Below are 40,982 nucleotides of genomic sequence, written 5' to 3' on the forward strand. Positions count from 1 at the left end.
GGAATGCGCGGCCTGCCCGGTGGCGGGTAGCTGCGGCGGTCAGTTCACCGCCAACACCATGGCCTGCGTCGCCGAGGCGATTGGCATGGCGCTCCCGGGCAGCGGTTCGCTCCCCGCCATCGATGAAACGCGCGACGAGTTCGCCGTGGCCTGTGGCAAGACGGTGATGGACCTGCTGGAGAAGGACATCCGCCCGCGCGACATCATGACGTTTGAAGCGTTCGAAAACGCCATCGCGGTCGCGGCGGCGACTGGCGGCAGCACCAACATCGCGCTGCACCTGCCGGCGCTGGCTCGTGAGTGCGGCATCCGCGTCACGCTCGACGACGTCGACCGCGTGAGCCGCAAGACGCCGATCATCGCCGATCTGAAGCCCGGCGGCCGCTATGTGGCTACCGACCTGTGCCGCGTGGGCGGCATTCCGGTGGTGCTCAAGGTGCTGCTCGACGCGGGACTGTTGCATGGCGACTGTCTGACGGTCACTGGCAAGTCGCTGCGCGAAAACCTCAAAGACGTGCGTGTGCCGACCGACCAGGATGTGGTCGTGCCGGTTTCCAAGCCGTTGAACCCGACCGGTGGCCTGGTGGTGCTGCGTGGCAACCTGGCGCCGGAGGGGAGCGTCGTCAAAGTGGCGGGGGTTTCCAAGCTGCAGCATCGCGGCCCAGCGCGCGTCTTCGATAGCGAACAAGATTGCTTTGCCGCGATCGAACGCCGCGAAATCAAAAAGGGAGACACGGTCGTCATTCGATACGAAGGCCCGCGCGGCGCCCCCGGCATGCCAGAGATGCTGGCCGTCACCGCCGCCATCATGGGACAAGGCCTGGGCTACGATGTCGCCTTGCTAACTGACGGGCGCTTTAGCGGCGCGACGCGCGGCCTGATGGTGGGGCACATCGGCCCCGAGGCGTATGTGGGGGGACCGATCGGCCTGCTGCGCGAGGGGGATATCATCACGCTCGACGCCGAGAAGGGAACGCTCGACGTGGAAATCTCGGACGAAGATTGGGCGACCCGCGCCAGCCAGTGGCAGCCCAAGCCGCCGCGCTACACCACTGGCGCCATGGCAAAGTACGCCACGATATGCGGGCCGGCGTGCGAAGGCGCGGTGACCATCGCCCGGCCGTAAGCAGCGGCACAATTAACGGCACGGCCCCGGGAGCAATTTCCCGAGGCCGTGTCAATTTGGTCAGACAATCGCGGCGATCTAAATCGCTTGTTCGGCGTTCTCGCCGGTGCGAATGCGAATCACGTCCGCCAGTTCGGTGACGAAAATCTTGCCGTCTCCCACCTGACCGGTGCGCGCGCTTTGCAAGATGGTGTCGACCACGCCGCGGGCATCGGCCGCCGACGCGACCACTTCGATCTTGAGCTTGGGCACAAAGTCGACTTCGTACTCGGCGCCGCGGTAGGTCTCGGTGTGTCCTTTTTGGCGGCCAAAGCCGCGCACCTCGCTGACGGTCATGCCCTTGATGCCGCGCTCGCTAAGTGCGTTCTTCACGTCTTCGAGCTTGAAGTGACGGACGATGGCTTCGATCTTCTTCATGGCAGTCGCCTTTCGCAAAAGTTGTTCGATATTTTTCCAAGGCGCCATTCCGCCTGTCCGATCACCTTGGCCGCCAGCCCGCTAGTGCACTCCCCGCGCCGAGAAAACATCAAAAAATTCCAGCCGTTGCTCCAAGCCGTTCAATAGTACGCGGTTAAGGTAGTCCAAATGGTTCAAGAAGTGTGAGGCGCCAATGATCGCGCGGACGCGACACGCCGACAATGGTCCGCAACCGCGATCGCCAATGTATTGCGCCGCAACGCATTGCGAACTGTCACATGCTTGAGGCGCGCGTTCGCGCCCGCGCGACAGTCGCAGGGCAGCTAGCCACGAAAATCGGCGCTATCCAGGCCATGGTTCTTCATCAGTCGGTAGAGCGTGCCGCGCGGCACGCGAGCTTCGGCGGCGGCCGTCTTCACATTGCCGCGATGTCGCTTCAATAGCGAGGCCAGATAGTCGTGTTCAAACGTGGCCACGCATTGATCGCGCAGCTCAAAAAAGCCGCCCCCTTCCGCCGAGCGCTTTTCGCCGGCGCTGGTCACCAGCGAATCGGGCAGGTCGTTCAAGCCGATGAGCGATTCCTTCGCCAGCGCGATTGCCCGGCGGATCACGTTCTGCAATTCGCGCACGTTGCCCGGCCAATCGTAGGCGCGCAGCACCAGATACGCCTCGGGCGTGATGCCGGCGACTTGTTTGCCCATCTCGCGGCTGTAGCGCAGCACGAATCGCTCGGCCAATAGTCCCAGATCGTCGCCGCGCTCGCGGAGCGGCGGCAACTCGATGTTCACGACGTTGACGCGGTAATAGAGATCTTCGCGAAACAGGCCCTCGCGCATCATCTCTTCCAGGTTGCGCGCGGTGGCGGCCACCACGCGCACGTCGACATCAATTTCGTCGCGGCCTCCCACCCGGCGGATCTTGCGCTCTTGCAGTGTTCGCAGCAACTTGGCCTGTAGCAAGAGCGGCAACTCGCCCAGTTCGTCGAGAAAGAAGGTGCCGCGATCGGCCGCTTCCAATAACCCCACTCGCCGCGAATCGGCCCCCGTGAACGCTCCGCGCTCGTGGCCAAAGAATTCGCTCTCTAGCAGGTTGTCGGGGATGGCGCCGCAATCGACCGGGACGAAGGGGCGCTCCGCGCGGCGACTGCGGCGATGCACCGCGCGCGCCACCAGTTCTTTGCCAGAACCCGTCTCGCCATGAATCAGCACATCGACATCGAGTCCCGCGACCTGCTCGATGGTCTCATACACCCGCGCCATGGCGGGGCTGGAGCCGATGAAGTCGTCAAAACCGATGTGCATGGCGGACCCGAAATGCAATGAAATAGCGAACAGGTCCCAGTCTTCCGCCAAAGAGCCGGACCGCCGCACAGACTAACCGCTACCCGCCGCGCGCTCAACCAAGCGCTGGCTAGCAAACTAGAACTCGAACATCGCCCGGATGGCGAAGAAGTCGGCGTGCCCCACGCCGTTCTTGGGGCTGTCGAGTCGCGGCATCAGATAGTTGAAATAGAGCCGCGTATGAGGATTCCAGTACCAATTGAGGCCGACCGTGTAATTGAGCAGGTTGCCGCCGCGGATGTTGTAGCTGTCGAGATCGATGTGCGAAACGCGAAACGCCACCTGCCAGGCGCCGAGTCCGGTGGCCACGCCGCGTTGTCCACGCACGCGAAAGAAATTTTCAAACGGATGCAACCGATCGAAGGTTGCGGTCTCGCGGTTGTAGTGGCGGCACTCGCCCGTGAGGAAAAAGCTGGCCTGCACGTACCAACTGCTGAAGAACAGATCGGGGCCGCCGATCTGGTCGACCGGCACCCAAATGTATTCCGACTCCAATGAAAAGGGACCGTGAACAAGCACCGCCTCGGATCCGAATAGCTGCCAGTTGTGCAGATTGAACAACCCCGTGTTCACAAAGACCGGAAACGGCACGACATCGAAGGCGCCTGGTCGCACTTCCGGCGTCTGCACGAACCGCACTCGCTTGTTGCGCGCTTCGCGAAAGCTATAGGCCGCGCCAATGTGTGTAAAATAGCGCCCCTCGGCCACCTCGTCCCAATACGGTAGCCAGGTGACGCGCCCCGTCACGGACTGACCGCCGCTCTCCGTCACATCGGCCCCAAAGTTGTCGCTATCCGTGCGAAAGGTGCCCAGCGCCCAGGTCGATCGTAAGTTGTCCGCATGGTCGAAGAAGCAGACTCCCGTATTACGCGAAGGGGCGAAGGTGTCGGTCAGCGAGCGCTCCATGAACTGAATATGCCGGTTGGAAGTGAGTCGTTCGAGGCTAAATGGCTCGAAGAAGTGCCCGACCTTGATGTTGCCGACCAATGGAAATTGTTTTTGCTGAAGCCAAACGTCCAGGAACGAGGGGCGACCTTCTTGCGCAAAGTCCATTTCAAAGCGATACGAAGTGAAATCTCCCCAGTCACCTTGCGCGCCTAACCGCGCGCGGCGAAAATCGACGAAGTTGTCGATATTGCCTACCGCGATCTTGTTGGCGGGATCTTGCGAGGCCATCACCTGGTCCAACTGGAACTCGCCGGTGAATTTGACGCTCACTTTCTTGGCCTCGGCCGCCTTCTTTTCGCTGTCGGCCTCCTTGCGCTTCTCGTCGGCGGTCTGCATCTTCGCGATGCGGCCTTCCAGTTCCTTAAGCCGGGCCTCCAATTGCGGATCGCCCGTCACCGCCGCCGAGAACGAGGCCGCGCCGGGACTGGGCGCGGCGGTCAGCGGCGCCGCGCTGACCACCGGATGCTGGGCAACTTGCTGCAAAGTCGGCGGCAGCGCAACCACGCGCAGCGCCGCGCCGGGTTCGACGGCGGGCATGCGCGATGCCTCGTCCACCGCGGGCAGTGGAATGACAGCGTGGTCTTGGCCGAACGCCGAAATCGGCGGCGTCGTCAGGACCAAGAACAAAAGTAGCCAGCGGGCAAGGTGCTGCATGCGGGTGGGCTCTGGAGCCGGTCGCCGCCACTGGGCCTTGATGCGGGCAGGCCAGCGGCGGCGCAGTCTGGGTCGTAAATTCGGTGCGTCCGTTACCTCTTATCGAACCGCTACGCACGGCATTTCCAATTCGACCGCTACAATCCGCAAAGTTTGACATGTCAAATTGGGCGCACTCTTACGCGGTTCCACCGGCCCGCTAAGATTGATCCCCAACGACAACCAGAACTGGCGATGGCCGTCAAACTCTTCCCGAATTACCAGGACACAACGACAGGCACTTCATGGAACGACCAATTCGCGTGGGGATATTGGGCTGTGCGCGCATCGCCCGGCGCGGTGTGATTGCTGGCATTCAGTCCGCCAATTCTGCCCAGTTGACCGCAATTGCCAGTCGCAACGCCCAGACGGCGCGCGAGTGGGCGGCGGAATTCGCCATTCCCAAGCACTACGGCAGCTACGACGAGTTGCTGGCAGACCCCGAGATCGACGCGATTTACAACCCGCTCCCGAACGAACTGCATTGCCAGTGGACCTTGGCGGCCGCTGCCGCTGGCAAGCATGTGCTGTGCGAAAAGCCGCTGGCAATCGATGTGGCTGAGGCCGAGAGGATTGTAGCGGGCTGCCAGAGTGCCGGGGTCATATTGATGGAGGCCTTCATGTGGCGCCATCATCCGCGCACACTGCGCGCGCTGGAAACAGTGCAAAGCGGGCAGCTTGGCGAACTGCGTCTGGTGAAAATGGACTTCTCGTTCGATATTGATCGCGACGACTGGCGGCTCGACCCGCGCCGCGGAGGCGGCGGCGGAGCGCTCTATGATATTGGCTGTTACGGCATCAACGCGGCCCGGCTTTTCACCGGCGCCGAGCCAGTGGAAATCGTCGCAAGGTCGCGGCAATGGACGACCGGCGTCGATATGACGATCGGCATGCTATTGCGGTTCCCCAACGACGTGCTGGCGCTACTCGACGCTAGCTTTGAGGCGCCTGATCGCAACCGCATCGAAATTGTGGGTAGCAAGGGGGCGCTCGAATTGGCCGACGGCGTGTTGCCCGCGCCCGAGTCGGTGATGACCTGGCGAACCGACGACGACGTGGAAGTTTTGAAGTTCCCGCCGGCCGATCAATATGCCGCCGAGGTCGAGGCATTTTGTCAGGCGATTCGGTCGGGCAGCCTGCCGTATCCAGCGGAGGATGGCCTGGCCAATATGCGCGTCGTGGACGAGGTTCGGCGACAGGCGTGGTCTGGCGGCGCCATCAAGTACTGGTCAAAGACCACAGGCGCCTGTTAACGGCCGTTTTGTGGCAAATGTGGCTCGGCGTCCGGCAAGGCAGGCATCGATTGACGCACAAAATACCGCATTCTCGCCGCCACTTCCGGTGATTCCAGATAGTACTCCAGCGAATGGTGCAGCCCCACTTGTGGTCCTACATTGATTTGCCGCACCTGCGAACGCGGGATCGGAAACAACCAGGCGCCGTGCGGACTAGTGAGCCCCGCCTGTCCGAGCGCAGCGGGGCCGCCGGGCTGCTCCAGCCGCGGATAGCACTTAAGCACCATATCGCGCCGGTTGCGCATGACCACCAGCTCTTCCAATTGCGTGAGCGCCAGCTCGTATGCGCCGCCGCGCGCGAAGCAATTGCTGTCTTGTGCCGCGGCCATGAGCAAAACCCGCGGCGGCATCCGCTCGGGATGCACTCTCTCTTCCAGGGTGCGCCCGCGAATCGCGCCCCCCGCCATCATGTGCATACCGGCGGAAATGACCCGCGCGCCGTAACTGTAGCCAATCAGGGCAACGTGCGTATCGACAGGCAACCGATCGACGAGCCATGCGACAAAATAGCCTTGCGACTCGCTAACCGGCGCCTTGATGCGCACGTCGTCCACCACGCTGCTGGTCCAGCGTTCGCTGGGCCAAGACCAGATGACAAACCGCATGGGCCCGGTGTTGCAGCGCGTCACCAGTCGATGCACCAGCATGCCCGAGGCTTGCGCGCTGCTTGGCGGCATATTGTTGCCATGAACCCAAACCACGACCGGCGCCTGTGGCGTGGCGCTGGCGGTGAACGCTTCCAAATCGGACTCGATCCATTTACGGTCCACACAGCGCCAGTAGCGCATCCGTTCTGGGTGTGGCGGCCGGCAGGGGTCGCGAGATGCCCGCGTGCTGACCAGCCACAGATCGTCGCACGCACTGCTGGTAGGCTCCAGTAGCTCCGCGACAAAGGGTTCTGGGGCGAGTTCTTCGCTAGCAAGGGCTTCCTCAACCGCCGGTGTGGTCGGCTCGCTTTCCGAAGCAGCCGGCTCATCTGCCCATGCGCCAGTCCCTGCCAGTAGGCCCAGCCACAGCGCAGCGCGCAGCGCGTAAGCCATCCCTTTTGCGGCGCCAACGCGGGCGGCGAAGCCGGTCGTCATGCACTGGGTCCGAGACTGCTAGCAACAAGATGTCGAATTCGGCGACGGCGCGCGGAGGCTGCGCACGGTGGCGGTCACCTGAGGTTTTTCATCGGCATTCCCCCGTTGCAAAAAAGAAACGGGATTGTTGAAAAAAGTTAGCTTGGTGAATTTGCACATCCTGGGCAGTGTTGTAGAGTTGCTTGACCCACAGGCTTCGCCGGAACGTGTACCGTTTCGATCGGAGTTGAGAATGATGAAAAGGCTACTCGTCCTGACGGCCGTAGTGCTGATGTCGGTTAGCGCGTTGGGCTGCCGCTCTTGCGGTAGTATGTTCCAGCGTGGTCCGGCGTGCGGCTCGTGCGGCACGGCTGGCGGCGCCTCCTACGGTGGCGATGCTTACCTCGCGCCGCCGTCGGTACCGCCGGAGACCTATGCCGTCCCAGGTCCCGGCTAAAAGAGCCACGACCGCCCTCCCAATGTTGTCGAGGCGCCGGTGGCCGCGGATATCCTGACCGCGGCCACCGGTCGCAACGGCAATTCCAGACCACGCGCCAATCACTGCGCGTCATCCAGCGCGGCAGCGCTCGGTCGTGGTCGATCCAGGAGTCCTGCCATGCGTGCAAATATCGGTCGCGCCAAACGTTCGCGCCCCAATCGCTTGGGACGCATCATCCTGCGCCGGTTGTTCGACGAAGTGCACGACAAGCCGCGGCCGCATGCGGCGTTTTCTCCGCCCAAGGCGCCCACCGACGCGCCGCCGAAGTCGCCGGTTGTGAGCTGAAAATAGCGCGATAGACTGGCGGTTTGTTTCGTGCATCCCGCCGCCAGGTTTTGCCTTATGCCTCAGCACTCGCTTGAAGTGGATCGTGCGCGCGACCAGGCGCATCTCATTCACGCCTTGCACAACAAGGCTGCTCAAACAATCGCCCATGTCTGGGTCCGCGGCCAGGGCGCTGTGCTTTGCGACAGCGAAGGCCGTGAATATCTCGACGGGCTCGCTGGGCTTTGGAACATCGTAGTCGGTCACGGTCGGCGTGAGTTGGCCGAAGCCGCCGCGCGCCAGATGAACGAATTGGCCTACGCCACCGCCTATACCGGCAGCACGAATCTACGCGCCATCGAACTGGGCGAACGTCTTGCCGGCATTTGCTACCCCGGCATCAATCGTTTCTTTTTCACCTCTGGCGGGGGCGAGTCAAACGAAAGCGCCTTCAAGACCGCGCGCTATTTTGGCCGTCGCTCTGGCTTTCCCGACAAGCACAAGATTATCGGCCGCCGCTGGGGCTATCACGGCACCACGCTCGGCGCCATGGCCGCCACTGGCATTTCGGCCTATTGGAACCTGTTTGGCCCCATGCCGTCTGGCTTCTCGCATATCGAAGGCCCCTACCCGTATCGCTTTCCGGCCGACGCGGCGCCCCCCGGCGACCTGCGCACTGCTGGTGTTATTGCCGCCGATTGGCTGGAAGAGGCCATTTTGCGTGAAGGTCCAGAAACCGTGGCGGCCTTTGTCGGCGAGCCAGTGCAAGCCGCCGGCGGAGTGATTGTTCCGCCCGGCGATTATTGGCCGCGCATTCGCGAGATTTGCGATCGACACAAAGTGTTGCTCATCGCCGACGAGGTGGTCACCGGATTTGGCCGCACCGGCGACTGGTTTGGATTGTCGCGCTACGGCATTGAGCCCGACATCATCGTATTCGCCAAAGGAATTACGAGCGGCTATTTTCCGCTGGGCGGCATTGGCGTCAGCGACCGCATTGCCGCAGCGATCGACGACGGCGCCGGCGCCGAGGCGTGGATGCACGCCTTCACGTACTCAGGGCATCCTACCGGCTGCGCCGTGGCGCTAGCCAACCTGGATATCATCGAACGCGAGTCGCTGGTCGAGCGCGCCGGGCACTTGGGGCAGCGACTGCTCACGGGTCTTAAGGGACTGTCATCCCATCCGCATGTGGGAGATGTGCGTGGGCAAGGATTGATGTGCGCGGTGGAGCTAGTCGCCGACAAGGCGACCAAGGCCGAGTTTCCGCCCGAGCAGAAGGTGGGACCGCGCGTGCACGAGGCCACGCAGCGCCGCGGGTTGTTCACCCGCCTGCGCGGCGACGTTTACAATCTGGCCCCTTGCTATGTGACCGAAGAGGCTCAAATCGATCGGATGGTGCAGATCCTCGGCGACTCGATCGACGAAATTCTCGGCGCCTAGCACTTGCTGGCAAGTCGGCGCGGACATTTGACTAGGGGCCTGGCGACTGCCATGTGTCGCTTTTGACTCAAGCGATCCAGCCGCCGCCGAGCACACGATCGCCGTCGTAGCAGACCGCCGCCTGCCCCGGCGCCACGCCAAATTGCGCTTCGTCCAACACCACGCGAAAGCTGCCCTCATCGATCAGTTCGATCGCGGCGTCGGCCGGGCGCGAGCTATAGCGAATCTTCACCTGGCAGCGCAATTCGCCGTGCGGCGGATCGACGAGCCAGTTCGATCGCTCGGCAACAAACTCTCGGCGGGCCAGGTCGCGCTTTTCGCCAATCACCACGCGTCGTGTCTCTGGTTCCAGACGCACCACGTAGCGCGGCTCGCCAAACGCCACGCCAAGCCCCTTGCGCTGCCCGATGGTGTAGTTCTCAATACCGTCGTGTTCGCCCACCACGGCGCCATCGACGGTTACGATCTCGCCCCCGCGCGCGGCCACGCCCTGACGCGATCGCACCAGGTTCGCGTAGTCGCCATCCGGCACGAAACAGATTTCCTGGCTGTCTTTCTTTTCCGCGACGCGCAATCCCAGTTCGCGCGCCATCTCACGAATTTGCGGCTTCGCATGATCTCCCACGGGAAACAGCACTCGCGGCAGCACGCTGCGATCGATGCCAAACAGCACATACGACTGATCCTTGCCCGCGTCGCGGCCGCGGCACAAGGCCGGCGCATGTCCCTCGCCGCGTCGTTCCAGTCGGGCGTAATGACCGGTGGCGATGAATTCGGCGCCTGCGCTGTCGGCGTATTCGAGCAGTTTGCCGAACTTCAGCCAGTTGTTGCAGACCACGCACGGATTGGGCGTGCGGCCCGCGGTGTACTCGTCGACGAAATAGTCGATGATCTGCCCAAACTCTGCTTCGAAGTTGACCGCGTAAAACGGTATGCCCAGCCGATCGGCGACGCGCTGCGCGTCGTGGGCGTCGCTGGCCGAGCAGCAGCCTTGCTTATGCGATGTCGGCGTGATGATGGGCAAGGCCGCCGCGGTGGCGCCTGGCGCCGCGCAGGACGCGACCGGACTGGCGCCGTGGCGCATGAAAAGGCCGATGACCTCGTGACCTGCCTCGCGCAATAGCCAAGCGGCGACACTGCTGTCGACGCCGCCAGACATGGCCAAGACGACCCGAGACATGCGGAACCCATAAGCCAAGCGAGAAGGAGAGCAAGTCCTACTATATCGGCCCTCCCCCGCTCCCGACTAGCTTGGGTCGCCGCTAGCGATAGGTGGTTCGCGGTGTATAACCGCGGTCCCAGGTTCTTTGTCGCGCAATGCGCGACTCCGGTTCGGCTGCGGGCTCCGCCGGCGGCGTGGTTCGGAAGGGGTCTTCGATTTCGCTGGTTCGCTTGCGAAACGGCCAACTTGCCGAGGCCCTGGCGAACAGTTCGCGAGTCCAACGGGTCAAATCGGATTCCACGCGTCCCGTCGGAATCTCATATACGTCTGCCGGCACCATCTCGGGCACGCCATATTCGCCGCGATGCGTGTACTGCTCGGGCATGACCGCTTGGCGCGGTGGGGTCCAGGTGCTGACAGGTTCCGCTTCGGCAATTTCTTCTTCACCGGGATGACAAACTTCGTCTGGTTGGGGCGCCGGTGGATTGAAAGTGATGGCCACGGGTGCGGTATTGGGAGCCGTCAGATCTGGCGTTCCCAAAGTGGCCGCCGCGACAATGGGGGGAAGCCGCTCTGTCGTGGCCGCCTCGGCAAAGTCGGTTGCTGGAACCGCCGGGGCGCCAGTTGGCGCCGCGGGCGCCACGGCCACCGTCTGCACTTCGGTCGCAGTCGCCGCGGGGCTTTGGAACGCCAGCGCGAGTTGTTCCTGTCCTGATTGCCGCAATCGCTGTTCGAATTGCTGCTTGAGCGCGGCGACGTCGAGCGCGAAGCGCGGCGCGCTCCAATCGCCGCTCAATTTTGCCACGATGGGCGTCGAACTGACGGCCACCAAGGCCTCGTTCCAAGTCTCCGCCGGCAAGTCGTGCAACGGATCGTGGCCGGCGACGCGCGCCTCCAATTGGTCGACATTGGCGATCAAGTTCATTTCAAGTTGATCCCCCTCGATCCAACCCTTGGCCAGGATCGTCGCGTTCCCCTGGTCGCATTGCAGCCGCTGCTGGCTTGAGGCCGACGCCAGCACACTGGCCAGATCGACCTGCTCGGCTCGTAGTTCAAACGAGTGACGCGCCGGCGCCTCCGGTTTTGCGCACGTCAATTCGATCTTTAAGCCCGACGCCGGAGCCTCGACGACGATCCGCGCCGGTTTGGGGCAAACTTTGGCGTCGCTCGACAAGTCGACGAGCTTGACCACGCCCTTGTCGCCCAGTTGAAACGATGCGGGCAGGCCACGGATTTCCAGTTTGTGAATGACGGCGGTTGGCTGCGGCGCGCCCAGCAAGCGCCGCGCCCGCGCCATCCGAACCAGGCCGCTGAATCCGCCCCCAGCCGGGCGATCGCCGGTGGGCGCGTCGAGTTGTTCGAACCCTTCCACGGCATGGATCAGACGGACCAGCGCGGCGGCGCGATCGTGGATATTGGCCCAGTCCTGCACGAAATCGGCCAGTGGCAAGGTGTCGTCCGCAGCTACGTCATGGGGTGGAAGAATTGGCGGCGGTTCCGATAGTGGCTCTGCCGCGGGCTGTGCGTAGACTTTGGCGAGTCGCTCGCGCACTGCTTCCATTTCGACGCCATCGGCGCGCAGACATTCAATTTCCAGCCGTCCAGAAAACAGGGCGGCGGGATGCAGGTCGGCGCTAACGTGGCGCAAACGCAGCCGATCTTCCGAAGGCTCCGCGGGATTGGCTAGCGCCAAGTCTTGTATTTCTAGCCGGCCGCCCCACAGATCGAGTTCGATGTGTCCGGCATCGACCTGTGCGCCGTTAACGACCGCCAACCGCTGCAGGATTTGTTTTGCAATATGCTGGGGCGCAATCCACCAAAACCCAAGCGAAACGATCCCCAGCGCGATCAGAAACGCCCAGACGCCGAGCGGGCGCAGCACAGGTTCGTTCACGCCGGCGGACTGTTTGGGCGCGCCCAGCAGCCAGTGCGCGCCGCGCTGGCCATCGCCTTCCGGCGGCGCTGCCGCCATAGCTTGCGGACTGCTGGCGTCTCGGGCGACCTGCGGTTGATTCAGATTTTGCAGCCAGCCTCGCACCGCCACAAACGCCGGCAACGACAGCACGGCGGCCACGAACGCCCCGCCGATCACGGTGTAGCGGTCCCAGCCAAACAGCGCCGGCATCGGCGTGTCGCCCAAGAGTTCCAGCGTGGCGCCGACCGGGGTCGCGTCGAGCGCGAAGCGCCCCACGGCATAGCTCAACGGAGCTAGCATCCATGAAAGCGCCACTCCGAACAGCCAAATTGCGAAGAACAAGCGCGCCCGCACGTTGAACAAGATGACCAACAGGAACAGGCCGATCAACGACAAGTTCCAACCGTGGACAAAGCCCGCCATCAGTCCCAGCAGCACTGCCAGAAAGATGGCGCGCAGCGGTTCGCGGGGACGTGTTCTCGCGGCGGATGTCGTGGTGATTTCGCGCATGGGTCTCTCGTGCGCTGGCGGTAGGGGGCGTTGGATTGTGGTCGCTCGCGGTCTGCCTTGGCGCCGGCGCCTTGTTGGCGCGAGCGCGAAGGGAATGGTCTGCCGGTTGCGGCCAGAGCGGGAATCATCGATCGTATCGGCGGTAGCGTGTCTAACACTTGAACCGCTTGTATCGCCGGCGCCAGCAAAGTTTTCCGCGCTTGGTCGCAAACTTTGCCAAGATTTCCTGGCCGGCTCGCACGGCATGGCCTCGCTCGTCGGTAGCGCCGGATTGATACCAGCACTCCCCGTCGACGGCGGCAGTCGATATATTTCAACGACGCGCCGCTTCTAAACTGCGCCAGATTCAGAACTTCGTACCAGGAAGGCGACCCCAGTGGACAAAGAATTGCGCGATCGCGCCGAGTTGATTCAGCAGCGGATCACCCAATTGCGAGACTCTCTTTGACTACGCTGGCAAGCAAGCTCAAGTCGACGCCATCGAAGCCAAGATGGCGCAGCCCGGATTCTGGGACAATCAAGAATCCGCACAGTCCACGGTCAGCGAACTCAAGGCCATCAATGCCTTGGTCAAGCCGCTGAAGGAAGTTAGCCAGGCCGCCGACGACATCGCCGCCATGCTCGAAATGGGCGAAGAAGACGAGTCGTTCGCGCGCGAGTTGGCCGCCGAGCTGGAGCGCGTGGAGCCGGAGTTGGACGATCTGGAGCTCAAGGGGCTGCTCAGTGGCCCGCACGACGCCAACAACGCCATCCTCACGATCAACGCCCGCGATGGCGGCACCGACGCCAACGACTGGGCCGAAATGCTGTTGCGCATGTACATCCACTGGGCAGAGGATCGCGAGTTTCATGTCGAGGTGCTCGACCGTCAGGACAACGAGGAGGCGGGCATCCAAAGCGCCAGCGTCGCCGTCCGCGGCCCCATGGCCTATGGCTACCTGAAGGGCGAAACCGGCATGCACCGGCTAGTGCGCATCAGCCCGTTCAATTCCGAGGGCAAACGACAAACCAGTTTCGCCGCGGTCGATGTGTCTCCCGAGGTGGGCGAGTCAGCCGAGATCGAACTGCGCGACGAGGACATTCGCGAGGACGTGTTTCGGGCCAGCGGCGCTGGCGGGCAACATGTGAACAAAACCTCCAGCGCCATCCGCCTCACGCATTTGCCGACCGGTGTGGTGGTGCAGTGCCAGAACGAGCGCAGTCAGCACAAGAACCGCGCCACCGCCCTCAAGATGCTCCGCGCCCGCATCGCGCGGATCGAAGAGGAGAAGCGCGAGGCGGAACAGGCCGCCAAGTACAACGAGCGCCCCAAAGTCGGCTTTGGCTCGCAGATTCGCAACTACTTTTTGCATCCCGACCAGCGCATCAAAGACGCCCGCACCGGCTATCAGATGGGCAGCTTTCAGCATGTGATGGATGGCAAAATTCAGGGCTTTCTCGACGCCTATCTGCGCTGGCGCGTGGGCCAGGACGTGCCGGCGTCATGACCGACGCGCCTCACAGCCCCTGCTCGGCCAAGGCCGGGCCGATCGAAATCGCCTTTGTGCGCCGGGCCGATCGTTATGCGCATCAAATCCAGGTCGATGGCAGCGCGTGGCTGGAATCGATCGAGGGAAGCGAGGTGGAACGTTGGCCCGCGAGTCCGCCGCTGCAAGAGCTGGCCAGTCATTCGCTACCGGCTGGCGGCGCCGCGCTGCTCTTGGTGGGCATGGCGGGCCGCAGTCATTGGTCGCTGAGCGTTGCTGTCGCGGGGGAACCCGATCGATTGCGGTTCGACGCCGCTTGCCGCGCCAATGAGCCACCCGTTTGGCTAGGTAGCACGTATCGCCTGCGGTGTGGAATCACGGCCACCAGCGAATCGGGACGATGGCTGCTTGTTAAAGCGAATTCGGAAAGTCGGCTTGCGCTGGAGGCCACCGGCGCCGAGGTAGTTTTCGCTGCCGGCGAACTGACAATTCGGCCCACGGATCACTCGACGAAGTTGCCGGCCACCGCGCGTTGGCAATACGAATGGACGATGTGCTAGCGGCACGCTTCGCGTACCAGGTGTCCTAGCTCGGGCAGTATCAGCTTTTCCATGGCCAGTCGCACGGCCGCCGGCGAGCCCGGCATGGTGAGCACCACAACTTGCCCCAACAAGCCCCCGGCAGCACGGCTGAGCATGGCCGCGGCGCCGATTTCGGCATAGCTCAACATGCGGAACAGTTCGCCATAGCCAGGCAGGGGCTTGGTGAGCATCGCGCTGACGGTTTCATAGGTCTGGTCGCGACTGCCGATGCCGGTGCCCCCCGTCAGCAAGATGGCGTCGCACTCCTTTTTGGCGGCCAGCGAGGTAATCAGATGTCGCATGGCCACGGGTTCATCGGCGATGATGTGCCGCGCCGCCACTGAGTGTCCCGCCGCCGTCAGCAAATCGATCAACGTTTTGCCCCCGGTGTCGGTTTCCAGGGTGCGGGTGTCGCTCACCGTGATCACCGCGCAGCGGAGCAAGGCGGGGGCCTCGGCGCGGTGTTGTTCGTGCGTCTTGCTCGTCATGGGCACTCCTTGGTCCGCAATCTCGATGCCATGGGCTGATGGACCAATTGATACCATCCGCAGAATCTGGCTTGAAGATGGGGCAACTTTTGTGTTGCCGGCGCGCGGGATGGATATACTGGGGAGAGGCCGTTTCACTTCGCAAGCACGGAACCCTTGCGCTATGCCGCGCATTTTCCTCATGATGCTGGTTTTCCTTGGTCCGGCGCTGGCTGTTGCGCAAGGAGAGCCGGCGCCGACTCGGCGGCGTCCCGCCGCGCGGCCAGCGGCCAGCCGCAGTGTCCGCGCGCAGGCGGAAGCCGAATACGAGCGCATCAAGGCCGACTATCCCGACACGGTAGACGGCCAGTGGAAGCTTGCCGAATGGTGCCGCGAGCATCATTTGCTCACGGACCGCAAAACGCATCTGGAGCGGATCATCCAGATCGACCCCGATCATTTGGGCGCCCGCCGCGCGCTGGGCTATCAAAAGCAAGAGGGACGCTGGATGACCCAGGCCGAAATTATGACCGATCGCGGGTATGTGCTCTATCGAGGCAGATGGAAGCTGCCCCAAGAAATCAAGCAATACGAGGAGAAGAAAAAAGAAACCGCCGCCGAAAACCAATGGGTTGGCGACATCCGCAAGTGGCGCTCCTGGCTGATGGGCGACCGTGCCGAGGAAGCGCTCGCGAATTTGCGAGCCATCAATGATCCCTTTGCCCTCAAGGCCCTGAAAAAGCACCTGGCCGAGGAAGAAGATTTTCGAGTGCGGCTCTGCTACGTCGACGCGATGGCGCGAATCGCCACCGGCGAAGCGGTGGAATCGATGGTTGAAGTGGCGCTGCGCGACCCCGCCGAGGAGGTGCGACTCACCGCGCTCGATCATCTTTCCGAAAAACAATACCCCGAGGCGACCGCGCGGTTCATTCAAGAACTACGCAGCAAAGACAACGTTATTGTTAATCGCGCGGCGGTGGGACTGGAGCACATGGACCACCCCGGCTCTGTGCCCGCGCTGATCGACGCCTTGATCACAGCGCATAAGTACCAAATCGTGCAGGGAAGCCCCGGCATTACATCCACGTTTTCGCGGTCGAGTCCTGGTGCGGCGCCGCAGATGAACGGCCTTTCGACCGGACAATCGGTGACCACGGTCGTGCAACAGATTCCCAATGCCGCCGTGCGCGACGCGCTAATCAAGCTGACCGGAGTGAACTACGACTTCGATGTGGCGCAGTGGAAAGCGTGGCTGCAAACTCGCAAGGAAGACGCCAGTCTCGACGGGCGGCGCGACTAACCGCCAGGTTGCCAGCAGCGCCGCTGGTCCAACGGCTCGGACCGCTGATCACGCCACGATCCTATGCTGCGGTTCTAAGCTGCGGTCGCCGCCGATACAGCCAGTGGTCGCTCAGCACCGCGATGGCCACCCGGTCCTCCAGATTGGGGCGGAAGATCGTGAGGATCAAAAGCGGTAAATACCAGGCGATGTACAGTCCGCCGTCTTGCGGATTCCAGAACTGCGCGCCCAGCATCACGACGGCGGAGCACGAAATGAGCGTGCCCAAATTCTTCTGTGCGGGCCACAACGCAAAGCTCAGCGAAAGCACCACAAACACCGTGGTCGCGGTGATGCGGTAGGCCGACTCGGTGTAGGCCCAAAATCCGATAATGCTGTTGGTCCAGGTGCCCGGCCAACCCACCATCTGGCGCAGTTGCGCGTTGAAACTAGCCATGTCGCTGGAAGTGAGCGTCAACGAAGCCACCAGTACCGCGATCGACAGCACCACCCCCGCCACGAAGCGCAACCGACCACGCTGCCAATAAAAACTCAGCCAAAGCGGCAAGAGAAACACGGGATAAAAGATCGTGCCCGCCGCGACGCCCAGCAGAATGCCGGCGATCATCGGGCGCCGATAGGCCGCCACGGCCCATACCAACAGCGCCGCCGGCAGCGCGTGATCGACGCGCCCCACCATCTGCGCCGAGTAGGGCGTGAGCAAATACAATCCGGCCGCGGCGATGCCGGTTCGCAAATTGCCGAAGTGTCGCAATCCAATGGTCACAATTCCCAAGACGACGGCCAAATGCGACAGGATCGCCATCGTCTTGGCGGTCATCACGTGCCGCGCCAGTTCCGCCTCTTTTTCCATTGCCGGGGTGGGCGGGCGGACCAGCGCTCTGCTGGGAACACTGGCCAATAAGTGCAACAGTGGATAGCCGGGGCGGTGCGTCTCGACCACTGGTTGTGGCGGCGCTTCTTTCCGTTCCAAGATGCCATCGGCGCGCCGCGCGCCATCCAGATCGTCGGTGGTGACGTCTCCCGCCAGCACTCCCATCATCAAAAACAGAAACAGCGAGCAGTCCATGAAGGTCAGACCACCGGCCGACAAATTGGGCTCCAATAACGGCCGGCGGACCATCGCCGGGTCGGCCAGCAAACGTACCAGCCACACGCCGCCAATGGCGAACAGCCAGGCGTAGCCAATCCGCTCGTATCCCGCGCCGCGGGCGACCAGCAGCGGCCCCGGCGCCATCGCCAAAAGGACCAGCAGGTCGAAATTGCGGATGCTGAACAGGCGATTGAAGCGAAAGAAGATGGCGATGGTCATCAACGACGAGACATAGACCCAAGTAGTTGGGTTCAGCTCGTAATCGTATAGAATCTGATCCATCGCCGGCCCACCGCGATCTACCGTTCGGTTCCCAGTTGTCGGCCCCTTCAGGCTTCGCGCTTGGGCGAAGTTGAATCAACGCGATCGCCACATTCAACAGGCTGCAAGGGAACGCCTGATTCTACCAAGCGCGGTCCGGTCCGCACAGCGAACCGAAAACTGCCGTTGGTCACCCCCAACCCACTCTTTTCGACGATGGACCCGTTGTGCCAACCCACCGTTTTTGCCGCAATTGAGCGGTTACTGGCCCAGCGGGGCGTGCCGTATAGGGTGCTGCGGCATTCCCCCGTATTTACCAGTGAAGCCGCGGCCGAGATTCGCGGGGCCCCGTTGGCGAGCGGCGCCAAGGCGCTGGTCTGCAAGGCGGACGAGCGGTATTTGCTCTTAGTGCTGCCGGCCGACCGCAAGCTAGATAGTCGCCGCGTGCGCAAAGAACAAGGGTGGAAGAGCCTCCGCTTCGCCGACCGCGACGAGGTGCAGCGATTGACAGGCCTAGCCCCCGGATCGATCCCCCCCTTCGGCAGTCTGTTTCAACTGCCGACGCTGTGCGATCCGCGACTGGGCGACAACGAAGCGATCAACTTCAACGCCGGCGACCACTCGATTTCGATCAGCATGACGTACGGCGATTATGCGCTTATCGAGCAGCCGCAATTGGCGTTGATTGGCGACTAACGGCAATCGTTATTTCTTGCCAACCGTGGCGCGGTAATAGTCAATCGAGCGCGCTAGCCCGTCGTCGAAGCTAACCTGCGGCTCGTAGCCCAGATACTCGCGCGCGAGCGTGATGTCGGCCAAACTCTCTCGCACGTCTCCCACGCGGGGCGCTTCGAAGTGTGGGGTAATGTTGGTGCCGAGCAATCTTTGCAGTCGGGCCAATAGGTCTAGCAGCGTCACGCTGTGCCCCATGGCCACGTTGACGACGCGGCCACTGGCCTGCGGCGCGTCGGCCGCCAGCAAGTTGCCATGCACCACATTGCCCACAAAGGTGAAGTCGCGCGATTGCAAGCCATCGCCATGAATGGTGGGGGGGCGCCCTTCGAGCAGCGCCGTGACAAACAGCGGAATCACCGCCGAGTAGGGGCTGTTGGCGTCTTGCCGGGGACCAAACACATTGAAGTAGCGGATGGCCACGGTTTCAAACCCATAGGCGGCGGTGAACGATTGGCAATAGAACTCAGACGCCAACTTCGCCGCTCCATAGGGAGACAACGGCGCCGGCAGGTCGATCTCGCGCTTCGAGGCGAATGGCTGATTGCCGTACGCGCTGCTGCTGGCGGCGTAGACCAACCGCCGCACGCCGGCGCGCCGCGCCTGATCTAACAGCATCACCGTTCCGGTCACGCAGGCCTGATGGGTGTCGAGCGGACGCTCGATGCTGCGCGGCACCGAGGCCAGCGCCGCCTGATGAAACACGCAGTCCACGCCGCGCACCGCGCGCCCCACCGCCTCGGCGTCCACCAGGTCCCCTTCGATGAACTCAATATCCTTTTCCCACGCGGACAGGTTCGCTCGCTTGCCGGTGCAGAGATTGTCGAGCACGCGCACGCGATCGCCCCGTTCGACCAGCGCGCCGGCCAGATGAGAACCAATAAATCCGGCGCCGCCGGTGACCAGTACGCTACGCGACATGAATCGACTCAATTCGTGGAAAAAAGGTTGCGCCAGGCCGCCAAGGAATGTACGCAAACATAGTTTGCCCACCGCCGCGCTGTCGAGCGTGGCGCCGCTGAACGGCGCACAAATAGCCTCAGAAACCGAATTGAAAGCGCGATGCGCCCTGGCGGCGTTGCTTTTTCTCGCCAGCAGAACGCACAACAGGCACGACCGGCGCGACTGATCGCGCCGGCTAGCGTCTGGAGTCATTCATCGCCAAAGACGCGCGTGCTTTCCTCTTTGGTGACTGGCGTGCGCATCTCGTCCGAAGTCAATTGCACCCGCAGTCGCATGTCGCCCGCTACGGTCGCTTTCACGCGCACTACAAAGGTGGTGTCGGCCTTCGGCGCCAGCCGCGCCACCGGCTCAAACACGACTTGCGCGCTATCCACGACGTGCGCCGTCGGCCCCTCGGCGGAGATCGCCTGCATGCCGTCGGGCAAGATGGCAGCCACGCGCACGTTGGTCGCCGCCTTGGTGCCTTGATTGATCACGCGAATCTCATAGCTGGTTTCGCCGTCTACCTCGACCGGATCGCTGGCGTCGATCACCTGGAATGTCGCGCCGGCGATTCCTTCCACGGCCACTCGCTGCTCTTGTTGCGCGCTGAGTCCCTGGTTCGCCTTGGCATCCACTGTCAACAAGTGTTCTCCCTCGGCGATCGGCATGGCGATCATGGTCACCGCGCCCGACTCGCCCGCTGGCAGTTCCTCCAGGCGCCAATTCACAGTCCGCGTCGCGGCGTCGAATTCGCCTAGATTATTTGCTTCGACAAATTGCAGTCCCTCCGGCAAATGCGCGCTGAGCACGATGTTTTTCGCGGCGGCCGTGCCGGGATTCGCCAAATTCAATGTGTAGGTGGCTTGACGCTCCAAGAAACGTCGCTCCGAGCCGTCGATTTTCAGGTCGAGCGCCGGAGCCAACACCTCCATCTCAAGGACATCCTCGGCCCGCAGATTGCCGTCGGCGTAGGCCATGACGTTGTTTTGCACTCGGCCGGCACGCGCCGCGGTGAGCGTGAGCTCGATATCGCGCGTTTCATTCGGTCCGAGCGTGCCGACGGTGTACTCCACTTCAGAGCCCGCGGGGTGCGTGAAATTTGCGGGCAGTTGATTGAGCAGCGTCACGCCGGTCGCGGCGCCGGTGCCAATGTTGGCCACCTTGACCAACAGCACCGCTTCTTGTCCGGACAGCACCTCGCGCGGCCCATTGACCTGAATCGTCAACTGTGGTCGCGTGGCGATGCTGCGTGCCGAGGCCTCGGCGGTGAATCGCGCCACTGCGACGCTGCCAATCTCTCCCTCGGCCAGCGGCACAACTTCCATCGACACCACGCTCTCCTCCCCCGGCCGCAGACGGCCCAGCGACCAGATCAGTTCGCCATTGGGGCCCTGCTCGGCGCTGGGAGTGGTGCTCGCCAGCCGCGTGTTTTTCGGCACTTCGTCGAACACCTGCACGTCCTTGGCGGGCGCCGTGCCGGTATTGCGCACGCGCACCTGAAACGACGCGTTGCGCCCGACCTGGAGTTCGGCTGGAGCGATCTTTTCAATCGAGATCGCGGCGCCCTGCACCCCTTCCAGCTCGCGGCCGCCAGGGCGACCAGTCCCTTCGGACATGCTGGGAGGCGCTTCCTGCGGCGTCGCGGCCACCAATGGCTGCGCCGCTGGATCGGTGGCTTGATACTTATCCGCCACCGGTTGCTCCGTGGCGGAAAATTCGCGTGGAGCCAGTTCGCCGGTCGGCGCGCTATCGGCCAATGCGGGTTCGAACTGCTGCGCTTCGGCCGGCGCAGCAGGCGCGAATCCGTCGCTCGCGGGTGGCGCCGCACTGGACTCGCCCAAGGGTTCCGCCAGGGGTGGCTCCAACGGGGCCGACAGCGGCGGCGCGGCCACGGTCGGCTCAATCGGCTGTAGTTCGCCGGAATGCAACTCAGCCGCCGGCAAATCGCCTGTCTGCGGCTTGCTGCCGGCCGCCAGCGGATCGACGGGCGTGGGGCTAAGCTCGGCTTCTCCCACCGCTTGCAACACGTTGGGATCGTGAATTGTTTCGCCGTGGCGCTCGGCATAAGGCAGTTGCGCTTGGGCCGGTTCGATGCTTTCATTTGCCGCGGGGATCACCGCGACCGATGGATCGCTCGGCACGGCCGCCAGGTAGTTGGGCTGCGCCGTGTCGGCCGCGACTGCTTCGCGGGCCATGGCGAAGGGATCCTTCGCGCTTTCAGCACTGGCGGCGTTCTTTTCCAATGCCGCTCGCGCCGCCGCAATTTGCTTGGCGCTCGGCTTGGCGCCCGCCTCGGGCGCGGCCGCCTCCCGTGCGCGCAACGTTCGTTGCGCCTGGGCGATGACGACAATGCCTAGCGCGACCACGGCAGATAGTGCCGTGATGCGGATCATGTACCGCTTCATTGGTGCGCTCCCTCGCCTCGCGGCGCGTCATCCTTGCGCGCCGCTGCAAAAAAATATCGCTTCGCGCCGGCGGACTTCAGCAGCCGATCGCGCAGCGGCTATCGCAACGCAGGGCGGGGTAATTAGCAAATTCGCCACCGCGCGAGAAGATCATTTGGCCACGCGACGCCGCAGGCAACAGCCAGACTGGAAACGAGGGTGTTTCTGGAAAGCTAGGCGAGTGCTCGCCAATTGCTAGCGACCGGGATCATCGGGTCCGTAGCGACCGCGGAACTCGTCGGCCGGGTATTTTGCCCGATTCTTCTCCATCTTTCGCGCCAGCGAGTCGGAGATATCCAGCCCCAGCTCGTTGGCCAGCGCCAATCCGTAGCAGAGCACGTCCGAGAGTTCATCCGCGACTTCGCTCAGTTTGGCCTGATCGGCGGCCAACGCCTGAGATTCCTTGGGCGTGAGCCATTGAAAGTGCTCCATGAGCTCCGCCGCCTCGATGGCTAATGCCATCGACAGATTCTTGGGTGTGTGAAATTGGCGCCAATCCCGTTCGTCCACGAACACGCGCACCATGTCGCGCAAATGGGCAACGGTCGTCTTCTGATCCTTCATGGCCGAGATTCCTGCCAGGCACAGCGGATTACCGCTGCACATGGTAACGCTGGCGATACCAGTCGGCCAAATGCGCCATCAGCTCCAAAATCAACAGGTCAGCTCGTCCCATCACATGCCGCGATCCGCGTGCCCGCAACCCAGCCACCAGTTCTTCAACCGCGCATAAATGCAATTCCAGCGTTTGCCGGGCGGTCAGACCGCTAGCAGCCAATTGTTCGGTGAATCGCTCCAGTTCGCTGCTCAAGCCGCCAGCGCCCATCATCACATAGGCCCGCAGCAACTCGCGGTAGTTGGCGCCAAGGGCGTCGCCGCCAGCAGCGGCCGCGCCTTGGTCGTCTGACTGGGCTAACCCGCCAGACGCGGCAGCCATGGTTGACTCGCGTAGCGATTCCAAGTCCGCCACGATGGCCTTCTGCTGTAGCAGCAATTGTTGCGTTTCGCGCTGTTCGTCCTCGGTGTGTCGCTGCGCATACTGAGTTAATCGTTGATTCTCGCGTTGCAGACGCTGGCGATCGATTCCCTTGGCCAGCGCCCACAACAAGCCGCGCACGGTAGTGGTCTGTATCGAAAGATACGCGTCGGCCCCGCTTTCGTAGGCCGTCGCCAACGCGTCGTCGTGGGGATCGTCCCCTAAGATGACAATCGCCTCCTCGGCGCCGCCGGCACGCAGTCCGGCGGCCAGATCGAGCGCGTCGAGCCTTTTGGCGTCGTGCGCAATGAGGATCGCGTCGAACAGTTCGTCGCGCAGCCGTTCGACCCCCGCCGCCAGGCCAATCGCCTCAATCAGGATGACTTCCACGGCCCGATCGGCGTCGAACACCTGCCGCAGCCATTGGACGCGTTGGGGCGAATCGGCGATCGCCAAGAGGCGCATTCGCCGTGGCAAGGTCGCCCACGGCGCCGCCAGTAGCGATTTTCGCGACACCACCTGATCGACGCGCAGCGGCATGGAGGCTCGCAACCAGAAAGGCGAAATGGACTAGAAAACGCCGGCCAACGGTAGCTGAGCGACGCGCCCGCGGTCAAGGTCGCGGCGCCGCCGTGATCGACTACAGTGGAAAGTGAAGGCGAAATAGGCAAGATTAGTGGCTCGCGAGCGCGTGGGAGCGGCGTTGGACCCATCTTGGGAACAGCAGAATCGCGAGCCATTTTTGTGTGAGGACGACTACGTGCGGATTGCGTATCTCGATTGCGCCAGCGGTATCAGCGGCGACATGACCTTGGGCGCGCTGGTCGACGCCGGAGTAGAGTTGGCCGCCCTGCAGGTCGCTATCGATTCGCTGGGGCTGCCCAGTTGCCGCATAGTAAGCACGGAGGTCAAAAAGAATGGTTTTCGCGCCACGCAGATCACCATCGAACACGAACCAGAGCACAAGCACCGGCATCTGCATCACATCCACGAGATGATCGATCGCAGCCGGTTGACCGCGCGACAAAGAGACCTGGCCCGACGAATCTTCGGCCGCTTGGCCGAGGCCGAGGCGCGGGTGCATGGCAGCACCATTGAGAAGGTCCATTTTCACGAAGTTGGGGCGGTCGATTCCATCGCCGACATTGTGGGCTCGGCCGTCGCTTGGGATCTGCTCGGCGTCGATCGCATCGTCGCATCGGCGGTGCCCACCGGATGCGGCAAAGTCACCATCGCGCACGGGACGTGCAGCATCCCGGCACCGGCCACCGGCGAATTGCTCAAGGGGGCGCCGCTGGCCGAGAGCAATATCGAGTGCGAGTTGACCACGCCGACTGGCGCCGCCATCCTCACGACCCTGGTCGATCAATACGGTCCGCTGCCGTCGATGACCATCGAACGCATCGGCTACGGCGCGGGTCAAAAGAACCTGGCGCAGCAGGCCAACCTGCTGCGGCTCTTTGTAGGCGAATCTTCCGACGCGCCAGCGGCCGACCAGATTTGGGTGCTGGAAACCAATCTCGACGACACCAGTGGCGAGGTCGTCGGCTTCGCCACCGGCAAGCTGCTCGAGGCCGGCGCGCTTGACGTGTACACCATGGCGATCCAAATGAAAAAGAATCGCCCCGGGGTCAAGCTAACGGTGCTTTGTCAGGCGGCCGACGCCGCTCGGTTGGAAAAGATCATCTTCCGCGAGACGGCCACGCTGGGAGTGCGCCGCTGGCCCGCCAGCCGGCACAAACTGGAACGCGCGCCGCACACGGTCGAAACCGCGTTCGGTCCCATTCAAGGCAAGCTCGGGTGGATTTCCGGCGAGGCGCCCAGCTTTTCGCCCGAATACGAAGCGTGCGCGCGAGCGGCCAGCGAAAAGCAGGCGCCGCTGCGGGCGGTGTACGAAGCGGCGCGGCAAGCCTATGCCGCCGAGAAAAAATAACTCAGCGAAGCGCGAGGCTCGCCAATCCGGTCAGCTAGCGCAGGCCAGGGATCGCCTGCGGTGATGCGCACTTCTTGCAGCGTTTGCGCTGGCTATTCAACTTGGCGCCGCACTTTGAGCAGCGGCGATCCTTGCGGGCTTTGACTAACTTGGTGCGGGGGCGCGTGCCCATGGGCGAAAACTCCTGAACTGCCGCGGCAGGCGGCCGGTCGTGGCAAAGACCTACCAGTTTAACGCTTTACGGCCGCGCTGGAAGGGCGGCCCTGGCCACGGTTTTTTTCCTACTTCTGGCGGACGGCACGCAGGTCTTGCCCACCCTGATGCAGCACCAAAGCCGCCGTGCCGCCATCTTTGCCCGGTTCAAAAGTAATTTGAGCATCGACCGCTCGATAGAAGAACTCGTTCTCTCCCTCGGCGAAGATCTGTGCCCGGGGCTGCCCCGTAAGCTGCGCGTACATCTGCTTTCCCTCGCGTGTGATGGTGAGCACGCCGACACCAGCGAGCGAGTATTTGCCCACATGCCGTTCGAGCGCTTCCTCGGCAACATCGGCCACTTGGCGGATAGCCAGCGGGTCGACCGCTTTGCCGCGCGCCATGTCGATCAGCTTGAAGCCAATTACGTCGACGATGTCGTTGGCGCTGTTGGCGAGCACGACCACCGCTACCCGATCGTCCGCGCGAAAGCCGCAGAAGCTTCGGTAGCCGCCGGTGCCGCCATTGTGCCAGATGAGTTGGTCGCTATCCGACAGGTGCCAGCCAAGCCCAACCTGCGCGCCGCCAGCCATCTGCGCTCGCGGTTGTTCGGTGAGCCGAAACGCCGCGTCGAGCGGCGATGCCTTGCGTCCGCTAGCGGCGGCCAGCAACTTGAGCATGTCGTTCACGCTGGACCGCAGCGCGCCGGCCCCTTGCAGCACATTCAGATCCCAGTTGCTCTCGGGGGCGCCATCGGCATCGTGCCCTTTCGCCAGTTCACGCTGTTGCGCAGCGCTGAGAGTGATGCTGGTCTCGTCCATCCCGAGCGGCCGACAGACCCGCTCGATCACCAGCGCCTCGTAGCTTATGCCGGCTTGCCGCGCAAGTAAGTGTCCCAAGAGGCCCACGCCCAAATTGCTGTACGCCACACGTTCGCCAGGCGCATGCCGCAATTTGTACTGGTTCAAGAACGCATCCAGCCGCTCTTCGTCATAGTCGGCGTACGGGTTGTGCGCATCCTTGGGCGCCAGATTGTTTGGCAGCCGTGGCAACCCCGATGTGTGCGACGACAAACTCGCCAGCGTGATTGGCTTATCGTCCTTCACCGAAAGCTTCACCCCCTCGGGCAAATACTTCTGCGCCGGGTCGTCCAGCTTCACTTCTCCCCGCTCGACCATGTCGGCCAGTAACAGGGCGGTGAAGACCTTGGTGATCGAGCCGATCTCAAAGATCGTCTGGGGACCGCACGAGGCCGCGCCGTCGTCGCGAGCAGGGCCGAGCCCAAAGGCGAATTGCTCGCCATCAGGGCGAATGACGCCGATCGAAACCCCCTTCAGCGTGCCCGACTCGATCACCGGCGCCAGCCATTGCTTGGCACGAGCTTCGAGCGAGTCGTCGCCCGCCACCGCAGGCGCGACGAGTGACGCAAACAGGAGCAAGACTGCTAGCACGCGTGCCATATGTGGTTTCCCGTGAATTAGGTCGTTCAGCGCCAGCACTCAGGTATTCGCACAGCGCCGGCCCGGATTTATGCCCGATCGCGGGAGAAGTGTCAAAGTTTGCCAGGTTTGCCGCCGATAACGATTGGGCCGAATACTCCGGCGCACGCCTGCGCCGTGAGCCGAGCGAAATTCTAGCGATCGCATGTCAGGGAGACTTGGCGAATGGCTGCCGCACACGCTGCACAGCGAACTCGATGGGCAATGGCGGGTGTAGGGGCGTTGTTGTGCGCCGCGGCCACCGGCTGCCAGGTCGATATTGGCGGCCAGACCCTCCCCAGCCCGTACTACCAGCAAGACGATATCCAGTACTTTCCGGCAGGTCCGGAATTCAAACTAAGTCGCGAGGCCGCCGCGCTCAAAGAAGCGAAGATCCGCGAGCAGCGCCGCCTGGGACTACGCGGTCCCGCCCCTGCCTCCACTTATGGCCCTGCGCCCGGCGTGGGCGCTCCGGCGCCAGAAGCCATTCCGCCTGCTGCGCCAGCCGACGCGCCGCCACCCGGCGCCGCGGGTGTCGCTCCGGAGCCAGAAAACGCCTTCGATGCGCCGCCGGGCGAAGTTCCGGGCGCCGGAGGATTGCAGCCCGCCCCCGATGGCGCCATGCCGGCTGACGAAGAAAGCCCCTTTGAAGACGTGGCGCCGTAGCGCCCAACTGGCCGTGTACACAGGGGGAGCCAGCGCATGCCAGACCCGGCAGTCACTCAAACGGCAACGCAGTTCATGGAGCAGATCCTCATTTGGATCGGCTTCGGCACTCTGGTTGGACTGTTGGCCAAAGCCATCATGCCCGGCCGCGATCCAGGGGGTGTTATTGCCACACTGGCGATGGGGATCGGCGGCAGCGTGATCGGCTGCGCCGTATTGGTCTACGCCACCGGCGGCGATCGCATTTCGCCAATCAGTCCGGTGGGATTCGTAGTTGGCATCGCGGGCGCGTTCGTGATTTTGTTTTTCTACCGCATGTTGAGCGGCTATTTCTTCGTGGAGGGGACCACCGGGCGCCGCTCCTATTACTCCGATTCCGCGCCGCCTCCGCCGCGCCGGCGTCGCATGCGCCGCCCTGCGCGCGAATACTACATCGAAGAGTAGTTGCGAGCGCTTGATGGCATTAGAGAGCCGCGGCCCGATCTCCCGCCAAGTGGCGCAGCGCGCGCGCCAGCCGGACCGCCTGGGCCTTGAAATTGGTCGGCGGAAACCAGGAATAGCTTTGGCTGGCCACCGTACGGGTAAGCCAGCGCCGCTTGGCATCGAGGTAGCCCGACCCCAGATTGAACACCTGATCGCCACGGGCAAAGCTGTCCTCAATCACTCGTCCCATGAGCACGCTACCGGCGCCGGCGGCGCCAATGGCCGGATCGTGGCCGCGTCTAAGTCCAAAGACATTCCCCTGCCAGTGGTAGTTGTAAATAAACGCTGCTGGTTTGCCGTCGACATGCAATAGGCACAGATCAACTGCTCCGGCGCGCGCGGCCACAGCATGCGCGTCGCGCAAGAAGGCGCGCACTCTGTCGTGAGATAAAGTGGTGCCATTGGTGGATGTGCCTTGCCAACTGCGCTGGGCGATCTGTTCGCAGGCGTCGTATAGATCCCAGCGTGGATCGTCGTCGCCTTGCACTGCTCCCGCCGGGCGATAGCGGACCATCGTCACCGCGCCGAGTTCGGCCAGTTTTCGCTCGCTGCGGCGCTGATTCACCCGCCATTTGTGGCCGCGCGCGGTCACGTACTGGTCCCAGTCGCCGGCCAGGTCGACCAACGCGACGATTTCTTGATCGCCGACAGAAGGCGTCATGCCAGCGCCGGCCATCGCCAACGGTGTGCGAGTCATCTCGCTGGCATCGCTCGCTACGAATCGCAGGTCGACAAAATCCCAGTCCCGCGGCGAGCGCTGGATATGTTCGAGGCCCAGTTCAAGAATCCGCGCGGGATCGGGACCAATGGGGCCATAGAACGTGCCCCAATCGTCGAGCGGGTAGCCCAGCGCGCGGACAGCCATGGGGCCGCGCTGCCGCGCACGAACTGCCAGCGGAAGTATGCCGATCGGGTGGCTGTCGTCCGACACGAATAGCGCCCGCAGCCTTTGCCCAGCGCCAAAATGCTGCCAATAAACGGTCAGCCATTCGAGTGTTTGAAAGAAGCTGGCATCGCTCGTTTGACCCAAGAGGGCCGTCCAGGCCGGACGGCGCCGCACAAGGTCGACGATCTCGTTGATTTCTTCGACGCGGATCAAAGCCGTGCTTCCGATGAGGGGTTTCCGAGGCTCGGGACTGGCGCGCTATTACAGTTGAATTCGCCACTGTTAGTTTAAGTTATTATTATGTAAAGGCTTGCGTGGCCGGCGTTCGGAACCGCCATGCGCTTGGGCGTCGCCAATTCACAACAAACGCCTGTCCGCCGCCAAGCGAACGTCGTAAAAAGGGGACGCGGCCGGCAAATCCGCCACGAAACCTTCCCTGCCCAATGTGGTTGAATGAAGTAGTAGCGGGATGGGAGCCTTCTCTTCGGAACAAAGGCGTTTTGCCATGCGTGGTGCCTTAAGCGTCGTTCTCTTGGCCTTCGCAATCACGATCAGCGGTCAGGCTTTCGCCGATTCGTCGCGCACCGCTGCCGACGTTGCCGCCGAGATCGATGGCCTTTTGCAAAAGGAAATTCCCGCGCTTGCCACTGCCGAAAAACCGGCGCCCGCCAGCGACGAGGTGTTTCTGCGCCGCGTCTATCTCGATCTGGTCGGCGAGAGCCCGCGTCCCGCGGAAGTGACGGCCTTCGCTTTGAACCCATCGGCCAGCAAACGGGCAGAGGTCGTTAAGAAACTCTTGGCCGACGAGCGCTACGGGCTGAACTGGGCCCGCTATTGGCGCGATGTCATCCTCTATCGGCGCAGCGATGATCGGGCGCTCATCACCGCGCCCGCGCTCACGCAGCATCTTACGGAGCAGTTCAACGCCGGCGCGTCGTGGCGGCAGATCGCCATCGATTTCGTCACCGCCGAGGGTGATCTGGCGACCGATGGCCGGACCGCGCTATTGGCCAGCCAATGGGGGACAATCCCAGAAACCGCGGCCGAAGTCTCGCGCGTCTTGATGGGCGTGCAAATCCAATGCGCCCAGTGTCACGACCACAAGACCGACCGTTGGAAGCGTGAACAGTTTCATCAGTTGGCGGCGTTCTTTCCGCGCATCGCCATCCGCCCGGTGCGCGAAGAAGGCAAGCGCATCGGCTTTGAGTTGCTTGCCCGCGACGAGGCGGCCGGACAACGCCAAAACAAGAAGGGCAACAAGAAAGCTCCTCCGCGGTTCGAGCACTACATGCCCGATTTGGGCGACCCCACCGCCCAAGGCGCCTTGATGCAGCCGGTGTTCTTTGTGACGGGACAGAAGCTCAAGCCCGGACTGACCGACGAACAACGCCGGCAAGCGCTGGCCAACTGGATTGTATCGGAGCGCAATCCCTGGTTTGCCCGCTCGGTGGTCAATCGCCTGTGGGCCGAGTTGCTTGGTGAGGGCCTGTACGAACCGGTCGACGATTTGGGACCGGATCGCGTCTGCGCGGCGCCGCAAACCATGGACCTGCTGGCCGTGCAATTGGCCGCGCACGACTACGATCTGCGCTGGCTGCTCGAAACGATCGCCACGACCGAGCTTTACTCGCGGCAAAGTCGGCCCCGCCGACAATCCAACGAAACTCCCTTTGTGGCAACCTGCCCCCAGCCGCTGCGGGCAGACCAGCTATTCAACAATCTCGTGGCGGCTCTCGGCGTCGAAGACGAACAACCAGAGGCCAAGCCCGGCGACCGCGCCGCGCTCATTCGCCGCGCTCGTGTGCCGCGGGGACAGTTCAACGCCGCGTTTGGTTTCGATCCGAGCGCTCCGCGCGACGAGTTGGCGGGATCGATCGAACAAGCGCTGGTCATGATGAACTCGCAGCCCGTTGCGCGGGCGATGTCGGGCGGCAAACAAAAAACGATGCTCGCCGATCTGCTTCGCGACTCAAAGAACGACGACGATGTGACGCTCGAATTGTACCTGCGCTGCCTGGGCCGTGAGCCCAGCGACCAAGAACTGACCACCTGCCGCGACTATCTCAATGAGGTCGGCGACCGCCGCGAGGCGTTTGAAGACATCTTATGGTCGCTGATCAACTCCACTGAGTTCCTGTATCGACGCTAGTCCCACACTGGGTGCGACCATGGATCTGCAACGACACGTGCGCGTAACCGTCAACCAACAGGGCGTGATCGGTCGGCGCGATTTTCTCAAGGGCATGTCGCTCGCCGGCGCTGGCGCGGCGCTAAGCTGGCCCGAACTGGTGGCCGCCAATACGGGCGAATTGCGCAAGCGCGGGATGGCCTGCATCTTGTTGTGGATGGCGGGCGGGCCCAGCCAGTTCGAAACCTTCGATCCCAAGCCCGGTCACGAGAACGGCGGCGAAACTAAGGCGATCGACACCTGCGTTTCCGGCATTCAGATCGCGGACAACTATCCACAGGTTGCTCAGGTGATGGACCGCCTGGCGATCATCCGCTCGCTGAACAGCAAGGAAGGCAATCACCCGCGCGCCACCTTCCTGTTGCATACCGGGTACAACCCCACCGCCAGCGTCAAGCACCCCACGCTCGGTTCGTTGGTCACCCACGAATTGCCCGACACCAAGTGTGAATTGCCGGCCTTCGTGCGCGTGGGCGGCCGGCGCGGCAATACGAGTGGGGGCGGGTTGCTCGGTGTCGAGTACGATCCGTTTACGCTCGACAAAGCAGGTCCGTTGCCCAGCAACAGCCAACCCACAACAGATGTTGCCCGCTATCAGCGGCGGCTGGGCCTGTTGTCGCGTATGGAGAGCGACTATGCCAGTCGCGGCGCCGCCGGCCTCGTGGGCGATCACCAAAAGCTGTATCGCAAGGCCTCGCGCATGATCCTGGCCAGCGAGATGAAGGCGTTCGACATCGCGCAAGAAGCGGCGCCAGCGCGCGAGGCCTACGGCGAGGGAGATTTTGCCGCCGGCTGCCTGTTGGCGCGGCGACTCGTCGAATCTGGCGTCACCTTCGTCGAGGTGCAATCCAATGGCTGGGACACTCACGACGACAACTTCAATCGTGTGCGCGATCTGGCGGGACAAACCGATCGCGCCGTCGCCCAACTCATTCGCGATCTGGACGAGCGCGGGCTGCTCGACACCACTTTGGTGATTTGGATGGGCGAGTTCGGGCGCACGCCGCGCATTACGGCGCGTGGTGGACGCGATCACTATCCCAAAGCGTTCAACGTGGCGCTGGCTGGCGCCGGCGTGCGCGGTGGGCGCGTCATTGGCGCCACTAGCCCCGGTGGAGACGAAGTGGTCGGTCACCCCGTCAGCGTGTCCGATCTGTTTCAAACGTTTTGCCACGCGCTGAAAATCGACTCCAGCGTGGAAAACATGAGCCCCATCGGGCGCCCCATTCGGGTGGTCGAAGGGGGCGATCCGGTGATGGAGCTCTTCGCCTAAAAAATTTCGCGCGCCGCCAAAACCTGCGCCGCGGAGGCAAGGTATCAACAGTGATGGCGCGTGAGGTGGGCTTGTGCTCGCGTGGTTGCCCACCTCCGCGCCAATCACTTATTCAAGGCCATCCCCAAGACGCTCGGGCGCGAGCAATCGCGCTCGGGCGTCGCTTTTTTGATAGCTACTTGCCCGACGCGGGCTGAGCCAATCGATCGAGCGCCGCGTTGATGGGCGCCATCCCCGTCAGGGGGGATTGGCAGGCAAAGTTCTCGCAAATGAATAGCGTCGGTTCGACGTCGTCGCCGCGCTTGCCGGCGAATGCCGGCGCCAGCGCCTCGGACCGGTGATTGCCACTGTTCTTGCTTTGGAAGCGAAATGCCACGGCCCGGCGCGGCAAAAAGCGACGTCGCAATCCGGCGATGATCTCGTTGACCCCCTCCGCGTCGCGGCCGCCGAGCAGGATCAGTTCGGGGCACGGCCCGCGCCAGTAGTCCCAAGCCAAAAGCAATTGGCCGGTCGAACTGGGCGACTTTGACAATAGCTCCGCGAAGGCCGACATGGTTTGCTCGGCTTCGACCAGGTATTGCGTATTACCGAGTAGCTTGCCGAGTCGCGCTAGCACCATGGCGGCCATGCCGTTGCCGCTGGGCACGGAACCATCTTGTACATCCTTGTTGCGGGCGATCAATTCTTCGTGATCCGCGGCCGTGTAAAAGAACCCACCAGGATGCTGATCGGCGAATTGGCCGCGCATGATTTCGACGAGCTTCGTCGCTTCGTCGATCCACCGCTCGTCAAAGCTGCTCTCGTACAAGGTGACAAGCGCGTTTGCCAAATGGGTGTAGTCATCGAGATACGCGTCGAACTTCGCCTCGCCGGCGCAGTACGAGTGCAGCAGTCGGCCGTCGTCTTTGCGCAATTTGCTTAACAGGAAGTCGGCGGCTTTTCGCGCGGCGTCCAAATAGCGCTCTTCTCCCAATACGCCGCCGGCCAGTGCGAAGGCGTCGATCATCAGGCCGTTCCAACTTGCCAGGATTTTGTCGTCCCGGCCGGGCCATACGCGCTTTCCGCGGGCCGCCAGCAACGAGGCGCGGCTTTCGGCCAGTTCGTCCGCCAACTCGGCGGCGTCGCGCTTCAGGATCGTCGCGCACTGTTCGAGCGTCTTGCCGCGATTCAGGATGTTGTGCCCTTCAAAGTTGCCAACATCGCTCACGTCGTACACATAGGCGAAGGTCTTGCCGCGCTCGGCGCCCAGCACGGCGTCGACCTCCGCAGGCGTCCAGACATAAAACTTGCCCTCCTCACCTTCGCTGTCGGCGTCTTGCGTGCTGTAGAAACCGCCGGTCGGGTCGGTCATTTCGCGCAGCACGTAGTCCAAGGTTTCGCGCGCCACGCTCCGATATGCGTCGCGCTGCGTTGCCTGATACGCTTCGACATACGCCAGTGTCAGCAAGGCGTTGTCGTAGAGCATTTTTTCAAAGTGCGGAACCAGCCAGCGCTCGTCGACTGAGTAGCGATGGAAGCCGCCCCCCAGGTGATCGTAAATTCCGCCGGCCGCCATGTGGTCGAGCGTGGTAGTGACGATCTCAAGCGTCTCTTCGCGTCCGGTGCGATGCCATGCCCGCAACAACAGTCGCAGATCCATCGGATGCGGAAACTTTGGCGCGCGGCCAAAGCCACCAAAGCGCCGGTCGAACACTCGCTCTAGCGAGTCGACTGCCGTCTCCATCAAATCGGCTGGCAGCTCGCCCGCCGCACTGGACAAGAGGCCGATCTCCTTCAGCTTCTCCTGCATTTGCCCCGCTTGTTCAACCACCTGGTCTTTGCGGTTTTTCCAGGCGTCAATCACCGCGTCAAGCACCTGACCGAACCCAGGCATCCCCATCCGCGCCTCGGGCGGCCAATAAGTGCCGCCAAAAAACGGCTTGAGCTCCGTCGTGAGAAACACCGACATCGGCCAGCCGCCGTGACCGGTGATCATCTGCACGGCATTCATATACACCTGATCCAGGTCGGGCCGCTCCTCCCGGTCGACCTTGATGCTCACGAAATGCTCGTTGAGCTTGTTGGCGATTGCTTCGTTTTCGAAGCTCTCGTGCTCCATCACGTGGCACCAGTGGCAGGCGGAGTAACCGATTGACAGAAAAATCGGCTTGTTTTCTTGCTTCGCCTTGGCGATCGCTTCCGCGCCCCAGGGATGCCAATCCACTGGGTTGTTGGCGTGCTGTAAGAGGTACGGACTCGTTTCCTTGGCCAATCGGTTGGGCATGGCGCCGCTCGCTTCCTGTGCTTGTGTCGCGCCACGTCCCTCGCATGCCGCGGCTTTGTTAGTTAAAAGTCTGTTCCGGGCCGGGAAACTCGCCGCGCCGCACCTCGTCGATGTGCTGCTTGACCGCCGACGTGATGATGCCCGCCATGTCGGCGTATTTTTTCACGAACCGCGGCACGTATCCGGCGGTCAGGCCTAGCAAATCATTGATCACCAGCACTTGGCCATCCGTCGCCACGCCCGCCCCAATGCCAATGGTGGGAATCTTGAGGTCGGCGGTGATGCGCTGGGCGATGTCGGCTGGAATGCACTCGAGCACAATACCAAAGGCGCCGGCCGCTTGCGCCGAACGCGCGTCGTGCAGCAGTTGCTCCTCGTCGCGCTGTACCTTGTAGCCCCCCAGCACATGCACGCTCTGCGGGCGCAGTCCCACGTGGGCCATGACCGGTATGCCGGCAGTCACCAAGGTCGAGATCACTTCGGCCTGGTCGGCGCCCCCTTCCAGCTTCACCGCCTGACAGCGGGTTTCCTTGATGATTCGCCCGGCGTTCTCCACCGCTTTATAGGGGCCCAGGTGATAGCTCGGAAACGGCATATCGACGATGGTGAGGGCGTGATTCACTGCCCGTCCCACCATCTCGGCGTGGTAAATGATCTCGTCGAGCGTCACCGGCAAGGTGCTGGTGTGCCCTTGCACCACCATGGCTAGGCTGTCGCCAATCAAAATGGCGTCAGTGCCGGCGGCGTCGAGCAGCGCGGCCGTGGGAAAATCGTAGGCGGTGAGCATCGAGATACGATGCCCACTCCCCTTGAATTCCATGAACTTGGGTACCGTGATCTTGCTGCGATCTTGCGACATGGAACGCGGCGCTCGCGGAGGTGGCAATCTTGACGCGACTACTATCGTACCCCAGCCGGCGCGTTGGTGCAGCTTGACGCGGCGTTAGTCGCGAATGTTCAACGGCTTGCAATGCACATCCACACGTTTCCAAGGGAGTGCCGCCGAGCCAGTAGGCCGTGCGATTGACCAGACAAAAATCGGGCCGATTTCGCTTGTAATCAACTCATGCAACTCTTGGTCCAAACCTGCGGCGTGCCGCGTAAGCCCGTCAGTGGCTCGGCTATCCATTCCAAACGAGCTGCACCAGGCGCTGCCGTCCCAAGAATGTCACATCAAAATGCTGCAACCCGCCAGCGAACCCAAGAATTTGATCGCCAAGGCTGACATCCGCGAAGGCGACGGTCGACTGCCAACGACAGAAGTCGTCGTCGCTTTGCAGCGACAATTCCACAACACCAAGGCGTGCTCGAAACTGTTCACCGGTCGCAGTGGAGATTTCGATGGACTCAGAATCGCTCAGGTCGAGTCCGATCCAGTTGGCAATCCACCGTTCCAACACCGACAAGCTGGCGCCGGTGTCGACCAAAGCCCGCGTTTCAACAAACGACGTTGGGCCTTCGACGACGATTGGCACAATCGGTTTGGGAACCACCCCCTGACCCTGATATGGGAAAACGAGCGTCACGACAGATCAGTACCGAAAGGTTGCGTGCGAGTCTCGACGACGCCTTGGCAGGCGATGCTTGGCGGCGCCTCAATACACCACCATCCGCTTGTCGTCGCGTTCGCGATCCAGAACGATCGTGCGCGGGTCGATTCCAAGTCGCTCGACTTCCCTGACTAACTCGCTACCGGTGGCGGCGCGCGCCAAAACGTCTCCTTGTCGGCTGAGCGCCAAATACGGGGGTATGTAGCGCTTGCTCAGATCATCCGGCGTCATGGGGTCGCTCATAGGGGAACCTTTCGCACCTCTGCATCCATTATCGCATGCTGGCGCCTGTCAGGGCCAGCGATCTCTGTCCGGAAACAGTTCGCCAATCGGCCAACTTTGCCGATTTCGTTTGCAGAAGCTCCTCCGGAAATTCCGATAATCCAGGCCGACGACACGCTGCCCGCGGCAAGTCAAATGCCGCGCGCCGCGGCGCCTCGTCAGATGGCGCTTGATGAGAAGGGGGGTGCCTTCGACTTAAGCGGTTCATGTCGCGACAGTTGCGATACATGCTGTGTTTGCTGTGCCTGCTGGCCACCAGCGGCTGCTATATGCTGCCGCAGTTGGGCCATCAGCCGATGTATCACAACCCCTTTCCGCAGCTTACCAAGGTTGCCGTCGCTCCCTTCTTCAATCTCAGCACCGAACCCGCTGCCGATGGCCGGCAATTCGCCGAGGCGTACGGCAACGAGCTGCAATCGATCCCCGGCTTCGAAGTCGTGCCAGTGGGAGTCGTCGAGCGGGCCATGGAGGCGCACGGCCTGACGCTCGAAAGCCCAGAGCAGGCGCGCCTGTTGGCGCAGCAACTCGGTGTCGATGCCATCGTGGTGGCCGCGGTCACCGACTTTCGCCCCTACTACCCGCCCCGCTGCGGATTACAGGTCGAGTGGTACGCTGCCAACCCGTATTTCCACCAGATTCCGGTGGGCTATGGCCTGCCGTGGGGCACCGACGAAGAGAAGGAAATTCCGGCCCCGCTCGTGCTCGAGGCCGAAATGGGGCTGGCGCGCGCCCAGCTCAAGACACAAACGCCCGCCTATGGGCCAGAGCCTTTGCAACACGTCGAGCCGCCGGGCGCTGGGGAAGAACTGGCCCCGCCCCCCGGTGACCCTGACGATCCCTTGTCGACCAGCGAAGGCGCGGCGGTCGCCTACAACGAAACGCCAGCAGCAGCGCCGGCTTCGACCGAGGCGCCAGCCATCGACGATCCGGCGCCCGCGCCACCGGAGATGAACCAGGTGCCCGCCGGCTGGCCCGATGCCCGGGGGCTTTTTCCGCCTCCCCCGGCCGCTGAGTTGGGGCCGCTGATGGCTTGCAACGAGCCAGTGCTGCGCCACACGCGCAGCTATGACGGCGCCGACGGCGAGTTCACCAACTCGCTTTCGAACTACTACTTTTTCCGCGACGACGAACGCGGCAGCAATTGGCGCGGCTATCTAACCCGCATGCCCGATTTTATCCGCTTCTGCTGCTACCGCAGCATCACCGAAATGGTGTCTGCGCGGGGGGGCGTCGACGAAGCACGAGTAGTGTGGCGCTGGCCGCAAAGCCGATAAGAACCCAGGCGGCATGAGGCCGCTAGCAAAACAACATTGAGCGGCTGAAACGCCGGACGCGCCGCGGAAGGAGCTGTGGGAAGTGAACGAAGACATCAATGTCTTAGCTCTCGTCAAGGGCGCCGAGCGTTACGTGTTCCTCTACGACGACGCCAGCCGCGCCGAAGCGCTGCGCGTCCTCGGTCGATTCGCCTCGAATCCCGAGTTGAGTTTCACCTGGTACGATGCCGCCGTGCTGAGCCAAAAAATTCGCCAGGACGAAAAGCTCAACACGCCGCGACCCCGATTCAGCGTGCCGCTGGCCACCGATAAGGACGAAATCGGTTAAGCTGGCCACACAGCGTCTAATGTCGCGGGCAGGTTCGGCGACACCGCGGAGTTTCCTGCCTGCCCGCGATTTCGGGTTTCTCGGGCTCCCACCTGCGCGCGGGAGCGACGCGCCATGCTGGTCGCCAAAGATCGTTTTCTGAGCTATTTGCAGGTCGAACGCAACGCCTCCGCGCTCACGCTCAAGAGCTATCGCGAAGACCTGGAAGCCCTGGCCGAGTATCTGGGCCACCTCTATGGGCAGGAACTGCCACAGCCGGGCCTGATCAGCACCAGCGACCTGCGTGGCTATCTTTCGGGCTTGCACGAGGCGGGCTACGCCTCGACCACGATCGCGCGGCGTTTGGCGTCGCTGCGCAGCTTCTTCAAGTTTGGCCAGCGCGAAGGCTGGACCAAGGCCAATCCGGCCAAACCGCTCCGTAACCCGCGCAAGGAGCGAAAACTGCCGCACTTTCTCACGAGCGATGAGATCAACAGTCTGCTGTCCGCGCCTCCCGCCAAACAGCCGATGGGGCTGCGCGACCGCGCCATCCTGGAAACGATGTACTCCGCCGGCCTGCGCGTCAGCGAGTGTGTCGGCATGAACGACGGCGATTGCGACTTCGCGGCCGGGGTGCTGACCGTCCGCGGCAAGGGAAAGCGGGAACGCCTCTCCCCTTTGGGCTCTTACGCTCAGCAGGCGCTTCGAGCCTGGTTATCGGTGCGTAAGCTCGATCTGCGTGGTCCCGAGCCGCCGCGATGCCCTGTCTTCACCAACAAGTTTGGCCGCCGGCTGACCACCCGCAGCGTTGCCCGCATGTTGGAGAAGCACCTCAAGATCACCGGACTCGATCAGCGCACCACGCCGCACACCCTGCGGCACAGCTTTGCCACGCATCTGTTGGATCGCGGCGCCGATATTCGCAGCGTGCAAGAACTGTTAGGTCACAAGAGCCTCAGCACCACGCAGATCTACACACACGTCAGCACGGCGAGTTTGCGCGCCGTCTACGAGCGTGCCCATCCCCGCGCGCGGTAGCTTGTTCAGGCTGCTATGCGCTTTCGGCGCGGCGTGGCGGCTCTTCCTGCTCAGCCGGCTTGCCTGGCGCCGCGGCCCCTTTGCGAACGGCGGGCTTCTTTGTGGGCATGCGGTGCGGCGGCGGTCCCGCCGGCCGAATCACCACCATCGCCATCACCGCCAACAGGGCGAAGAGCCCCAAGATCAGCAAAATGGTGGGTTGATCGAGCATGACATTGCGCCTGAGATGGGGCGGCGTCAAAAAGCGTCCGCGTCGCGTCGTTCCCATCGATTCTAAGAGGCGCCGGCGCCTGATGCTAGCAGCGCCAGCGACTACTTTAGCTCCTTCACAAACTCCTGAAATCGCGCCTCCAACAGCGGCAGGTTCTCCCCAAACACCTCTGTGAAGTCGTGCAACCGCTCGGCCGGCGTCCGCATGGCGAAATCGGGCAGGGCCGCCAGATGTTGCAAATATCGCGAGTACTTGCGCGGCTCGGTCTCCACCAGAAAGAAGCTCAACGCCCAGGCTTCGGCATAGGCATTTTGCGTGTCGTGCTCAAAGCGGCGGTCGCTGCTTAACAGTTGCGCCAGTGAGTCCGCTTTTCGTCCGCGCGACTGAAATCGTCGGAACGACGCCAATTGGCTGCGATTGATGCGGTCCTCTAGGTTCTGCTGCGCCCGAGAGTTCCAAACCCCCTGCGCCTCGAACAGCATCGCCAGCCCCTCCACCGCCCAGCGCGGCTGCTCGGCGAAGCGCGAGTGAATGCCGGTGTTGAAGGCGGTTTGGTGCGTCGCCTCGTGAATGATCGTTTCGGCGTTGGTATGCCAGTCAGAGTCGCCTTTGCGCGTGTCGTACAACGCCACGCGGTTCGAAACTGGCGAGTAGTAGCCCAATACGTTGGCGGGCACCTGCCGCCCTTCGCGCGCGGCGTAGCCGCGAAACGCCTGATGATTCGGAAACACCACGGCGACCAAGGGGAAAGTCGGATCCTTCACCCGGAATCCGCGTACGGCAAAGTAGTGCACAAAGGAGCGATACAGTTCTTCAAATCGCTCTGCCCACAGGTTCTTCTGTCCTGCCGGATAGGCCACCAGATAGCGACCTGTGCCCGTCACTTCAAACTCGCGACCCAACTCGGATTGCAGTTGGCTGCGCATCACGCCTGCCGAATAGCTGCTGAAGCGGCCGGGCAGCTTCTGAAAGTCCTCGGCCTCGCCGGGCGGAAAGTCCCACATGCGGCCATCGCGCGCCAACAGAAACACGCGCTGCTTCGACCACGCCAGCGGCATCCCCTCGATGCGCGTGGTTCCCAGCCGCAGCTCCAACAGGCCGCGCGAGGCGTCGATCGCCACCGCATTGCCAGGGCCGAACAGGCTAATCAAACAGCACAAGGCCGCCAAGCGGCCGCAACCGGCGCGAATCATGGTGTCACATCGAAGGTGATGAGCGGCCGGGGAGTGCCGCGAGACTTGGGTCCGCGCAAGTTTAGGTCATTTCGGCAGCCGATCCGTTTCTTGCCGTGATCGAGCGATACAATTGGCTAGTTGCGCACAACCGGTCGAGTCCAGACCCTCTCCGATGAGCAATCGCACTATTGCGGCCGCATTCTTTATGATCGTCGCGGCGATCGTCGGCGCGACGATTGCTGCGGATTTGGGTACCTATCTGAACGAGTTTGTGCCCAAGGGGCGGAGTTACGCGTCGATCGGCTTTCTCGCCGGCATCGCCGTTATTGGCATCATCGTCGCGCTGCAAAGTCGGTTGACGCGGCGCGAGTGATTTCTAGCGGTGCGTTACGTGACTCAGACTTTTCACCGCAAGAATTCCGCTAGGCTCGATTTGCTGTTTTTGCCGCGGGCGACCGACGTCGTCAGTTCAGTGTGAATCCCCTTTCTGGCACGCCGCGAGCGCCCGTCCTACAATGCAAGCGTTTGCTGATCGTTTTCCTTTGTTTTGGGCGATACTTCCGTGCCACAGCGGGCAATTGCCATTTTGATGCTGCCGCTCTTCGCCTGCGCCTTCGCGCTCGCGGCGGCGCCGGATGCCGAGATGCAGCAATCGGTTCGCCGGCTCGTGGCCCGGCTCGATCAGCCGGCCGTCGCCGATCGCGACGCGGCCGAGAAAAGTCTGCTGGAGCTGGGCCCCAAGATCTTGCCGCTGTTGCCCGAGCCATCGCCGCGCGCCAGCGCCGAAACTCGCGAGCGACTGGCGCGGATTCGCGTGGCTCTGCAGCGCACACGCGACGAGGCGT

36 protein-coding genes and 2 pseudogenes are annotated in these 40,982 nt (G+C 62.8%); 18 read left to right on the forward strand and 20 right to left on the reverse strand.

Annotation, left to right across the window (positions count from 1 at the left end; all coding sequences use genetic code 11):
• A partial coding sequence (locus tag K1X71_16150; GenBank protein MBX7074676.1) for a dihydroxy-acid dehydratase occupies window positions 1-1,126 on the forward strand: 1,126 nt, incomplete at its 5' end.
• A 78-nt stretch (window positions 1,127-1,204) separates the two neighbouring features.
• Here the strand turns inward: K1X71_16150 and K1X71_16155 are convergent.
• From K1X71_16155 to K1X71_16165, 3 genes are all read right to left on the reverse strand, one after another.
• Window positions 1,205-1,543 carry a P-II family nitrogen regulator gene (locus tag K1X71_16155; GenBank protein ID MBX7074677.1) on the reverse strand — a complete coding sequence of 113 codons (339 nt, stop codon included), beginning with the start codon at window positions 1,541-1,543 and terminating at the stop codon, window positions 1,205-1,207.
• Between the two features lie 323 nt (window positions 1,544-1,866).
• Window positions 1,867-2,844: a sigma-54 dependent transcriptional regulator gene (locus K1X71_16160; GenBank protein ID MBX7074678.1), complete on the reverse strand. Its 978-nt coding sequence runs from the start codon at window positions 2,842-2,844 to the stop codon at window positions 1,867-1,869.
• Between the two features lie 117 nt (window positions 2,845-2,961).
• Complete coding sequence (locus K1X71_16165) at window positions 2,962-4,485, reverse strand: hypothetical protein (GenBank protein ID MBX7074679.1); 1,524 nt, start codon at window positions 4,483-4,485, stop codon at window positions 2,962-2,964.
• A gap of 284 nt (window positions 4,486-4,769) precedes the next feature.
• On the opposite strand from K1X71_16165, the gene K1X71_16170 reads away from it, so the two are divergent.
• Window positions 4,770-5,777 carry a Gfo/Idh/MocA family oxidoreductase gene (locus K1X71_16170; protein MBX7074680.1) on the forward strand — a complete coding sequence of 336 codons (1,008 nt, stop codon included), beginning with the start codon at window positions 4,770-4,772 and terminating at the stop codon, window positions 5,775-5,777.
• On the opposite strand, the gene K1X71_16175 is transcribed toward K1X71_16170, so the two are convergent.
• On the reverse strand, window positions 5,774-6,901 hold the full coding sequence (locus K1X71_16175) for a hypothetical protein (protein ID MBX7074681.1): 1,128 nt from the start codon (window positions 6,899-6,901) through the stop codon (window positions 5,774-5,776). The genes K1X71_16170 and K1X71_16175 overlap by 4 nt on opposite strands.
• A gap of 595 nt (window positions 6,902-7,496) precedes the next feature.
• Between K1X71_16175 and K1X71_16180 the strand changes: the two genes are divergently transcribed.
• Window positions 7,497-7,664, forward strand: a complete 168-nt coding sequence (locus tag K1X71_16180) for a hypothetical protein (GenBank protein MBX7074682.1) — start codon at window positions 7,497-7,499, stop codon at window positions 7,662-7,664.
• Between the two features lie 78 nt (window positions 7,665-7,742).
• Window positions 7,743-9,086: an aspartate aminotransferase family protein gene (locus tag K1X71_16185; GenBank protein ID MBX7074683.1), complete on the forward strand. Its 1,344-nt coding sequence runs from the start codon at window positions 7,743-7,745 to the stop codon at window positions 9,084-9,086.
• Window positions 9,087-9,153: 67 nt separating this feature from the next.
• On the opposite strand, the gene mnmA is transcribed toward K1X71_16185, so the two are convergent.
• Entirely contained in the window at window positions 9,154-10,266 is a 1,113-nt protein-coding gene (gene mnmA / locus K1X71_16190) for a tRNA 2-thiouridine(34) synthase MnmA (protein MBX7074684.1), read from the reverse strand.
• A gap of 82 nt (window positions 10,267-10,348) precedes the next feature.
• Entirely contained in the window at window positions 10,349-12,673 is a 2,325-nt protein-coding gene (locus tag K1X71_16195; protein ID MBX7074685.1) for a hypothetical protein, read from the reverse strand.
• Window positions 12,674-13,101: 428 nt separating this feature from the next.
• Here K1X71_16195 and prfB point away from each other — a divergent pair.
• Together prfB and K1X71_16205 are read left to right on the forward strand one after the other, a co-directional pair.
• A pseudogene (gene prfB, locus K1X71_16200) lies at window positions 13,102-14,160 on the forward strand (peptide chain release factor 2).
• Window positions 14,157-14,699: a hypothetical protein gene (locus tag K1X71_16205; GenBank protein MBX7074686.1), complete on the forward strand. Its 543-nt coding sequence runs from the start codon at window positions 14,157-14,159 to the stop codon at window positions 14,697-14,699. The pseudogene prfB and the gene K1X71_16205 overlap by 4 nt, the downstream one beginning before the upstream one ends.
• Here the strand turns inward: K1X71_16205 and K1X71_16210 are convergent.
• Window positions 14,696-15,208: a molybdenum cofactor biosynthesis protein MoaB gene (locus K1X71_16210; protein MBX7074687.1), complete on the reverse strand. Its 513-nt coding sequence runs from the start codon at window positions 15,206-15,208 to the stop codon at window positions 14,696-14,698. The genes K1X71_16205 and K1X71_16210 overlap by 4 nt on opposite strands.
• A 163-nt stretch (window positions 15,209-15,371) precedes the next feature.
• On the opposite strand from K1X71_16210, the gene K1X71_16215 reads away from it, so the two are divergent.
• Entirely contained in the window at window positions 15,372-16,487 is a 1,116-nt protein-coding gene (locus K1X71_16215) for a HEAT repeat domain-containing protein (protein MBX7074688.1), read from the forward strand.
• 61 nt (window positions 16,488-16,548) lie between these two features.
• Here the strand turns inward: K1X71_16215 and K1X71_16220 are convergent, their stop codons facing one another.
• The gene (locus K1X71_16220) at window positions 16,549-17,862 is read right to left on the reverse strand and encodes a hypothetical protein (GenBank protein ID MBX7074689.1); all 1,314 of its coding nucleotides are present in this window, start codon (window positions 17,860-17,862) and stop codon (window positions 16,549-16,551) included.
• Window positions 17,863-18,057: 195 nt separating this feature from the next.
• Between K1X71_16220 and K1X71_16225 the strand changes: the two genes are divergently transcribed.
• Window positions 18,058-18,537: a hypothetical protein gene (locus K1X71_16225; GenBank protein MBX7074690.1), complete on the forward strand. Its 480-nt coding sequence runs from the start codon at window positions 18,058-18,060 to the stop codon at window positions 18,535-18,537.
• Between the two features lie 9 nt (window positions 18,538-18,546).
• On the opposite strand, the gene K1X71_16230 is transcribed toward K1X71_16225, so the two are convergent.
• From K1X71_16230 to K1X71_16245, 4 genes are all read right to left on the reverse strand, one after another.
• Window positions 18,547-19,494 carry an SDR family oxidoreductase gene (locus K1X71_16230; GenBank protein MBX7074691.1) on the reverse strand — a complete coding sequence of 316 codons (948 nt, stop codon included), beginning with the start codon at window positions 19,492-19,494 and terminating at the stop codon, window positions 18,547-18,549.
• Between the two features lie 230 nt (window positions 19,495-19,724).
• Window positions 19,725-21,923 carry a DUF11 domain-containing protein gene (locus tag K1X71_16235; protein ID MBX7074692.1) on the reverse strand — a complete coding sequence of 733 codons (2,199 nt, stop codon included), beginning with the start codon at window positions 21,921-21,923 and terminating at the stop codon, window positions 19,725-19,727.
• Between the two features lie 234 nt (window positions 21,924-22,157).
• On the reverse strand, window positions 22,158-22,526 hold the full coding sequence (locus K1X71_16240; GenBank protein MBX7074693.1) for a nucleotide pyrophosphohydrolase: 369 nt from the start codon (window positions 22,524-22,526) through the stop codon (window positions 22,158-22,160).
• Between the two features lie 28 nt (window positions 22,527-22,554).
• Window positions 22,555-23,478, reverse strand: coding sequence for a hypothetical protein (locus K1X71_16245; protein MBX7074694.1), 924 nt, complete (start codon window positions 23,476-23,478; stop codon window positions 22,555-22,557).
• A 220-nt stretch (window positions 23,479-23,698) separates the two neighbouring features.
• On the opposite strand from K1X71_16245, the gene larC reads away from it, so the two are divergent.
• On the forward strand, window positions 23,699-24,871 hold the full coding sequence (larC, locus tag K1X71_16250; GenBank protein ID MBX7074695.1) for a nickel pincer cofactor biosynthesis protein LarC: 1,173 nt from the start codon (window positions 23,699-23,701) through the stop codon (window positions 24,869-24,871).
• Window positions 24,872-25,152: 281 nt separating this feature from the next.
• On the opposite strand, the gene K1X71_16255 is transcribed toward larC, so the two are convergent.
• Complete coding sequence (locus tag K1X71_16255; GenBank protein ID MBX7074696.1) at window positions 25,153-26,523, reverse strand: serine hydrolase; 1,371 nt, start codon at window positions 26,521-26,523, stop codon at window positions 25,153-25,155.
• Between the two features lie 243 nt (window positions 26,524-26,766).
• Here K1X71_16255 and K1X71_16260 point away from each other — a divergent pair.
• Both K1X71_16260 and K1X71_16265 read left to right on the forward strand, forming a co-directional pair.
• Window positions 26,767-26,949, forward strand: a pseudogene (locus K1X71_16260) (hypothetical protein).
• A gap of 294 nt (window positions 26,950-27,243) precedes the next feature.
• A complete protein-coding gene (locus tag K1X71_16265; GenBank protein ID MBX7074697.1) occupies window positions 27,244-27,651 on the forward strand; it encodes a GlsB/YeaQ/YmgE family stress response membrane protein in 408 nt (135 codons plus the stop codon).
• A gap of 19 nt (window positions 27,652-27,670) precedes the next feature.
• Here K1X71_16265 and K1X71_16270 read toward each other — a convergent pair whose 3' ends face one another.
• Window positions 27,671-28,789 (reverse strand): GNAT family N-acetyltransferase, encoded by a 1,119-nt coding sequence (locus K1X71_16270; GenBank protein MBX7074698.1) that lies wholly within the window; start codon window positions 28,787-28,789, stop codon window positions 27,671-27,673.
• A 292-nt stretch (window positions 28,790-29,081) separates the two neighbouring features.
• Between K1X71_16270 and K1X71_16275 the strand changes: the two genes are divergently transcribed.
• Window positions 29,082-30,725 carry a DUF1549 and DUF1553 domain-containing protein gene (locus K1X71_16275; protein MBX7074699.1) on the forward strand — a complete coding sequence of 548 codons (1,644 nt, stop codon included), beginning with the start codon at window positions 29,082-29,084 and terminating at the stop codon, window positions 30,723-30,725.
• Window positions 30,726-30,744: 19 nt separating this feature from the next.
• Window positions 30,745-32,037, forward strand: a complete 1,293-nt coding sequence (locus K1X71_16280) for a DUF1501 domain-containing protein (GenBank protein MBX7074700.1) — start codon at window positions 30,745-30,747, stop codon at window positions 32,035-32,037.
• Window positions 32,038-32,212: 175 nt separating this feature from the next.
• Here the strand turns inward: K1X71_16280 and K1X71_16285 are convergent, their stop codons facing one another.
• From K1X71_16285 to K1X71_16300, 4 genes are all read right to left on the reverse strand, one after another.
• Complete coding sequence (locus tag K1X71_16285; protein MBX7074701.1) at window positions 32,213-34,300, reverse strand: thioredoxin domain-containing protein; 2,088 nt, start codon at window positions 34,298-34,300, stop codon at window positions 32,213-32,215.
• Between the two features lie 58 nt (window positions 34,301-34,358).
• Window positions 34,359-35,159 carry a 3-methyl-2-oxobutanoate hydroxymethyltransferase gene (gene panB, locus K1X71_16290; protein ID MBX7074702.1) on the reverse strand — a complete coding sequence of 267 codons (801 nt, stop codon included), beginning with the start codon at window positions 35,157-35,159 and terminating at the stop codon, window positions 34,359-34,361.
• Between the two features lie 262 nt (window positions 35,160-35,421).
• Window positions 35,422-35,826 carry an aspartyl protease family protein gene (locus K1X71_16295; GenBank protein ID MBX7074703.1) on the reverse strand — a complete coding sequence of 135 codons (405 nt, stop codon included), beginning with the start codon at window positions 35,824-35,826 and terminating at the stop codon, window positions 35,422-35,424.
• Window positions 35,827-35,895: 69 nt separating this feature from the next.
• Entirely contained in the window at window positions 35,896-36,093 is a 198-nt protein-coding gene (locus K1X71_16300; GenBank protein ID MBX7074704.1) for a hypothetical protein, read from the reverse strand.
• 320 nt (window positions 36,094-36,413) lie between these two features.
• Between K1X71_16300 and K1X71_16305 the strand changes: the two genes are divergently transcribed.
• The 3 genes from K1X71_16305 to xerC all read left to right on the forward strand — a co-directional run bounded on the left by K1X71_16305 (window position 36,414) and on the right by xerC (window position 38,751).
• Window positions 36,414-37,406: a hypothetical protein gene (locus tag K1X71_16305; GenBank protein MBX7074705.1), complete on the forward strand. Its 993-nt coding sequence runs from the start codon at window positions 36,414-36,416 to the stop codon at window positions 37,404-37,406.
• A gap of 82 nt (window positions 37,407-37,488) precedes the next feature.
• Window positions 37,489-37,734 (forward strand): hypothetical protein, encoded by a 246-nt coding sequence (locus tag K1X71_16310; GenBank protein ID MBX7074706.1) that lies wholly within the window; start codon window positions 37,489-37,491, stop codon window positions 37,732-37,734.
• 114 nt (window positions 37,735-37,848) lie between these two features.
• Complete coding sequence (gene xerC / locus K1X71_16315; GenBank protein MBX7074707.1) at window positions 37,849-38,751, forward strand: tyrosine recombinase XerC; 903 nt, start codon at window positions 37,849-37,851, stop codon at window positions 38,749-38,751.
• 13 nt (window positions 38,752-38,764) lie between these two features.
• Here xerC and K1X71_16320 read toward each other — a convergent pair whose 3' ends face one another.
• Together K1X71_16320 and K1X71_16325 are read right to left on the reverse strand one after the other, a co-directional pair.
• A complete protein-coding gene (locus K1X71_16320; GenBank protein MBX7074708.1) occupies window positions 38,765-38,962 on the reverse strand; it encodes a hypothetical protein in 198 nt (65 codons plus the stop codon).
• Window positions 38,963-39,063: 101 nt separating this feature from the next.
• A complete protein-coding gene (locus tag K1X71_16325) occupies window positions 39,064-40,155 on the reverse strand; it encodes a DUF1570 domain-containing protein (GenBank protein MBX7074709.1) in 1,092 nt (363 codons plus the stop codon).
• Between the two features lie 154 nt (window positions 40,156-40,309).
• Here K1X71_16325 and K1X71_16330 point away from each other — a divergent pair, with 154 nt between their 5' ends.
• Window positions 40,310-40,510 (forward strand): hypothetical protein, encoded by a 201-nt coding sequence (locus K1X71_16330; protein MBX7074710.1) that lies wholly within the window; start codon window positions 40,310-40,312, stop codon window positions 40,508-40,510.
• Window positions 40,511-40,699: 189 nt separating this feature from the next.
• Window positions 40,700-40,982, forward strand: a 283-nt coding sequence (locus tag K1X71_16335) for a hypothetical protein (protein MBX7074711.1), incomplete at its 3' end; no start/stop codon positions are given.

Source organism: Pirellulales bacterium (assembly GCA_019694455.1).
Taxonomy (GTDB): Bacteria; Planctomycetota; Planctomycetia; order Pirellulales; family JAEUIK01; genus JAIBBY01.

Bases quoted from the DNA above. Each gene is read 5' to 3' on its own strand.
- K1X71_16155 (MBX7074677.1), bottom strand. From the start codon at position 1,543: ATGAAGAAGATCGAAGCCATCGTCCGTCACTTCAAGCTCGAAGACGTG.
- K1X71_16160 (MBX7074678.1), bottom strand. From the start codon at position 2,844: ATGCACATCGGTTTTGACGACTTCATCGGCTCCAGCCCCGCCATGGCG.
- K1X71_16165 (MBX7074679.1), bottom strand. From the start codon at position 4,485: ATGCAGCACCTTGCCCGCTGGCTACTTTTGTTCTTGGTCCTGACGACG.
- K1X71_16170 (MBX7074680.1), top strand. From the start codon at position 4,770: ATGGAACGACCAATTCGCGTGGGGATATTGGGCTGTGCGCGCATCGCC.
- K1X71_16175 (MBX7074681.1), bottom strand. From the start codon at position 6,901: ATGACGACCGGCTTCGCCGCCCGCGTTGGCGCCGCAAAAGGGATGGCT.
- K1X71_16180 (MBX7074682.1), top strand. From the start codon at position 7,497: ATGCGTGCAAATATCGGTCGCGCCAAACGTTCGCGCCCCAATCGCTTG.
- mnmA (MBX7074684.1), bottom strand. From the start codon at position 10,266: ATGTCTCGGGTCGTCTTGGCCATGTCTGGCGGCGTCGACAGCAGTGTC.
- K1X71_16195 (MBX7074685.1), bottom strand. From the start codon at position 12,673: ATGCGCGAAATCACCACGACATCCGCCGCGAGAACACGTCCCCGCGAA.
- K1X71_16205 (MBX7074686.1), top strand. From the start codon at position 14,157: ATGACCGACGCGCCTCACAGCCCCTGCTCGGCCAAGGCCGGGCCGATC.
- K1X71_16210 (MBX7074687.1), bottom strand. From the start codon at position 15,208: ATGACGAGCAAGACGCACGAACAACACCGCGCCGAGGCCCCCGCCTTG.
- K1X71_16215 (MBX7074688.1), top strand. From the start codon at position 15,372: ATGCCGCGCATTTTCCTCATGATGCTGGTTTTCCTTGGTCCGGCGCTG.
- K1X71_16220 (MBX7074689.1), bottom strand. From the start codon at position 17,862: ATGGATCAGATTCTATACGATTACGAGCTGAACCCAACTACTTGGGTC.
- K1X71_16225 (MBX7074690.1), top strand. From the start codon at position 18,058: ATGGACCCGTTGTGCCAACCCACCGTTTTTGCCGCAATTGAGCGGTTA.
- K1X71_16230 (MBX7074691.1), bottom strand. From the start codon at position 19,494: ATGTCGCGTAGCGTACTGGTCACCGGCGGCGCCGGATTTATTGGTTCT.
- K1X71_16235 (MBX7074692.1), bottom strand. From the start codon at position 21,923: ATGAAGCGGTACATGATCCGCATCACGGCACTATCTGCCGTGGTCGCG.
- K1X71_16240 (MBX7074693.1), bottom strand. From the start codon at position 22,526: ATGAAGGATCAGAAGACGACCGTTGCCCATTTGCGCGACATGGTGCGC.
- K1X71_16245 (MBX7074694.1), bottom strand. From the start codon at position 23,478: ATGCCGCTGCGCGTCGATCAGGTGGTGTCGCGAAAATCGCTACTGGCG.
- K1X71_16255 (MBX7074696.1), bottom strand. From the start codon at position 26,523: ATGGCACGCGTGCTAGCAGTCTTGCTCCTGTTTGCGTCACTCGTCGCG.
- K1X71_16265 (MBX7074697.1), top strand. From the start codon at position 27,244: ATGCCAGACCCGGCAGTCACTCAAACGGCAACGCAGTTCATGGAGCAG.
- K1X71_16275 (MBX7074699.1), top strand. From the start codon at position 29,082: ATGCGTGGTGCCTTAAGCGTCGTTCTCTTGGCCTTCGCAATCACGATC.
- K1X71_16280 (MBX7074700.1), top strand. From the start codon at position 30,745: ATGGATCTGCAACGACACGTGCGCGTAACCGTCAACCAACAGGGCGTG.
- K1X71_16285 (MBX7074701.1), bottom strand. From the start codon at position 34,300: ATGCCCAACCGATTGGCCAAGGAAACGAGTCCGTACCTCTTACAGCAC.
- panB (MBX7074702.1), bottom strand. From the start codon at position 35,159: ATGTCGCAAGATCGCAGCAAGATCACGGTACCCAAGTTCATGGAATTC.
- K1X71_16300 (MBX7074704.1), bottom strand. From the start codon at position 36,093: ATGAGCGACCCCATGACGCCGGATGATCTGAGCAAGCGCTACATACCC.
- xerC (MBX7074707.1), top strand. From the start codon at position 37,849: ATGCTGGTCGCCAAAGATCGTTTTCTGAGCTATTTGCAGGTCGAACGC.
- K1X71_16320 (MBX7074708.1), bottom strand. From the start codon at position 38,962: ATGCTCGATCAACCCACCATTTTGCTGATCTTGGGGCTCTTCGCCCTG.
- K1X71_16325 (MBX7074709.1), bottom strand. From the start codon at position 40,155: ATGATTCGCGCCGGTTGCGGCCGCTTGGCGGCCTTGTGCTGTTTGATT.
- K1X71_16330 (MBX7074710.1), top strand. From the start codon at position 40,310: ATGAGCAATCGCACTATTGCGGCCGCATTCTTTATGATCGTCGCGGCG.